The following is a 57,671-nucleotide window of genomic DNA, read 5'->3' as shown; positions in this document are numbered from 1 at the left end:
CCGATTACCCAAGAGCGAAGTCCGCTTCCGATCTGGCAAACCGTCCTTGCGTCTGTCCAGCCTTTCACAGGCTGCAAACCTGCGGCACGGTTGGATGCGACCACTCAATCAGCAGCCCGACCTGAAGCCGAAGCCCTTTGCATGATCGAATCCGCGAACGATTCTGGACAACGCCCTTACCAGAGCTCGAATTTCCCTTCCGACGGCGAGGAAATAGAGCAGGTGCGTGACCGCAAAGGACAGGAGACAAGTCCCTAAAATGGTCGCCATCACATACAGGCCAACACCCGACGGGACCGCCATGGTTACGAGCGATGCCTGCGTGACGGTGGGTACGCCAACCTGCCAGGAGAAAACCAGCAAGCCAGCGTAGACTAGGCTCGAATGCGTTGCGACCGTGAAAGGGAGCCTGGACCTGGTTGCGAGCCCAATGCAGGCAAGCGCGAAGATCGGAAGCGCAACCCCGAAAAACTGAAACCCGTCAATTGGAACAAGATAGCTCAGCGTTGAGTAGCTGCGCTGAAAGATGCCGAACACCCTGAGATTTATGAACCAGAGAAGTTCAGAGCTAGGGGCATATTGAAGGGCCCGCGCGGCCAATTCAGCGCAAAGCGTGGCGGTAAAAAGCGCGAACGGTCCAAGAAATTGCAGCTTGAAAAGACGATTCATCCGACAAGTCATACGCCAAAAACGTTTAGCTTGTCTTAAAAGTTCCCCGGCGCCCTTATTTCAAATCGACTATGGCTGGTTATTTGGCGGCCGCTCGATGAACCGACGGCTGCCATTGAGCAGCTCAAGGTTATTGATGACCACCGGGTTGGTCGGGTCGAGCGAATAAGCCCTCTCAAACTTTCGCCGCGCCGCATTCAGATTGCCGCGCAGCATGTATGAGTATCCCTGATCATTGAGGAGTTGAATGGTTTCGCCCCCCAGCCTGGTCGCTTGTGTGTAAGCCTGATCAGCGAGATCAAAACGGCGCAACCGATCATAGCTCGCTGCGAGCCCCATCCACGCCGTCAAATCCTTCGGCGACTTCTCGACACCTTCCTTGAAATAGCGCTGGGCGATCCCGTAACTGCCGCGGTTGAAATGCTCCAATCCCATCCGGACCGGCTCGTCGGAGGGGTAGTATTTGACGTCGGTGGGCTCTTGAACGGGGTCCGGCCCTCCGGGGTCCACGGGAGCGACGATAGCCGCGTCTCTCGTTGTGGTGTCACACGCCGCAAGGCCGGTCGCTAACCAGCAACAGGTCAGCATTAGAATGAGACGACGCATAACCCTTGGTCCCCCGCCCCGGTCCAGCGGACCAGTGCACTGTTCGAAAAATCATCGCTAAATTTACATACCAAAACTGGTTACCTAGCCACTCCGCCGACCGGCACCGATACTCCGGAAGCCGATCCAGCCCCCAATCCTTCTATGTTGACGTTCTGGGTTGGGGTAGGCCGCACGCCCATCTGCTTGCCCCCTTCGCCGATGTCGGGAAGCTGATCGATCGGCTGTTTCGTGTTGCCATAGCGTGTCACGGCGGCGCCCACGCGCCGAGCGTCATACGCGATCCTGCGATCACCGACGTATCGCGGCCATGGATGGATGGTGTGGGTGACGGCGTTGACCTGTTTGGCGTCGCCGGCGCTCATCGTGATGGTGTCGGAACGCTGGAAGTAGCGGTCCACCTCATCGTGCCCCGCCAATCCATAGCAGCCCCCCAGCAGGAGCGGAGCGAATATGGCCAGCAATCTGATGCGCATAGCTCGTCCTCAGTTCAGGGTTTTGATCGCTGGTTGACCAGAAACGGGAGCCGGCACCGGATTACGCAGCTCGGGGGCAATGATGTGGCCGTACGGTCCCTTCACCTCGCCGCCGGAATTGACATAATCGTTATAACGCTTTCGCACTTCCATCTGACCGTTGAGAAAGAAATCGACGTCATTAGCCGGCAGGCGGGAGTCCAGTGGTGACGCCAGTTGCTGCCCCGGCACCGCCGGCGCAACCAGGCGCGGCGTCACAATGATCACCAGATCGGTTTCCTGCTGCTGGTAGGACGAAGAGCGGAACAGCGCCCCGAGCACCGGCACCGAGCCGATCCAGGGCACTTGCGAGACGTCCTGCCGGTTGCGGGTCTGCAACAGGCCGGCGATGGCGAAGCTCTGGCCGTCGCGCAACTCGACCGTGGTACGAGCATCACGCCGCGACAGCGCCGGGATGGTGGTCCCCGCGATCGTGACCGCGTTCTGGAAATCAAGCTCGCTGACCGACGGCTCAACCCGAAGGTTGATCACGCCACGCGAGAGAACAGTGGGCACGAAGGCCAACTCAACACCGAACTTCTTGAATTCGATCGTAACGGTGGGAATGCCACCCGCAACCGTTGTGGAGGCTATCGGCACGGGAAACTCACCGCCAGCCAGGAAGCGGGCGGAGTCGCCGGACAAGGCCATCAGGTTTGGCTCGGCGAGCCGGCGCAACAGACCCTTGGTTTCCAGAGCTGTTACCAGCAGGTCAACCGAGGCGCCGTTTTTCGTCCTGAGAACGCTGGTTAGCAGGCTACCGAACGGGAGCGCTCCGTCAACCGCGGTCCTTGCTAACGTGTCCACCGTTCCGAGTATCGGAAGACTGCCAGTAGGCAATTGACCAACAGGATTACCGCCAGTACCAATGGGGTTTTGGGCCGTATTAATACCACCGATCGGCTGTCGGCCCGTGCGAGTAGTCCCACCAACCCCACCAAGCCCCGTATTCCCGACATTGGTCCCGTTGCCGTTCGCCGCATAAAGGTTCATGCCGAGGTCGCGCCCAGCATCTCTGTTAACCTCAAGAAAGCGCACCTCCAGCATGACCTGCTGGGGTCCAGCCACGTTCATGGCGTTGACGACGGTGCCGCCCTTCGCGACCATGCCGGTGGCAATCGCCATGGCTCGCTCGGCGGAGACCGCGTCCACTGCGGTTCCGCTCAACACCACCTGGCCCTCCCCGGAGGAGACGCGAATGCCGCGCGTGCCCGTGCTGGACTGGATGTTCTGCTGCAGATTGCCGGTATCGATCGCGACCTCGACATCGAGGATGCCGATCTGTTTCATCGAACTGTCGAACAGGATGACGTTGGTGGTGCCGGTCTGCTTGCCCTGGATGTAGATCAACTGATCGCTCAACGACTTCACGTCGACAATGTCAGGCGACCCCGCGACAATCGTCGAAAAAGGCGCATCGACCCTGAAGGTGCGGGACTTGTTGACGATCACCTTGACCCGCTGCACGTCATTCATTTCGCTGACGAAGACGCCGCCGCCGGAGGAGCCTCGCCGATCTGCCGCGCCCGCGAACTCAACGGAATCAAACAAGGCAAGCGCAGCGCCAAGAGCTATCATGCTCGAGGCCAGAAGCCGAAGCCTCCCTCCTGCTCTACCCGAAACGCGACCGCCCTTCATTCGATTCCCCCTCGACGCGATCCACTTCTGTCCCCGTAAATGTACGGCCTCAGCGTCCTAACAACTCTCGTTGGCGCACCACGTCGCAGAGTTTATCAGTTTTTCCCACTATAAATCGTTACTTCGCATTCCCAGCGCGCACTAGCCTCAGTGAAGACACTACCCGCTCTACTGTCGGCCGCGAATGCGACTCCAAGATCATCATCCGTCATTCTCCTCGCTTGCAAGGAGAGACCCTCATTAGTCTGCTGCAACATCAGAGAATATTTCCCAATGTTGCGAGCGAGCACCACCTTTTGTGCGATGCGAAGAACAGCCACGGCCAACACGCCATCCATATTCCCGATGAGATGCATATGGCTCTCGCGCGTCACGCAGATGCCCCGATTTGACGACGAGTGCTTGGGCCGAGGATCGACAATGGAACCGCGGACCAGATCGAGGACCTTGCCGACCAATTTCTCGCGTCGGATCACTGCATGCCGAGTCGCTCGCTGGACGGCGATGGCCATCGCAGGGGACTCGTCAAGTGTGCATCGGCTTGATGCCCGAGAATGTGCCTAGAAAGGAATTGTGGTGGACGTGCTCGGGTTGTTCCATGTTGTGCCCCATATTGGCATCAGCATGTTGAAGCTCGCAGATGCCGTAACAGTAAGTGCGCTGCCTCCCGCGGTCGTGCTCAGCGTCGGCGCGAGACCGCCTATCATTGGGGCAACGGCTTTTTTCTCCGCAAGGGATGGCAGGGGGTCACCGCTACAGGTTGGTGTCGTCTTGTTCATTACCTTATTGACGAAGCAGTCGTTGATCATCCATGTCCGAGCACCAGCATTCGCGAGCGTCCGCAATGACTGCATGGTGATTGCGTAACGCCCCAGATCGAAGATGGCGAACATCAAGATGAAAAGCGGCGCGGCGACAAGGCAGAATTCCATCGCGCCGATGCCGCGCTGATCAAGCTTTCTCATTATTGCACCAACTGGACATACTGACTGCGTCGCAGCGTCGTCAATTCATTTGGGCACCCTGTGGTGTCGAAGGTGGCATTGCCATTGAATGCAATCGATTTGGCGACCAACTGGCCACAACCGCCCACGCCGCCTACGGCGATCGTCGGATTGCCCTGAAACGTCACCGCTGCGTTCGGTGCGTAGATGTTTCCTGTGAGGTTGATTTTACTATTTCCACCGAACTCCGCCTCCACTGCTGAAGCGTAGTACATGGCCATGTACTTAAATAAGTTCGCATAGGGCTGAAGGGCCGGGGGAAGCGACGTGGTACTCGGGGCAGCAGTCGGCCCATTGAGAGTGAGCGTCCCGCCCCCTTTCGTGTCGATTTCCGCCCCTGGCAGGAGAATGAACGTCACCCCCGTACCGGTGATCGAGGAGCCACCGGTGAGGGTCAGCTTGCCAGATATGAAGTACACTCCTGCCGGTAACGGTAGCACCCCACCGGGGCCGGTGACCACGCTATTGCCTTTCGACTTGAAACCGTCGTTCGTGCACCTGGTGGCGGCCGTGTAAGGGACTAGCTCCGTTCCGCCCTTGTTGTTGCATGCGGGTGGTGCAAGGCCACATTTTGCAGGGAGCGTAGGGTTCGCTCCGCACAACGTGGTGAGAGCGCCATCGAGACCAGAAAAGGGATTGGGGATCGGCGCCGGCGTATACGTGTGCGCGGTGTTACAGAACGATGCGGCACCCGTGCAGCCGCCGACAGTCGATAGCGAGCCGAGATTCATGGTCATCCCGCCGCCGGTGAAGTTGATTGCATTCTTGGCCGTACTGTTCGAGGCCATGCCGCAATTAGGCGCATTGATGTTCGGGCTGCCCTGGAAACCGATAGAGCCTGTCAATGACAAGACGCATGGCGGCTTTTCCTCTTCTCGTACTTTAGCAACGGCTGTCGCGCCTATATTGACCGTGGTCAAACCAAGCACTCTCGCAAGATATGCCGGCTGTTGCTGGCTAACAGTGGCCTGAACGTAAGTTCCGGCCGCCCCCTTCCATGAACCGAGCAAAGCGACCTGGACGGTCTGCGAGATTCCTGCCGGGTTGGCGCCACACTGGGAGCCGGGATAGGAGGTGCCGCCCGCGTTGCAGAACGAGTTCTGTGCCGCGGCTTGCTTGGCGCGATAGTCCAACGGTTGCGGAATCAAGGCCGAGCACGTTGGGTCCGCTAAGCATAAGTGCTGCACAGCACCCGAATAGGCTGCCGCGTCGGCGGCATTCTGCGCGTGTTGCCTGGTAACGTACCACGATCCCGCCTCGCCCCCGAGTGCGACCACGCCTATCAGCGGCACCAGGGCGATAACGGTTGCGAAGGCGACGGAACCACGACGAGAGTGAAGCAGGCTACGCATGGAACACTCCTATTGAAACCGTTCACCGTAAGACAGTGTGAACGAACAGGGATTGCCGTTACCACTCCGACAGATCACCGCTCGTAGCACGATGGGCGCCACGGTGACGGTCGTCGAGTATGTATAGTGCTTGGGCGAAGCAGAGTTGCCTGCGGAGCAGGCAGCCATGGTATCGCTGCAAACGACCTGGAGATTGTTGATCGGATAACCCGAAACCGAAGTCGGGAGCGCCGACTTCCAGGCTGCCCAATCGGTAATGTCCGGTGGCGGGGAGTACTGGATCTTTTGCCCGAAGGCGCGCAATGCCTCCCACGCGGATACAAACCGAAAGCCCGCGGCGGCAACGTCGGCAAGTGGCAGAAGCAGGCCCACCCCCAGGAAAAGGAAAACGACCAGCATTTCCAACGCGGCGGCGCCACGCTGATCCGCGATGAAAGAAATTCTACGGCTCACGAGCCTATCTCGACAGGGCAATAAATGCAGCACGTTGGCCCCTCCGCGTCAGTGTTGGACCGATGCAGATAAACACGCATTTCCATAACTAGCCGGCCATTCATGACCACTCACCAAACATACGGAATCAATCTCCAGCGTGATGCTTCGTAACTGGAGTACTCAGGGAGGCTGCGCCGAAGCAGGTCTTCTTCGAAAAGAATTCGGCAGATCTGGACGGCGATATGCAGGATCAGCAGTGTCACCGTTAGCGGTGTCAGGTATTGCAGCACGACACCCAGGACCACGAGTTCTTCCGCCAGATAGAGCGGGTGTTTGATCCATCGGTAAGGACCGGTTTGCACCACTCTACGTGCCTGCGGCACCAGGCTGAACGACTTGCCCAGATGCCGGATCGTCACAAGCATCATGATGATGCCGACCAGCACGCAAGCGGTGGATAGCAGGTTTGGTAACGCTTCGTCGGTCTTGCCGAAGAAGCTGATCGTCCACGGCATGTAGCTGCCGACGAATGCAGCTATCCGAGGCAGCAGGCCGGTCGCGTGCGCCTTTGCCGGCGGCCTGCTGATGATCAACACCGTCAGGAGCAGGTAGAATATGCCGAGGCAAAAACTCGACAGCAGCGACGGCCAGGGATCGGTAAGCGACGTTCCGATTTTTGTGGCGACCAAAAGCGCCAGCAGCATGAACCACATGCCGCCAAGCAGTTGCATCGTCCGCTCGTAGGGCCAGTTTTTCGACAGGGTAATCGTGCTCATGGTCATGGCTTATTTCATCCCAAAGCTGGCGAATGTACGTATGAGGTGCAGAAACGGACTTCCGCCCAAAATGATGAACATGGCTGGAAGCATGAACAACACCATCGGAATAGTCAGCTTGGCACCCAGCTTGTGTGCTCTTTCTTCCAGGTTGGTAATGCGTTCTCGCCGGAGGTCGACAGCGATACTGCGCAGCGCCTGGCTCAACGGCGTTCCATATTGCATGCTTTGGCTGACCATGGTGCCGAACCGGCGAAGTCCTTCGGACGTAGATCCAATTTTCTCGAATGCGTCGCTGCGATTTGGCAATACCCGGAGATCATCAAGCAGGCTGTACAAGACCCGGGCCATCGCAGGATTGGTCCGCTTCATTTCTTCCGCTACGCGTTCCAGCGCGCTCTCCAGACCCATTCCCGCTTCGCTGCAGACAACCAGCAAATCGATCATATCCGGCGTGCCTAGCCGGATGCCGGCGTTGAAGCGCCGTCTCAGCACCGACAGGATCAACCGCGGCCCCATAATTCCGATCACCACGCCAATGAGCATGAAGATCAGCCCATCGGTCAGGGACTTTCCTGAAAGCTGCGCGACAAACAAGCCAATGATCGGAAACAAGAACATGCTGACAGTCTTGACACCAATCCAGATCGGCAAGGTTCGATGAGGATTGAAGCCTGACGCTTGAACGATCGTTCGTAGCTGGTCCAGATTTTCTGCAGAGTAGAAGCGCCGATACCGCATCCCGAGCGCTGAAAGCCAGCCCGTCATGTCTCCGAAGGATGCTGACCGGTCAGGAACGCCCATCACGGCGTTTGACACCCGCGTGTTCAACGCACGAATGTGCAGTTCGTGGATGATTAACACGGAGGTCGCAGCCGCAAGTGCTATGGCGAGGGCGATCAAACTGAAACCAAAAGTCATAGTTCGGTCTCCCTTCTGACCATCCAGCGTATCACAAGGGTTCCGATAATCACCGAGGCTGCCGCGTAAGCCAGGAGCACGTTTCCGGTCGGATCGTAGAACAACAGATCAACTGTTTGCGGATTGATCAGGTATAGTAACCCACCTACAACAATGGGCGAGATTGAAAGTGCGCGAGAGGAAAAGATCACCTCTCCTGCCAGAGCCTTCGCGCGAGCAGCGAGCGCAACACGCTGCCTCACAGTGTCTCCCAGTGTCTGCAACGTTTCGGTCAAGCTGCCACCTGACTTCAGCTGGACTGCAAGTGTCACCGCAAAGATCCCATACTCCGTCACTTGCGTTCGCTGATAGACAGCTTCTACAGCTTCCTCTGGAGATCTCCCCATCGTCACTTCGCTGCATACGATGGCGAACTGCCCAGCGGTTGGTTGCGGCATCTCGCGAGCGATGGTGCGAAATGCCTCGTTCACAGGCAGCCCGGATCGAACCGTACTTGTCACCAACTGGATCGTGTCAGGTAGCTGCTGAAAAAGTTTATTGGCGAGGCGATGTTGCTGCCATCCAAAAAGACCTCGCACCACCATGATGGCCACAATCGCAGCCGCGAGAGACACGTAGAGGGTAGAAAATTTCAGCAGGCTATTGGCATAAAAGATTGCCGCTGCCGCGATGACACCGGCAAGTAGCGGATACGCGGGGTGCCAGGCGTAAGCTATCCCAGTTTGAAAATTGGCTAAGCGGTGGAGAAACTGCCACCGGGACCCGGCCTCCAACCGACGAATGGAGGGCAGGCTCTCCGAATTTGAGGTTGGAATAGCTGTCGTTACCTGTCTATCCATGCGGCTTTGTCGAGCGCCGAGCCACAACGTCACGGCTGCTGCGCATATCAGGAGCACCAGATCAACGATAGTCAAAAACTCCGTCGTCATAGCTGCCTCATGGCCTCGGCCCAGGCTCGATCAAGCCCATAATAGACGAGACGGCTCTTGAATTTCGGGACTGCGGGGGTGGACCTGTAGGAGCCCGATATCCGCCCGTTAACATCTTCCTGTTCGTACTCGAACGCTGCAATGTCATTGGTGGTGATCACATCGCCTTCCAGGCCGATCACCTCGCTGATTTGGACAACGCGACGCTGTCCATCCCGCATGCGTTCCACTTGCACGATGACATCCAACGCAGCGACGATCTGAGACCTGATCGCCCGCAGCGGCAGGTTTGGCTGTCCCATCTGCACCATGTTTTCAATACGGGTCAGGGCGTCGCGGGCAGAGTTGGCATGCACCGTGGAGATCGAACCATCATGGCCGGTGTTCATCGCTTGCAACATGTCAAACGCTTCAGCGCCGCGCACTTCGCCTACGACGATCCGGTCAGGACGCATCCGCAGCGCATTCCACACCAGGTCGCGTTGCGTCACCTGCCCTGTGCCTTCGAGGCTCGGAGGCCGGGTCTCCAGGCTAATCACGTGAGGCTGTTGAAGCTGCAACTCTGCCGCGTCCTCGATGGTGACAATTCGTTCAGTGTGATCAATGAACTGGCTCATGGCGTTCAACAGCGTCGTCTTGCCGGAGCCGGTACCGCCGGAGACCAGAACATTGAGCCGACACCGGCCGGCGATCTCCAGCAATTGTCCCATGGCCGAGGTCATCGAGCCGTTCTTGATCATTCCGGCCATGTCCAGGCGGCGACTTGGAAATTTCCGGATGGAAATGCAGGGGCTATGGATCGCCAGCGGCGGGAAGATGATGTTGACCCGGCTGCCGTCCGGCAAGCGGCAATCCACCATCGGACTGGATTCGTCAATGCGCCGTCCAACCTGCGCGGCAATCTTCTGCGCCACCGAGGCGATGTGATCATTGTCGCGGAATCGTATCGCGATCCGTTCCAGCTTGCCGCGTCGCTCGACATAAATGTTACTTGGTCCGTTGACCATGATGTCGTTGATCGATTCATCCAGCAGGAGCGGACGGAGCGGCCCGTAGCCGGTCATGTCGTCCGCGATCTCGTCCGCTAGCTGAAACTGCTCGCGACCTGACAGTTCGAGCCGGTCCTGATTGGCGATGCCATGGATGATTTCCTCGATCTGCTGGCGAAGAACATCGCGCGAAACAGTTGCCGCCACCGATGGCTCAATCTGCGCAATGACCCGTTCGCGCAGCGAAGCCGGCATCGTGACGCGTTCGCGATGCGAAGCCGGCATCACCTCTCGCTCGCGCTGCGAGGCTGGCATCACGGGCGGCTCGGTCGAAGCTTCGTCGCGGCTTGTCGTCAATGCAGGCAAACGAGTTGGCGCGCCGTCCCTCGGCGTCAATGCAGGCAGACGGGCGGTGATGTCGTCGCGTTCGCGCGTGCCAAATTTTTTCGTCACCCGAACAGCCTCCTGAACCATCCCTTCCGCTGGGCACCGACACCAGCAATCTCCCGTACAATCGGGGCGAGGTGACGTCGCAGTTTTGATACGTGCTTCAGAGCTGGGATTCCGAGATTGACCGCCTGGGTCATCCCCTTGCCGAGATCGGGGATCACCATGTCCGGTTCCGCCCCCAAGGCTTTGACAATCGTGGCCCTGGGAAGGCCCCCGGGACGATCGGCCCGGTTGAGCAAGGTAAAGACCCGATCCTTACCGGCGATGTTGGTAACGGCGGTGCGGAGTGCATGGGCATTGCGAAGTCCGGTCACCTCCGCTTCCAGCAGCACCAGCACATGGCGAGAAAGCATGATCACCGGATGGATCGATGGCGGAAACGGGACTGGAATATCGACAACGATGTAATTGAACCGTTGGCGGAGCAGACCCAGCACGTGTCTCACTCCCGCTTCAGTGATGTCCAGCTGCGCATCCAGGTCCTCATCGGCGGAGATCAGGCAAACGCGCTCGTTGATCTCGATTGCCGCGCGTTCGAGGAATAAGGTGTCCGCCCGCATCGGGTTTTCCAGAGCGATGCGCAGCCCCGGCCCAGGCCGAACACCCAACATCACAGCCGTTTCGCCGTTTTGTAGATGAAGGTCGAGCAGCGCGACTTTGGCCTTTGTCGTCTCTGCCAGTTGCAGTGCGAGATTGATAGCGATACTGGTTGCTCCAGCGCCCCCCTGCGCGCCGCAGATCGAGATCACATGCCCGCCGCGATCGGCCGCACCGGGCGCCACGTCGCCAAGCAACTTCGGACGTAGCTGGTGCAGTACCATATCGCGCGTGAGCGGCTTCGGAAGGTACTCCGTTAAGCCGAGTTCCATAAGCTCGCGGTAGAAGGTGATCTCCCTGCTCTCACCGATCAGCGACACCTGGACATCGGGCGGGCAGACGCTGGCCAATCTTTCCAGTTCCGTAAATGGATCATCGATTCCGCTGATGTCTGCCACCAGGGCGAATAGCTCGGTGTCGGTCTCGAGCATCTTTATGGCATTGCGGATCGTGCCACGCCTGATCGTCAGGTTGCTGCCTTCGAGGCCTTTGCGCAGCGCCGCTGCACTAAGCTCGTCATTTACGAAACAGACGATTTGGTTGCGAGTTGCAAGAGACGCAGTTTCTTCAGGCGGACTTGCGATAGCCATGTTAACGCTCACCACTACCTCCTCCTACCGACGTACGGCCGAAGCGACCGGCGCTGATGGGGTAATTACCGGCGACGCATTGCTGCTCAACACAGGGCGTGCAATCCCTGCATCGTCTCTCCTGACTGAGTATTTCGTGCCGTTATTGCGCGCATAGACCACCACCGTGGTGTCCGCGTCCCCGCTATCCTGGCGATCGACCGCTGACCGTACCGCCAAGGTGAGCTTTCCGCGCTGTCCTGCAACGATGACTTTCTTGACCTGCTCTGGCGCCAGCTGCAACGATACGGTGCGGGCTACCTTACCTGCCGCGGAGTTGTTGGATGGGCCACCTTGCACGATCTCCTGGTCAATCGCGACAATTCGAACATTGTGAGCAACGGTTTCGCTCAGCGTGCCATGCTGTTGAGCTGTTTTGTCTTCGCCCGCTGTCGTCGGCTCTTGGATCAAAACGACATCCACATAGTCACCCGGCCAGATCAGGCCAGAGACACCAGACGCCGCATCAACGTTGATGCTGACGGCACGGCTATCCGGTGCCAGGACGCTGGCGAGAAAACCCCGTTCTCGCGGGCGCAATATGTCTTCGGATGTGACCACACTGCCAGTGTCGAGGAAACTGCGAACCAGAGATCCGCGAATTCCGATCTTGGCGTCGGGCGTATCGAGGATCGCTCCTGCTGGAACACTACCCGACGGCGCCGAGCGCACTGTAAAATCTTCATCGCGCGCCAGCGTCCCTCTCGGCAGCGGACGGGCCGCGACAAAGTACCCGACAGTCAGCGGCTCCGGCGCCTTCACCGTGACCTCTACTACCGGGACCTGCACTTTCGACTGGTTCATGTTGTAGGTAATCAGCCCGAGCGCAGTGGTTGCGAGCAACAACACCATGATGATCGAGAGACGCAAAGAAGATGACATGTCAGAGTCCTTTGCTGAAAACGGTGCAAATACCACCGCACGCTATGGCAACACCGTAAGGAAGCGGTGCGTGTCGCAAATGGCGCCAGCGCTCTACCGCGTAGACCCGGCGTACGAACGACGATCCCGCGGGCGCCAGCCGGGGTTGTGGCAGCACGCGCATAATCAGATGCACCAGGGCAAGAACGCCGCCGGCCAGCGCAGTTACAGTCAACAATTGGATCACGCCGACCAAGGGCAGACCGATCGCCAAGGCGACCAGCAGCTTAACATCGCCGCCGCCAATCATTCTTCGCTGGTAGATGACCAGCAGCAGCAGGAACAGGATTGTCGCAGCGATGAGCGATTCGGCAACTTGCACCGGGTTGGCGAGCTGACCGACGATCCCGAGGAGCGCCAGCGCCAGACAAATTTCATTTCGGATCAATCGTGTCGCGACATCGATCGTTGCGACGTAGAGCAACAACAGGATTTCGAGAAACGAGGTTATGGGAACAATCCAACTCATCAAACGCACGCCTTAAAAAAATATCGTAACAGATCTCCCCCGTGCCTCCTTGAGCCCAGCGGATGTATTAGCTGCCGACGGCACTGCTGATAGCGGCGACGATCGTGCTGATCCCGCTCGTCAGCACGGTCGCGACATTTCCACCAGCGCTCGTACCGAAAGCAGCAGTCACTGCGCCGACGATGCAGGCCGCAACGATCACGTATTCGAACGACACCACGCCATCCTTTTCCGAGCGCAGACGCTTCAACGCGTCGGTGGCGTTAGCATGATAACTCGACATCGGAGGAATCCTTCTTTTGACCGAAGGCAGAACTTTCAGAGCCGAAGCCGCGGGAGCAATCCAATTCATGAAATGCCTCAAGAACACGCGAGGGCACATTAATAAACTTAAGGTGAGGTCACATTAGAAACTAGAGAAACTGGGGGGCACATTCCGATGCCCCCCTCCGGGTCAGATGGCTTTATCAAACTGCCGCGGTGAAAGCGGCTGTGATCGAGGTGATCCCGCCGGTCAGGGCCGTCGCGATAGCACCACCTGCTCCCGTACCGAACGCCGCAACAACTGCGCCGATGATACAAGCCGCGACGATGATGTATTCGAACGACACCACGCCGTCCTGGTCCTTGGAGAGGGATTTCATGTCATTCAGGAAATTACGCATATTATACGCCTCCAAATTGATGTTAAGTTTTGAAATTCCAATTCAGTGGTGCGGAGCTGTCCGAAAGCCACTGGGTAAATTTTGTGTTAAGGCGGGGGCTAAGTCAATGTTTATGCAAAGTTTTGGCAATCATCGTTAACCCGTACGATACCGGTGTAATCGCCAAGCAACACGCTGAGTCGCCGAAGCAATTTCGGATCGCCTACGGCAGCAATTTCGGGGTAACTCGCTTGAGACGCGTCGTCTCCGTATAAGTACGGCTAATCCATATCGGGATCGTGCGGCGCGCGAACGGTGCAAGGCCAATGCCGCACAACCACGTTGCATCGCCGAAGCAACGTGGTCGGTCAAATGCACCATGATCATCCGGCCGTTCGATCAGCAGCAGCTATCTGAAACCGAAGCCATCGCATTATCGAGAGTGCGAACAATTCTGAACAGTCTTCCTGCGCAACATGTTGCATTGGAGCGCGCGCCTTCGGAGAGGAAGCGCTCCCGAGCAAGGATCTCGCATGGTTGCCTCGCACTCCGCTCTCGAAATCGCTCCGGCCCAAGTTGAAATTCCCGCGCAGCTCCGGAAGGTTTGTTTTGCATTTTGCGCAATGAACCTGACGCTTTGCCTGATGGCGGATCTTGCGCACGTGTGGATTAAGATCGGAGCGCACTGTCATCCAACGGACCTCATCAGTTTCTGGGCTGCCGGGGGTCTCGTGCTCGATGGCTTTCTGACGCAGGCCTTTGACTGGGATATCCTAAAGCGGCGTCCAGTCATTCAATCCGCGCTGCGCGGTATCGGCCCCCCGCGACAACAGCAGGAAGTTTAAGCCGGTCAGCGCCGCGATGAGTGAGGGGAATCCACCCCGATCCGGGTAGTTGGATTTGCCCCGCGGTCGAGTAGCGTTTCAATGAACGCAAGCGGGCTCCAATAAATCGCGTACTCGAGCGGAAAGTCGTCCGAGACCTAATTCCGAAGGATGCAGGCTGTTCGGGAAGTCGGCGGGATCCCCAGCGCCTCAAGCAGAGCGTCGAGGTCACCCTTCCGGTAGGCATCATCGATCGCTTTGAAAACCTGGCGCTTCGCGCACCGTTCGGCTTCTTCGGTTTTAGTTTTTGCCGCCATCCTGGCCATCGAGATCGCGGATAAATTTCCAGGACGTCGCATCCGTGGCGCTCCAGTGAACGAGGGGAAGATATACTAAATCCTCCTCCCGAAGGGATTTCTGCCTCAGCTAAAGGCGGCGAGAAACATTCGGATCGCGAGGCAACCGCGTTCAAAGATAAACGACGTGGATTGCGTTGGGATCAGTTGGCTGAACTGGAAATTGCATATCCTGGTCGACATAGCCATCATAAATGAGACCCGGTTCATTCAAGCCATCAAATGGTCCGGGACTTTTCACCACGCGCGCGGTCTTATCCGGAAGCGCCGATAACTTCTCGATCAATTCAGCAACGGTCATTTGCACCCTCCCCGGGGGTAACGCCAGCCCTTCACTTCCACCAACACCGCGGCGGCGCAACGAGTCCTGCTGCCGCCAGCTCGGGACACGTTTTAAGACCGCCAACGTGGCCGAGCAAGCCTCAATCAAACGGCTGCATTCTGAGACGCGGTGAAATCGGTGGGTGTCCATGGCTGTTTAGTGCGCCAACCACCTGAGCTGAGTTGCAGGCCTGCTTCTGGGCAAGGCGGTCCTCGACCACGAGCGGTCGTAGAGGCGCTCTTAGGGTACTAGGGAAGCCTCGGGTTATGGCATCCAAACGCTCAAAATCAGGAGCGATCAGCTGAAATTCTTGGGCGACCGGCCTTGCAGCAAGGCTCCCTTATCGGCGGCTACTTCCAAAAATGCATCGTGCGGCATTGGCTGCCTTGGACGACGCTGCTCACTTATTTAGGTCGAGCAGGAAGTTTTGCCTTCCGAAGGCGGACCCCAGGTCCTCCGCCGTTTTCCTCGATGAACACAATCCCCGCATTCTCAAGGGCTCCACGCACATCTTCGATCGTACGCGGATATGGCTCCTTCGCTCCCCTCTCAAAGTCAGCAATGGTTTTCGTGGCTGTCTTACTGGCTGCTGAAAGGTCTGATTGGGCCCACCCCAGGAGACCACGAGCCGCGCGGCATTGCCTCCCCGCAACAGAAACAATTAGCCGTGATTCCACGGGCCAGTCTGTCTTGTATCGACATTTCGAAAGGGGCTATCCAGGAACGTGGCCATCGTGGCAGTTCGCTACGGCATTCGCGTGTTTGACCGCGCGCTGACGCCTTGCACTGTGCCCACATAATCTGACGGTGTTACCACATCTACGGGTTGTTATGCCTCAAGAGCGCCAAGAGGAAGCATGACCCCTTCCACCTCGTTGCAAGACCGGTGTAGTGTGTTCCCGCAGGGCGTCCAGACGGATAAATCCGCGACGTAGCGCCCTGTGGAGGGAGCATCATGAAATTTCCCCGCCGCACATTCTTGCAGCTGGCCGTGGGCGCTGCTGCATTGCCGGCCGTGCCCCGCCTTGCGCGGGCGCAAGCCTATCCGTCCCGTCCGGTGCGCATTGTCGTTGGCTTTGCCGCCGGCGGGGCTACCGACATCCAGGCGCGCCTGATGGGTCAATGGCTATCGGATCGCCTCGGCCAGCAATTCATCATTGAGAACCGCGCCGGCGCCAGCGGCAACATCGGCACCGAGGCGGTCGCCAAAGCGCCCGCCGATGGCTACACACTGCTGCAAATTGTCACTCCGCACGCGATCAATGCCGCGCTCTACAGCAATCTCAGTTTCGACTTCATCCGCGACATCGCGCCGGTGATCTGCTCCGCGCGGCTGGCCTACGTCGTCGTGGTGCATCCGTCGGTCCCCGCCACGACGATTCCGGAATTCATCGCCTACGCCAGGGCCAACCCTGGCAAGGTCAATTACGGGTCGGCCGGCCCCGGCACCCCGCAAAACATTGCTTGCGAACTCTTCAAGATGATGGCCGGGGTGAATTTGGTCCACGTCCCTTATCGCGGCGGCGCGCCTGCGACCACCGATCTGGTCGGCGGCCAGATCCAGGTGATTTTTGCTCCGGTGTCCGAGTCGATCCAATATATCAAGGCGGGTAACCTGCGCGCCCTGGCGGTAACGACCGCGAAGCGTCTGGACGTGTTGCCGGACGTTCCAACGGTGGCAGACTTCGTGCCTGGTTTTGAGGCCAGCGGTTTTGCGGGCATTGGCGCGCCCAGGGACGCCCCGGCGGACATCATCGATATGCTGAACAAGGAGCTCAATGCCGGCCTCGCCGACAGCAAAGTCAAAGCCCGGATCGTCGAACTCGGCGGCACTGTGCTTGGCGGCTCGCCCGCGGAATTCAGGACGATCATCTCGGAGGCCACCGAAAAGTGGGCGAAGGTGATCAAGTTTGCGGGCATCAAGGCTGAATAGTGCCGGTCGCCACCGAATTCTAAACCGAGCCTGTACAATCCGATGCCCGAGTTGGGTCAACTGAGAAATCAGGACGCGCAGCCGGGAAGTCTGCTTCACCATCACGGAGAGACGTGGTGAGTTGGGCCCGTCAGCGCCGACCAACTGTCGGGAACAGATGTTGGCAGCAAGGGCCCTAGCCCTTTTTGCCGCTCGCCTTTTCCTGCTGGTACGACGAGCCTGAGCCCTTCGGCTTGTCGGACTTTGGTTTCTTAGTTTGCTTGCTCGGCTTGTCTTTGCCCTTGGCCATTGTTCGCTCCTGATTCGATGCAAATTATCAGGGCAATGCTACGCTGAACCTCTCCCGTTTCAAGCCTAAGATCGGCAGATCATCGCCGCTGTGCAGGCAAGTTGGTCTGTTGGCACCATCGAACAGCACGTGACGCCCGTATTGCGATGGAAAACCTCGACAACGATCCCAGTCTAGCCGGCCAACGGTCGGCATCGAGTGGCTCTGACTTCACTCATCTTGAAGCGAGCCGTCCAGATCCTCAAATTTGAATGGGTCGCTCCCACCACGGTCATCCGTCTGGTCCAGGTGGATGCGTGGTATGGGCGAGCAAGGCGCCAAACTCAGACCTTGAGCGATACTGTAACGTACCTCGGACTGAGTCCGCAGAACCGCCCTCCTCTAGAGCGCCGCCTGGAACTGCAGCACGGCGTCAAACAATATGCTCATCTTCCCCACTAAGGCGGTACCGCTTACCTCCGCTGCGCCGTTGGAATAGATGCCACTGAAACCGCAGCACACTTCCCTGCCCCCAAACAACATGTTTACGCCAACTGCCTTTGTATGCTCCCGAGTAATGAGTTCGCCGCGCCACTTCCCGTTTCTGAAAACATAGGAGCCGGTGTAATAAAAATGCGAATCGCCTCCCAAAATCTGACCGTTGAGAAGGATGATAACGCCGGTGGCGTGTCCGCGCCCGGCGTCTTTCATTTCGATGCTAACAGAGTAAAGGCCGTTTTTGATCAGCACAGTTCTGCCCACGGTTGCCCAACTGGCGATGAGCCTACATTGTTACGCCGCCTGTTGGACAGCCGGTGTTATCATTCTTGAGAGGCCTCGACGTTCCCAACGGGCAATAAGCCCGTCTCGAATGACGCTGGCCGCAAACCGCCGCTGCCGATCCACTCTTGTGTAGCCGCAGCCAGCTATCCTTTCACGGCACCTGTCATGGCGCCCTTTAGGTCGTCACTCAGTTCGAACATGCTATAGCTGCAGCAACCATTATTTATCCTGTGTTGATGACGGGTATGCAGTAATCGCCCCCAACTGTTAGATCTAAGTCGGCGTCAGTCAATTCGGGAGCATATACGTGCGTGCTTGGAAGGATCGGAGGCGGCAGTCGTCAGCGTTATGCCGATACAGTTCGGCGTCTGTCACTTCTTCGCACTCGCGGAGACAGGTTCTTGACCCGAGCTTGGACGCCCATGAAGGACCGACCCGGCGCTTTGCCGATCAAGCGCACGTCTCTTCCTGCCTGGACAAGAGAACGCAAGGCGTCGTCCTCATCAGCTATCCACCTGCGTGTCTTGTAGGGCGCCCTCTGAGTCGTCATTTACCCCAGCGCCACCACTGGAATTTTCGGCTTCGGGGCTGCTTGAGCAAGTGGGGTGCGGCGGCTGGGCCGGTCCGCGGATGGGGATTATCCTGCCCGACAACAGCGATAGGATGTCTTTCCTGCACGTCTCGGGGAAAGGTTGCTGCACCGGGCTCGCCGAGGGCCCCTAAGGTCAGCTACGAGGTCGTGACTAATCGCGGCAAAGAGAAGATTTGCGGATTGGCTGAGCAAACTTTACGGGGAACGCTTCTGCCGGTGGTGCGCCTCCCGCTGAGCCCGAATGACGACGGCCTGAATTCGACCGGTCTCTCATTTAGTCGAGCTAAGCCATTGATTATTTGAACAGAGTATTTCTAATGTCCATCATCAAGAATGGTCTCGTTCCTTGGGCGCGGTGATCCCGCCCCCTACTCATTGAGTTGGTAGTAACGCGGACTAAGCTTTTTCCCATCTTATCATCCGGAAACAAACGGTGGGCGCTCAGGAAAACGGAAGCTTCTCCTGACGTTCGTGCCAATCGATGACCACAAAACTCATCCCGCGCTTGAGCATCTGGGCCTCAAGATCGGCCGCGCGCTTCTTCCAGTGCAGCGTGTCTCGGACTTTGAATTTCGAGTCACCAACCTGGCACTCTACCGCGTGGTCGGACGCGAGTGCGCCACGGATGCCTTCGTGCATCAAGGTGAGGCTATCATTCGTGAAGGCCTGATAGTCCATCGGCTTCCCTCACGACTGTTGACCATTAGTTGCGAGGCCGGGCAACGGCGTGCGGCCACTTGCATGCCACGGCTACCTTCTCTCGCACCATCTTCAATCCGCCGAGTAAAAAACGTCCCTCTTGGGCCGCGCCAGTCCGGCTGACGAGACGGACCGTGATGTCGCCTTCTTCGGGAAGGGACTGCAACAAGCGCACGACGTCGCCCGTGAACGCAGCGCCAGCGCCAAACGAGGGCGAACCAGCCGCAAGCTGCACTGGCTGACCGTTATTGACGCGATAGGATATGGCGTAATCCGTGCTGCTGCGGGAGACGGCAGGTCCCGCGACCAATAGTTCAGTTCGGCTACCACGGCACTGAACGGAGAGCTGCATCTCGGAGGCTTTCAAGCCGCCGCGAGAAGGGGTGGTAGCGGTGACGATCGGCGTATAGTCCACGGGCGAGGTGGTCTCGCTGACAATCCAGTTGTCGCCCGCTGGCGCTGGCGGAGCCGGGGGAGCCGGCGGCGCGATGGTACGCGACAGCTTTTCAAGGCATTCTAACCGCTCTTGAGCTTGCATCAGGGAGCAAGCACGAAGATGCTCCACCGGATCGCTCGCTCCTTGTGCGAAAGCGACTGCGTTCCCGACCAGGAATGCGACAAACAGGTGGATCGCGACGGTGTTCATTGTGGCGCCTGCGCTCCTCGCATCTGACGGTCCAGCCATTCCTGCGCCGCCGAGAAGCGATCGAGTCCGGGGGCGGCCGCAGCGAGATTGATCGACTTCCATTTCGGGTCAAAGCCCGGCGACTGCAGCCTGTCGATCCGGGAAAACAGGTAATCAACGAAGCGTGCGACGCGCTGATAGCGGTTGGACGCCTTCGGCCAGTTAAAGGCGACCAGAACAGTCGGTACCGCAATCGTTGATACGCGTTCGCCTTGCTTGATCAGATTGGGATATTCGCTCCCCTCCAATACCGCGGGAAGATAGTAATCCTCGAACTTGCTTTCATAATTCACCGGTAGGAACTTGAAGCCGGGCTCCCAGCGTCCGCGTAGGAAAGCGTCAACCGGTTTCGACGTGATGAAGACGACAGCTGCCATCTCGCCTTTGCGCATCTGCTCCAGCGCGATCTGATGGGGAATGAAGGTCTTTTCTGCATTGATACCGAGGCGGCTGAAGATCAGCGGGCCTGAATAGGCGGCGGCCGTTCCCTGGGTGTTGAAATTCACTTTCTTGCCAGCGAGATCCTGCAGGCTGTTAATCTCTGGTCGAACAAAGATATGCAGTTCCGACGGGAACAGATTGAGCAGGTAGGTGATGCGACGCCGGATCTCGGGTACCTGAATCTTGTACTCTTCGAGCGCGTCGGAATTGATGATCGCCGTATCGACGCCGCGCAGGTAGAGGAGCGAATTCAGGTTTTCCGTGGCACCCCGGGTGACGATCGGCAGGATATGCATATTCGGCCCATCGTCGACGACTCGGGCAATCTCCGCTGCAAGGCGAATAGGCGCACCCTCAAGCAATCCGCCGGCGAGGCCGATCGTCCAGGCATTCATCTTCTCTCTTTCAGCCGTGCCCGCCGTGACGCCGTGCGGCGGGCGGGCGCTCTTTGTTTGCGCAGCCACGTTGGCAGGCTGAAGCGCCAGAATGACTGGCGCCGCCGCAGCGAGCAGGAACAACAAACGTGGTCTTGGAAGTGTGTTCACCCCTGGGCTCCCTGTTGAGCCAAGTTCAGCTTTTCAGCCAGCAACCTCGCAGCCCAGGCCGGGTGGGTGAATGACAAAACGTCATCGTCCCACTAACGCAACGCGACGGATCGATCCTTGGCCTCCTGGATGCCGCCGGCAAGAGCCCTCGCGTATAGCTCACGCGCCTTCGTCACATCGCCGCGCGTGCCGTATGTCTTCCATGTGGAAAGAACGAGGGGATCATATGTCTCCGCGAGCATGAAGCTCGCCTGTGCGCTGCCGGTCTCGACAGCGCGCTCGAGCACGATCCGCGCTGCACCGATATTTCCCTGGCCGACCAAGGCACTGGCGCGCGCCAGCAACCTGGCCGCTTCCGCAATGCCTTGCGCCTCAGCGGCCGCTGGCTGCTCGGTCGCAGCCGCCTCCGCGGCTTGTGTCACCTGGGCGATCTGGCTGTTCGACACACGTTCGACCTCAATTCGCGCCCCGATCGTGGGCTGCGTGGGTTCACGACCCGGTGCCAGCGCCTGGACCCGGTCGCGCTCCTTCTGCAGAGACTGTCGCAGCTCCGCAGTCGCGCTCTCGGCAGCTTCCTTGTGTTGCTTGAGCTGCGCCGCCTCGTCACCCGCCTTGCTCGCCAGCGCCACTTGCGTTTCGATGTCCCGCCGGGCCCTCGCCAGCTCGCTCGTCAGTGCCTCGGCCCTTTCGTGCTCCTTCTGCAGAGACAGTCGCAGCTCCGCCGTCGCACTCTCGGCAGCTTCCTTGTGTTGCTTGAGCTGCGCCGCCTCGTCACCCGCCTTGCTCGCCAGCGCCACCTGCGTTTCGATGTCCCGCTGTGCCCTTGCCAGCTCGCTCGTCAGTGCCTCGGCCCTGTCGTGCTCCTTCTGCAGAGACAGTCGCGCGCTCTCGGCGGCCTTCGTCACCTGCGCCGCCTCCTCGCCCGCCTTGCCTGACAGCGCCAGCTGTGTCTCGATGTTCCGCCGGGTCATCGCAAGCTCGCCAGTCAGCGCCTCGGCCCTGTCGTGCTCCTTCTGCAGAGACTGTCGCAGCTCCGCCGTCGCGCTCTCGGCGGCCTTCTTTTCCTGCGCCGCCTCGTCGCCCGCCTTGGTTGACCGCGCCAGCTGGGTCTCGAGGTCCCGCCGTGCCTTCGCAAGCTCGCCGGTCAGTGCCTCAGCCCTGTCGTGCTCCGTCTTCAAAGACTGTCGCAGCGACGCCGTCGCCTTCTCGGCGGCCTGATGGCGCTCCGCCGCCTGATCGCGCGCCTTGCTCGGCAACGCCAGCTGCGTTTCGATGTCACGCCGTACCTTCGCCAGCTCGCCCGCCAGTGCCTCGGCCCTGTCGTGCTCCTTCTGCAGAGACTGTCGCAGCTCCGCCATCCCGCTCTCCGCGGCTTGACTAAGCTGCGCCGCCTGGTCGCGCGCCTTGCTCGCTAGCGCTACCTGAGTCTCAATAACCTGCTGCGCCTTCGCCAGTTCATTTGCTAGGGCCTCTGCGCGGCGCCGCTCCTTTTCCAAAGGCTGTTGCGCTTCCGGCCGCATCGCCTCCGCACCTTGCTTGACCTGCGCAGTATCTCGCGGTGCCCGTGAGCTCGCCCGGTCGGCTTGCTGATGAAGAGCCGGATCCCGCGCCAATGAATCGGCTATTTGCGAATCCTGGTTTGGGACCTGGGTCTCTTGCTCGATGACCTCCACGCCGACTGTGCCAATCCTGACGTTATCCTGCTCACCAGTGTATCGCGTCACATAGGCGGCGAGCTCGGCGTGGAAATACAAGCCGATGAGCGACGCCGCGACCATGGCTGCGGCGATCGAGGAGACTGCAAACCAGCGCCGCGCGCGCGGTCCGCGCTCCGATTTGGCCTGCTCGGCCCGCGCCTCGAGCCGGGCAACAGTGACAGAGTCCGCGTTCGCAACCTGATGAGTTAATTCCGTCGCCCTCGCGCGTGCAGCCAGGCCCGAGGGGAAAAGAAATGTGCGGGGCGACGCCGACGGGTCCCCCACTCCAATTTCCTTTTGCGGAATAAATTCATCTTGCAGAATAAATTCATCGCCTTCTTTGGGAAGATGCGTTGTTTGCCAATGCGTCGGCGTGATCTTGCTTAGCTCGCCATTTTCCTTGACCCATGCACGCGCCTCAGCCGACCACTGAGCGAGCTCAAAGCTTCCGCTCACGTCATCCTCAAGAATGACGAATTTCCCATCCCTCGGAGCGGTGTCGATCGCACGGCGCATGTAAATGACGCCTATTCGAAGCGGTTATCCAATTCTTAAGAAAAACTTTACGAATACGCAGACCCTACTCCACCCCATCAAAAGCCTCAAGATAATAGTCATTTAGATGCGGTTCCGGAGGCGTAACTCGGTTTGTCCGGCCTTCGAGACGGCAGTTCGCCACCGGATGGGCGCCCCCCTGATGCCCGGCGCTATACCCTGTTCACGCTGGTCGGGATCGCTGGCGAGGACGACCTCGATGCGCCCGACCTCGCCCTTCAAGGGTCGATCCAGGCCCGAAAAGCGGCCCGCCGATAAAGGAAAGCCGTTCTAATGGCGTCGGCGTGCTCCCGACACTCCAGGGCCTCGTCAGGACACAAATGGCAACCGCCCCTCACCTATCGAATGAACCCTCCGTAGTCCTGCGAGACAACTGCTGGCCGAACTGGAAGCTTAGCGCTTGCGGACGATCTGGACGCTACGGGCATGGCCAATGGCAAACACCTTGCGGCCGGCGGATGGCGACAGGGTCCGGATAGCATTTCAGGCCCGGCTCGCCCACACACAGCCACGGCGAGGCTTTGCGATTTCCTCCACCTCCGAACTGTCGCTCACAACCTGCAGAGGCTAGTTTTTCTTCTCCGCCTGCGCCAGGATCTCAATGTCACGCATCGTACGACCGCGGGTCGCGTCAAAGCTTTGGTCGACCAGCGCGATGATCAGCGTCCGCATTTTTTCGGCATGATCATCCTCCGCGCCAATGCGGATAAACGCGGAGGTCGATCGAAATTCATCCGCCAGAATTCGACCCAAGCCGGATCAGTCGCCTGAACTGGAAATTGCATATACCGGTCGACAGCACCACACGCGCAGCGTATCCGGAAGCGGGGAATTTAGACAAAAACCCGACGTGTGATCGGGGTTTTTGCTGTGACCTATGCGCCGTGGGCCACATCCATCCGGATGAAGCAGTTCATACTGTTCTTCGAAATCTGGTGGCGGCCGCCTGACACGACCTTGAAGTCGTTATCCACCGCGTACCAACGGGTGCAATTCATTGACGACTCATGACCACGATCGGTCAACTCTGCTCAAAATCCAGCTCCAAACTTAAAAATTTGATCCTTATCGTTCATCCAAAATGGGAGGAGTCGCCCACGGCGGCCAGAACAGGAGCGGTTCTTATGAACGATCGGATCAAAGTTATTTGCTCTAATTGCCGAAAGCCCTTTTCAGAGCGAGCCAATCGGCTCAAGAACGGCTATCAGGTTCAGTGTCCGAATTGCATGAGGCTGATCACCTTTGATAGTAGCTCGGAAGATCCCAACATTCGGCGCCCCTTAAAGGCTGCTCGGGAGATTCGTTATGCGGCGGAGGATGCCATTGTCATGGCCAGACTGGCCGCTCAACAGCCGAAGCGCGATACTGGCTACTGACCCGTTCAGCCAACTATTCCCCTTCATCTCCCCCAGCTCTACAAGCCGGCGGATGGCTTCCGGTCGGCCGAACGAGCCCATCGACCACGAGCGAGCCAAGAGCGAACTGAAAGCCCTGATGCCGGAAGACGCCAAGGAGGCCATGGGCCACGGCATGCGGCAAAACGGTCAAAATCAGGAGCGATCAGTTTCGACCGCGTCGCGATGGAGGCTAACCATCCATCGGTCCAGTGAAAATGTCGGCCGCCATCGCCACCGCACTAGCGAACGCCGAGATGGAACTCTCGAATCCCGAGAAGGTAATGATCGGAACGATCGCGCCATGTTGCTTTGGAGAGCGCGCCTTCGAACAAAGCGCTCCCCAGCAAGGCTCTCGCATGGCCGCCTCGCGCCCTATCCGGATAATGACGTTCGCTGACGACGCCGGCGCGCCCCAACAAAGGCGACCGCCATTCCCAGAAAAACTCGCGCTGCCCGACGACATCACGGCGTTCATCAGATCCGTTGCGCCAAGCTTTCCGCAAGCTTCAGGCGAGCGCAAGAGATTTTCCGATCAACGATTATCGATGGTGGGTTCAGCCCCGCGGGACATGCTAACTTTGCTGCGACCGCCAAAGAGCTAGACCATCGGCGTTGAGAATGATCGATTTTCTGGCCATGCGTTACTACTTAACGCACATCATTGGGCTCACTTGTTGAGTTCGCCGGCAACCGGGGATGCTTGCACTGCGTCCGCGCTCTTGGTCAGCCCCCCAGCTACTTGTCGTGCGGCATCCGGGGACAGAGCATAACCTTCCTGGTTTTCCAGCCGGTGATTGAGAATAAGCAGGACCAGGCCCCTGCCCTCGGTGTCCGCCGTCACGGCGAAGGTCTTCGGGATTTCAAATCTGACTTCATTCGGGTTGTCCTCCGATCGAGCATTCCGCTCGGGAACCACGGCGGAGTCCGCACTGGGAATGGCCACTGCAAGGGTTGGCTCCAGCGTGCCCCGCGCGCTGACCAGGGCATCGATAAAATCGTCCAGGCACTCGCGCGCGATTTTCAGCTCGACATCGCCAATATATTTCCCGCTTCCACCGACGATGACTTCCTTCTTGTCATCCGAAAGCCTGGACGACTTTACCTCGCCGATCCTGATCGCCATTTATGAACGCTCCAGGCCAAGCCTACCCCTGCCCTGGTCATACTCCTTCTCGCCTTCCAAAACCATCGTCGGGCATCGCCCCATCAGCTCCGCACCGCATCCAGAGAATTCCGTCGGTCAGCTAGATCAGATCGTGACGGTATGACAGAAGTGTGCCCGTTGTATCGTCTGCCGAGAATGCGAAGCCGTCCGCCGAGTAGTCGCCGAGCAACGAGATGTTGGCGGTGTGGATGCCGTCGCTCACCGTCAGGGTTCCGCCGGTCTCCTCCGAATTCTCAACGTAACTTACGCTGGTGCCTTCTCCAAACGTGACATCGAGCAGATCGAAGTGGTCATCCTCGTTAAATCCCGAAACAATTCCGCTGAAGTCGAAGGAGTCGCCAAGCTTGAGCGTTCCAGTCGCTTCGGCAGCGAACGTTACGCTAACAGATGAGGCTGCTTCGAACTCGAGCGTGGCTACCCCATCAATCAACGCACTGCCGCCGCCAGTTACACTGCCGTTGAGCGTGATGTCTGCTCCATTCGCCCACAGCAATCCGGAATTATCGAGGTTGCTGTCGATCACCAGCCCGCCGCTGCCGGTCGCTTCGAGCGTTCCGGAATTGACGATGGTATTCGCACCGGTATCGATCTCGAGGGAATTGGTGCCGGTGGCGATGATCGTGCCTTCGTTAATCAGGATCATCTGCCCTGCGCCGAGCTGTCCGGCGCCCGAGATCGTGTTGTCCACATTCGTCAGTGTGACGTCCGAGACCGTTCCGGTGATCACATTCTCCGTGCTGTCCGACAGTATGACCTGCCCGCGCCCCTCGAGCGTGATGCCATGCTGGATAAGCTGGAGGTCGGTTTCGGCACCCGTCGAGTTCAATTCGATCGTGCCGGTGTTTTCGATGATGCCGCTCAGCGGCATGATCGCCCCGTCTCCGATCACCATGTTGCCGGTGTTCTGCACAACCGGAGTTTGATCGAAGACGAAATCATCGGCCGAGAGCGAGTTCGCGTCGACGCCATGCAGGGTGATCGATTGGCCCTCTCCCAACGTGATGACTGCATCACCGAGTTCATTGTTGATCGTATGCGATTGAACATCGACGAAGGCGGTGAACCCGGCGTACCCGATGAGGTCAATCTGGTCGTGCGTGGTGTCGAAATTGTAGATCGTATCGTGGCCGATCGGTTGTGAGAACACCAACAGATCGTCTCCACTCGAGGCGGTCAGGAAGTCCTCACTGGACAGTGCAAAGATCGGCGAGCCTTGCGCATAGGCTTCGACATTGCTGGAAACATACGCACCGCCCATGCTTCCATCGGCATTCGTCCAATTCATTGTGACGCCCAGCACCACCGCACCGGCGAAATCCGTTGGGGTGGTAACCGTCAATGTGCCGGGATCACTTGTCTGCACGGTCCAGGTACCGTCGCCGTTGTCGATGCCTGCATTGAGAGACCAACCGGCCGGAACGCCAGCGATTATAGCCGTGATCAAACCATCGACGTCCACCGATGGACTAGCTATCGCCAGATTGATCGGCGAGCCGGCGACGCCGGCGGGATCGACGGTGTTCGAGTTGATCAATGTCAGTAAGCTAGTGCCGCCGCTCGTTAGCGTTACACCAACGAGGTCTACGAGGATGTCATTCGCGGCGTTCGCGGTCGCTCCCAGTTGATCATAAATGTAAGTGTGAGCGGTTCCGCCAATGTTTGCCGTGAACGCAACCACGTTATTGCCGGCGCCGAAGTCTTGACGCTGCAGGTAGTCGACCACGGCTGCCACTTGGGCGACGGTTGTTATGTTTAGCGCCGACGCATAGCCCAGCTGGTCATCGAACGTAATAATGCCGTTCGATATGGCATGCGACTTGATCGTGGCACCGCCAATCGTCAAGACGGAGGTCGCGCCGTTGGTCCCTGCCGTATTGGCTGCGACGTTTGCCACACCTAGCGTGCCCGGCAGATTCAAGATGTCGTTTCCGCTGGCCGGATTGAAGTCGGTGATCACGTCGTAGCCGGAAATCGTGCCTGCATCCCCCGAGCCTCCGACGATGGCCAGTGATTCTCCGCTGCTGATAGTGAACGTATCGTCGCCTGCGCCACCTGTCATCGTGTCGGCGCCCGCGCCGCCTGTGATGCCGTCATCGCCGCCACCACCATCAATGGTGTCGTTCAGTATACCGGTCGCAAGGGTATTCCCGGCACCCGTGCCCGTGAGGCTGTACTGCAGGTGAGCTTCGAAGTTCGCTTCGGAAAGTGTAAGCGTCGGACTGGCGAAGGTAACAGCTATATCACTCGAATCAGTGACGTCTCCGTCATTGTTGAGATTTACCAGACCAGTGGAAATCGCAAAGGTGCTGGTCAAGCCCGCGCCGCCCCCTGTTCCGATCGCAGTGTTGGTGCCATGGACAAAGGCGTTCACATTAGATGCGACAATTCGCAGCGTTTCGCCACCTCCTGACGTCAGATCAAAACCTGTGATCGTATCTTGGCCGGTATCATCGCCAGCCTGCACAACCCGTGTCGAATCACTCGAGGCCCCTACAACGGCATTCACCACGATGGTGTCGATGCCAGCGCCACCATTGATGGCATCAGCGCCCGTTCCGCCGGCAATGGTGTCGTTGCCCGAGCCGGTCTTGAGAATGTCGTCACTTTCTCCGCCGATAACAATAAACGCTCCGGATGTTACTCCGCTTGCATCTAAGTTGAGCTTGCCATTACCAGTGATGCCAGTCGCGTCGACAGTCAGTGTCCCATTATTTTGGAAAGTCGAAAGGAATGTTACGCTATCAGTATGATTTCCGCTGTTGGTGTCGACTAATTTGAAGACTTCAAAGTTCGTGAGAAAGAGGTTTCCCACGCCATTACCAAACGTGAATGGTCCAGGGGAGCCGCCAGTGACGATAAGCGTGTCCGTGCCGGTTCCACCGGTGATGTTATCTGTACCGTTCAAGGTCAAATTTGTTCCATTCAGCGTGTTCGTGCCGCTGGCATAGAAGATGACGTCGGTCGGACTGGTCGTCAGCGTACCCGGGTTGGGGCTTTCCTCAATGATGGTAACGGTGTCGCTATCGCTCAACCCACCCTGATCCGTCGTCGTGATCGTCAAGGTATCTGCCCCGACGAAAGTGTCGGCTGGATTGTAGAGAAGACCATTCAAGGCGTTATTGATGTTCGTCACCGTGCCGGAGAAGGTCATAATGGTGTCGGCCGTACCGTCACCGGTGGTGAACGAGAGGCCGGTGGTACCCGATAGCGTCAGCGTACCGTGAGCGACCGACAGCGTCACCGTCTCGGTTCCCGCGCCTACGTCAATGTCGGAGATTGAGATGAGTTGGGCGCCGTTGAATGTCACATTGGTATTTTGCACCACCTCCTGCGTACCAGGCACGGTGTTCACCGGCCCATCGTTGGCGCCGTTGATGGTGACGGTCAGGACTGCCGTGTCGGCCAAGCTGCCGTCGCTCACCGTATAGTTGAAGCTGTCGGTGATCGTCCCGCCGGTGTTGAGCGCCTGCACCGCAGAGTCGTTCTCGTTGACTACGTAAGTGTAGCTGCCATCGGCCGCAATCGTCAGCGTGCCATGCAAGCCCACCAGGCCGACGCCGAGCGAGCCAGCCGTGCCGGCGCCTTCGGCGCCGCCGGTACGGATCGCACTGACCGTCCGGCTGCCGTTGTCGACATCGGTGTCATTTGTGATGACGTTGCCGGTCGCATTCGAGCCACCGGAGCCGTTGGCGGTGCCGCCCTTCTCGGTGGCCGTACCGCTGTCGTTCGCGCCCACCGGTGCATCGTTGGCGCCGTTGATGGTGACCGTCAGTACCGCGGTATCGGTCAGGCTGCCGTCGTTCACGGTGTAGTTGAAGCTGTCGGTGATCGTGCCGCCGCTGTTGAGCGCCTGCACCGCGGAGTCATTTTCGTTCACCACGTAGGTGTAGCTGCCATTGGCCGCTATCGTCAGCGTGCCGTGCGCGCCCACCAGGCCGACGCCCAGCGAGCCCGCCGTGCCGGCGCCTTCGGTGCCGCCGGTGCGGATCGCACTGACCGTCAGGCTGCCGCTGTCGACATCGGTGTCATTGGTGATGACGTTGCCGGTCGCATTCGAGCCGCCCGAGCCGTTGGCCGTGCCGCCCTTCTCGGTGGCCGAACCAGTGTCGTTAACGCCCACCGGCGCGTCGTTGGCGCCGGTAACCGTGATCTGCAACGTGGTAGTGTTAGACACCGCATTCAGCGGGTCCTTGTCGGTATAGGTGAACGTATCCACCGCCGTAACGCCCGTGGCCAAACTGTTTGCCGTGTCGGCCACATAGCTGTAGGAGCCGTTGGCATTCAGCGTCAGATGACCGTAGATGCCGGCGAGCGAGCTACCGACTCCTACGCCCTGCGTCACCGCGCCAGTGCCCGCGACCACGCCAGACACCACCAGCGTGGCATTGTCGACATCGGTATCGGCGACCGATCCCCCAGTGGTGCCCTGGATCACCCCATTCGCGGCGGTCACCGTGAGGGTAGCATCCTCATTCACCACCCCAGTATCAGCACGGGCCACCGGCGAGTCGTTGGTGCCGGTGATGGTGATGGTGACGAGCTGGGTGGCGGTGGCGCCGAAATCGTCGGTCACCGTCGCGGTGAACGTGTCGGTCACGCTGGCGCCTTCGGCCAGAGCATCCGTGTCGGTGTCGGCGTTGTTGAGCGTGTAGCTCCACGCCCCGGCGGCGGTGATCGCAAACGAGCCGTAGGTGCCGGTCGCAGCGCCGCTCCAGGTCGCGGTGGCGGCGGTATCGACATCCGAAGAGGTCAGCGTGCCGCTGGCAGACGGATCGCCGGCGACAACCGTGCCGTCGTCCAGATTGCCGGCCTCGACCGCGGTGCCTTCATTGCCGCCAATCGCGGTGGTGATCACCGGCGAGTCGTTGGTGCCGGTGATGGTGATGGTGAGCGTGGTCGACGAGGTCGCGCCGAACTGGTCTATCACTGTGTAGGTGAACACGTCGCTCACCGCCGCGCCCTGAGCTAGCGCCTGGGTGTCGGCGTCGGCATTGTTCAGCGTGTAGGTAAAACTGCCGTTGCTGTTGATGCCGACCGAACCGTAGGTGCCGGTCACCGCATTGCCGACGTTACCGACCATGCCGTTTACTGATGCCACCGTCTTGGTGGCTCCGGCATCAACATCGGTGTCGTTGGTGAGAACGTTGCCGATAGCTGTGGAATCGCCAGCAAACGGCGTGTTGCCGGGATTGACGCCCTGCTCCGTTACCGAGTCGGACGCATTGGTATCCGCAATCGCAATCGGCGCGTCATTGGTGCCGGTGATTGTGATCTTCAGCGTGGTCGCCGAGGTCGCGCCGAACTGATCCGTGACCGTGTAGTTAAAAGTGTCGATGACTGAGACACCCTGCGCGATCGCCTGGGTATCGGTATCGGCATTGTTGAGCGTGTAGGTGTAACTGCCGTTGCTGTTGATGACGACCGAGCCGTAGGTGCCGGTCACCGCATTGCCGACGTTTCCGACCATGCCGTTTACTGATGCCACCGTCTTGGTGGCTCCGGCGTCAACATCGGTGTCGTTGGTGAGAACGTTGCCGATAGCGGTGGAATCGCCAGCAAACGGCGTGTTGCCGGGATTGACGCCCTGCTCCGTTACCGCATCGGACGCATTGGTGTCCGCCACCGCAATCGGGGCGTCGTTGGTGCCGGTGATCGTGATGGTCAGTTGCGCGGTATCGGTAAGCCCATCAGGGTCACGAACTGTGTACGTAAACACCTCCGTAACTGTGACCCCGTCCGCCAACGCGTTGGTATCTGCGTCGCCGTTGTCGAGGGTATAGGTATAGGTGCCGTTGGCATTCAAGGTCAGTGAGCCATAAGTGCCCACCAATGCGGATCCGACAGTGCCGCCAGTTCCCGATCCGGATTCCGGACCGGTTCGGACCGCCGACACCACCAGCGACGCCTGGCCGTCGTCGGAATCCGTGTCATTAAGCAGCACATTCCCTGCAGCCGAGGAGTCGCCCGGAAACGATGTATTCCCTGGGCCAACACCAGCCTCTCGCACGACATCGGCCCCATTGGTGTCATTGACGCCAACTGGAGAAGTGGGGTCGACAGCGAAAGTAACCTGCTCGATCGCGGAGACTTTGAGATTGATGCTCGTGAACGTGAATTCTGCTTGGCCTGCTTGGCCGGTGTTTCGATTTGAGTTGGCGATAATGAAGGCCTGAAAGTTGGCCATGTCGTTATTGAACGCAGTCATAAACGCGGAGCTGGCCTGTTGCGCGTTGCTTAAATAGATAACGAGCCTATCGATTTCGGCAGTGCCCTGGGCAGCATTGCCATTGCCGCCGTCGTAGATGTCGTAACCGGAAAAGGCGGTTTGGGTGGCCGTTGTCCCTACGCCGTAGACCTGGCTACCGATCTTGTATTGGTTTTCCCACGCTCGATAGATGAGCGTATCCGCGCCTGACCCACCAAGGACAGTGTCAAAACCACTGCCGCCATCAAGCGTATCAGCCCCCGATCCGCCGTTGAGGCGATCGCTACCAGCGCCTCCGGAGAGATAGTCATTGCCGGACCCGCCGACGTAATTGTCGCTGCCGCTGGTGCCTGTGAGGGTGGTGGTGCCGCTGGCGCTTGCCATCAAAAATACTCCAATACTCTGTTCGTAAAATTCGCGCGCAACTATCGCGCCGTCTGCCTGTTCGATGAACCGGATGCCGCGATCGCGGCCTGGAATTTTGCAATGATGTCTAAGTGAGACGACAGCGAAACGAAGGAGTCGTCTGAAGAAAATGCTGGTGAATCATTTGTGGGAGCGATCGACGGTCCGATTGGAAAAATGGAAAAACGGCAAAAACCTGAAATTTCCTGGCGACGCGATTCGATCTCGAACCAGTCGACCGGCTCTGCCTTTTTAGTAAACGCAACGCGTCCCACGGCTCACTCCTCTGCTAACGCAGAGCAGGTGCGATCGCACTCGAAAAGTATCTCACAAGACACCGCCGATTTTTCGGCGCGCGATCAACGCAAACGCGCTGACACTGGAGAGAATCTGGAACTACTGTGAAATTACTCCGAACGCCATAATCCCTGCCCTATTCATGTCGAGTCCCAAAGGACCGCGCATGTTCGAAATTTTTTTGTCGCGTCTCTTGATTTGATCAGAGACAAAGTCGCAGACGTCATTCATTCGTGCTGCTATTCGCGAGGCCGTTCCTTAACTCAATGACTGCAACTTGCCGCAAATTCTAATTACCGTCCATATGCAACGCCACATAGATTGATTTAACTATGAATCGATAGCGTCGCAAAATTGGTTATGATTCATCCGGTTAGAAGTCAAAGCTCTTTCCGAGATTGAGAGACCGTAAGACTACGGACTTCCAAGCGGCGAAAGAGGTACCTCAAAATAGCGATTGAGAGCAGCACAGCTTGTACTTGCCAGATTATCGGCGGGCTCCTCCGGGAATTGCCAACGGTACGAAGACCGAGGCCCGTACAAAGCTCCGAAGCTTGCTGGACGCCGTGAGCACGAGCGAACACGTCGATCCCAGCAAAATCACGGTCGGCGAATGGATTGAAAAGGCCACAATCCGGCGCGCCTGGTCGTGGAATGGAGTGAGTCAGCCAGCGGACGCTCGATGTGGCTAAGAAGCGGCTGCATCACGGCGCGCTGGCAATCGCCCCGCCAACAAGCTTGCCCGCATCGCCTGGAGCGTCGGCTGGTGGCCATCCTTCCAAATGCGGACGATCAATCCGGCCGCGCCCCAGCCAACCAGATCCTATCTCCACACTGACGGCCACAGAGACTGCTCAAAATGGCTAGCCCGCAATGCCGTAGCCAGAGCAAAACGCGCGCCGGATAGTAGCAGGTGAAGCAGGGCCATGAATGCCCAGAAGCGTGAACAGAGCGTCAGTTCCCCCTCAGGGTATCGAGCCAGTAATATCCGGGGCCTGCGCTAGGCATCCCAAACAAATTACGAGCTTCGCGTTCGTTCGACGATCTCTTTCAGTTTCGATTTCGTCATGCACGACCCACCACGCCGCCGAATAGGGGCGAAGCGTTGCGAGTACCCTTTCGCGTTCGATATTTTGATCCGGCACGGATGCAAGTCTGGGGCGCACAGCCGCGCGCGGAAGATTGGGGTCTCGACCTGAACCGTCCCAAGCGAGTTTGTTGCCTGATTTAAGCGGGGGCGGTGGGTAAGCGCAGCCTGCCAGCGCCACGCCAACGACTATGGTCAGGATGTGTTTGAGCATGTTCGGACCCGATGCGCGCGGCACGAGTCACAGGTTCCGCAGCGGGAAATCTAAGTCACGATGGTTAGCGAATTGTTAATGCGAACTTTCATCATCACCCTTCAGATGAAGTACTGACCGACGCGGCCGGTTCTGTAGCCGGGTTCCTACCCCCGCTCTCTGGCGTGGGATGGCGGTCAGGCTTCTCCCCCGTCGCAATGTCTATGATCAATTTGGCGAGATGGTTGGGGGCGCTTGGGTGCTTGTCAGGCATTGCCAACTATTGGACGGGCGCGGACGAAGGTCCCAATCTCCGTTGCTCTATCGAACTGAAATGAGCAACCATGCGCCTGGGCAAACTCTTCCGCGCGTGAGACTGCATCTTGGTCGGTCCCCCCAAACACGCGCGCCAAATACCTCACCCCTATAGTGAGCCTGATATCGGGGTCCAGTTGGCCCAACATGTAAGCCAACCGGTATAGGGTTTCTTCGCGGGTTTCCATGCCCCCAATGTGCAACGTTGAAGGTCAACATTCCAGCCCGAAACCTGCCGTAATAACTACCCACGACCCACTAGAGACGTCAAAAGGAAGCCGAACGACGGGGAGCATACTTGTCCACACTTCCGCGTTGCAGCTCCCCTCCCGCTCACGGGCGCTTGTGAACCTGTCGGTCGGTGCCCGCAATATTGATTGTAGCCGCGGAACCAGCGTGTGCCTTCTATGGCTCCGGGTGATATCTGGCGCACCTCCTGTCGCTATGTCGAACCGGTACCAAGCACCCGCGCCCAACTTCGCGCCAACGATCATGGTGATAACCAGCTACGCAGGCGGATTGTCCGGATCGCCGGCCACATTAAACGAAACACGCGGCCGAGAAGCGCCAAAACGGGCCGGTATTAGGAGCGCCTGGGCCTTGGCGCCGTCGCCGGCACATGCGACCTTCGCGGTTTACGAGCCAGCCCCGGCGCGTTAGCCAAGCTTTAAGCGCGTCAGTAACTTTCCAGCCCGCTTTACGGACGCTTTACGGATTGGGCCCACCGTTAACGATTAGTTTTCATAGGTGAGCCGATGACAACCATCGCAATAGCGGATACCGAAGCTCGCACCACTCCGCGCCGAAAAGTCCTCGATAGCGGTTTGATCAGGTTCGGCGAATTTTCTGTCCTCTGCGTTATTCGCAATCTTTCGGAAATCGGCGCTGCGTTGGACGCAGCTCCCCAGAGTTTTGTCCCCGATCAGTTCACTTTGATCGTTGTTCGAAAAAAGAAAACCTACCCTTGCACCGTCATATGGCGGAAAGGAACGCGCCTTGGCGTGTCGTTCTGCTGAATGACCTCGATTATCGACGAGCGCAGAAAGTCCCTGCGGACCGACGTTGACGAAATGGCCTACATTTCGGCATCGGGCTCGAGCACGCGGTGCCGAGTTGCAAATATGTCCGATGACGGTGCGGCCCTGGATGTTCCCGACGCCTCGTTTGTCCCGAATTGCTTCCAATTGATGACCGAGCGAGATCGGATCGTTCGGACCTGTAGAATTGTTTGGATCAAGCAGAACCGGATCGGCGTCGAGTTTGAGACGAAAGAGCAGTCTGCAATCACGCATCGTGAACGGCAGTTTCTACAGTATTTGCGTGACACTAATTGGCAGCGTGCGGCGAGTTTGCCGAACAGCTCGAAACTAATATCGAAACTGCTTGGAAACGGCTGGGTTGAACGCAGGGGCGAAGGGAACAACGCCGCATATCGCATCACATCAAAAGGCTTGGCTGCGAAAATAAGGCCGGTCAAAATTTAGTGACACCCGGCTGCCGATTTTCAAAGCGGCGGCTTTCGGTTTCCTTGCGCCGTTCTCGGATACGAAGGTGCGCGGAGCCGTGCACCAAAGGGCGAGCAAAAGTCGCTGGCCGGAAGTAACTTGCGGCAGCTTTAGGGCTCAGAGCGATCGACTGCGCCAACCCCCGAGGCACCATTCGTTCGCGGACCCTCAGCCCACTACCGACGCGGGACCCTGCGCGCAGCGGCGTCCACCGAAGCGACCTTCAACTGCCAAAGGAGTGCCTGATTTGTCGCAGCATCGACATAGCACCGTCGGTGTACCTGCCATTACAGAAGTAATGATCTAGCTGCGATGCACCAAGCATAAGCAAGACTGCAATCACGAAGCCCTTGAACATAGTGGGCCTCTATGGAGACCGCCAGCCGGGCTGGTCGGATTAAAGCGTTTCGGAAATTCGCTATCGCTCGTCGCGCTGCAATGGCGGAAAGCTTGACAAGGACTAGTAACTAACCCCTTAAAGGGCACCGCACTGGCGCAAATGCCGGGGCAGCCGTTTGGGACGGCCCGGCAAACGCCGCGCTATTCCGCAGAGCTGGGTGAAATCGATCTAACCACACGAAGAAGAGAGACCAGCGCCTCTTTAGCATTTTCAATGCCGAGCGCGACCAGTTCGCGAACCTGAATTGGCACCTCGATTTAGGTTTCCCATAATCAGCAACCATCCTCCGGCCAATTGATGGGCGTGAACCTAAGCCGCCGTCGGTCCATTTCTTCGCGAAGCTTATCCGCGTATGCGCGGACGCCCTCGCCTGCAAAGCGGTAGCGGCTTCCTGCATCCAATGCGACTTGCTGACGGACGTTCTCGTAAAACGCCAAGAGGCGTTCGTCCTTCATTTGGGAATAATTCATATATGGCCTCAAAAAAAGCAGACCCAAAAAGCAGACCAAAAACGAAGATTAGACACCAACCGGCCGTGAGCCAAGAGCTTTCACGTATTTTTTGCATCTCAGCTCAAAAAGGATTGTGAAACGACAGGTCGGATCGAACCCTCGCCGAACCAAACGCCGCCGTAGCTCTTTTGCCACACGGTATGAGTTTCCCCTACTTGTGTTGTTTTCAGTGCAGACGCCATCGACGGGATCATTAGCTTCCGTAACCGGCGGCGCGGCGTTTGTGGACTCGCTCGAGGGGCCAGCGCGGTTCTAACCCTCGAACGAGTCCGCTCGCGTGGCTGCTTCATGGCCGCTGCTTAGCCAATCACGTCAACACCACGGGCGCGGGAGCGAGGTTGCGCGAAATCTTATTCAACTGGTTGACCACCCGGCCGAGCGTCGCCGGCGCGCCGCTGCGTAACTTCCGCCAAGCGAAACCTTCATAGCGAGAAAATCATGATGATCATGAATACAAATACGAGCGCGCTCGCGACGACCCCATAAATTAGATCGCCGCGTTCGCGTTTCGTCATGCTTTGGATCCCAAAGGTCAGGCCCCGAACGCGACACCGACGAAGTCAGCGTCTCGCCAGACCAAGCGACACTCCCGAACCGTCCGAAAATTATCGAACGACAGATCGAATTCCACCGGCAACACGTTTAGCCGCTCCAAACGAACGCCGGCTCCGGAATTCGTCACGTCGCGAACGCAGCAAGGAAAGACACCGGCCCCGCCATGAAAGTATAACAGTGCGCTCCGATCGATGCGCGTCCGGCCGATCGCACGACGTTCTCGACCTGCGGACTTCAGCACTTGCTCGACAGTCAACATGGCAGTCCCGTGAAGCGTGCAGCAGGATCGATTTGGGCGGGACGCCGCCTACAGCGGCGCCCCTGGTCGAGCGGTACGCTTGATTGGTGATCTGGACACCTTTCGAATCCGAACGACTACCGGAATGGTAGGCCTACGTTCGCACGCGGCAACGAAACTCGCGCATCAAGCTTGATACGCTCGCTGCAGGTTAATTCTGGAACAGGATGCGGTCGTGGTCTACCTTCGGCAACCTCGCCCCGGGCGTTGGCATGCCCTCGCGGCGACAAATGTTTATAAGATCGGCGCGGCTGCGACCGGCGTTCTGGTGTTGAATAATGTTCGGGTTGGGACTTAGCCTTCAGTTTGCACGGGACACCGCACTCATTGGGGGAGTGTCAAGCAGTGGACGCATGCCCACTTATTATTTTTCCACCTCGGGCAGCGACGCCAATGACGGGCTGACGATCAACACCCCCAAGCAGACCATCGCGGCTTTCAACGCCCTGAAATTGTCGGTGACCGACTATGTCGTGTTCCGAGGTGGGGACACCTTTACAGGCGCGATGGTAATCCCTGCTTCGGGTTCGGTGTTGTCGGACATTATAATCGGTTCCTATGGCATTGGGCGCGCAACTATTGCGCCAACGAACGCCAACACGGACGGCATCAAGGCGGTCAACAAATCCTTCATCACCATCAACGGCATCAATGTAACCGGCCCGGGAATGGCTGGCACCGGCACCGGAATCTATTTTAGCCGAACGTCCGCAGGAACGTCGCAGCAGATCAGTATCAAGAATATCGATGTGACGCTGTGCGGTGCTGCCGGGATTCAGATCGGCGGCGACGCGACAGGAGCAGGCTTCACTAGCTGCACCGTTGAAGATTTCGTCTCGGCAAGCAATCGGGGCGAAGGCCTTTCGATTTATGGGTGGGAGGCCGGCGTCAGGATCAACTCATATATTACGATCCAAAACGGTACCGTTCACGACAACGGAGACGACGGTGCGTTCATAGGAAGTTGTGACACCGGTCTGATTTATAATTGCACGGCCTATTCAAATGGAGCGCTTTCGAACTCCGGCCCCGTCGGCTTTTGGACCTATGACAGCGATGACGTAATCATCCGCTCTTGCATCAGCTACAACAACACCAGTTCGGACACGGCTGACGGCGGTGGCTTCGATATCGATGGCAATTGCACCGGCTGCATCATCGAATACTGCTATGCCTACGGCAACAAGGGTGCAGGCTTCCTGCTCTACAATTACGCCGGCGCTGGCGTCTGGGACAACAACAGCGTCCGCTTCTGCATTGGCGAGAATAACTGCACGAACACCGTGTACGGCGAGCTGCACATAGGGACCAACCCCGACGCGGGCGCGATGACCAACGTCCACGCCTACGGTAATACGTTTTTCAACAATCGTGGCAGCAGCAATTCTGTTGTCGTCGTGACCGATGCCAGCATTACCGGCAACATCGTAAATAACATCTTCTATGGCTACGGGGTCACCAACCTAGCATCCGTTACGGGAAACTCCGTGCTTACTTTCGCGGGGAATAATTGGTTCGCATCGTCTTTTTCGATCACATGGAATAGCGTCGCTTACACTGCGGCATCTTCGGGGACCGGCGTGCTCGCCTATGCTGCCTGGCAGACAGCGACGGGACAGGAGAAGATCAGCGGGGCAAATGTCGGCTTCTGCGTGGATCCGATGCTGAATTACCCCGGCAGGGGCGCGGCGGCTTCGTATAAGCTGCAACCGGGCTCACCTATGCTTGCGGCAGGCGTCGATCTCGCAGCACTGTTCGGCTTGAACGTTGGTCCGAGGGACTACTTCGGTAGCGCGATAGTGGCTGGCAGCACGACGATTGGCGCGGGCGGACCGAACAGCACGGCCACCGTTACCTTTTGAACCGAGGCATCATCAGTCCCGTTGCGACCCACTTGCGGAACGGAGGGACGCCAGCACGCGAGTCGGTGTCGGCGGCCGATGCCTGTCAATTCTCTCCACCCCGAAAAAATACCCCTAGTCGTCAAATGCGATCCCCTGACGATGTAGTCAGAAGCCCCTGAGCAGGCTGGCGTACCTCGTGAGCAACAGGCGCATATAGCCTAACAGTGCGGCGTCGGAGAGACTCCCGGAAGCGAAGCGACAGGCCCGCCCGACCATGGCACGCACTTCTTGCTCATGGGTTCGCGCCCAGCCAACACGCTCATCCAGGTCGGCGAGATCCGGCGCGAGCGGTATGTAATGCGCCCACGGTTCGACGCCGGCGTCGAACCAGCCCAGCAGCCCCGACTCTTGCTTCAGGATGGCCGAATCGCCGTGCAATGCCCAGAAGAAGCGTGGCCAGGGGGAAGTGAATCCATCGACCAGCACCTGATACTTGAAGCGGAAGTGATCCCGAATCTCGACACCCTGGCCGAGCCAGCTGTTGGCCCGCACTATCGGCTCGATGTCCGGCGAAGCACCGTGGAAGCCGGTAAACAACGCATCGACGAGATCGGGTCGGCGCTGCGACCATTCGATCAGTCTGAAGCGCCCCCCCTCCGAATAATTGTCAAGATTGAATGGGCCGCCGGTGGTGGAGCCGCGCCAGAAGGCCAGCGGCTCGCGCGAGTCCCAAGGGAACGCCGCACAGCCAGCTTCCGCTTCTGCGCGCAGTCGACGGGCCGACGCGAGGGTGAGCGGATCGGGGATCAGGAGGCCGTTTTCGTCGACACCCGCGCGCTTCGAAAATGTGAGGACCGGCGCATCACAGCCCTTCGACCACCCATCGAATCCGTCCCCGAGATAAACGACGAAGTCGATGTCTGGCAGTGTCGGTGCCAGCACCCTGAACACCGGGGTCATCGTCCGAAACCTCTCGCCGATGTAGGCTGGGAAGCTTCGGGACGACGTCAGGCAACGGAGCCTGCCGGCCCTCACCGCATAGTGGACGTAGTGATCGTGGTATTCGTGCGCGTAGAACGGTTCGGCGGTCGCAAGCCGCGCGGGTGTGATGCCATCCCGGAAGAAGTCAAGTTCGGCAGCCACCTGTTCGTGCATCCAGCACGGGAGCGCGGACGGTTCTGGAATAGCGGCAACGCCACCCCGAGCGATGCCGCCGAGCAGGTACGAGCCACGTGATGTTGGGCTCAGGACCTCGGGTGACCGAAGTCTACCAAGCGCCCACTTCCAACCCCTGCGCAACGCAGCCTGAAGTGCCCGCATCCGTTTCGCTGTACTAGACCAGACGGGTATGGTCAATGTCGCGCCGCGCGAGCGGGTAGACGCAGTGACATGACTTCACGGCGGAGTCCTACACTACCTGGATGTTTTTGGCGCTACGGACCATCCGAGCGCCTTTGCTTTCAAGCCGCTCCTGACCACGATGTTGACTAACGGTTTACGCAGCGATCTTCAGCTCGCTCCGGACACGCGAACGTTTTCATTCGCTGCAAGCTTTAAGGCAGCCTTGCACGCCGCGGCCCGAGCTTGGTCACCACACGCAAATTTATCGTTTCCAATCGCGGTGAAATAGGCCTCAACCGGTGCTCTCACAACGCAAAAGACCTCCGAGCCGAAGCCGGAAACCTTTACAACGCTCGGGGTCCGCCTCAGTGAAACCACTGGAGCGCACTGCTGCGCCTATTTCGCGCACGAGGCGGTCCGCCTTCAGCCTTTCAAAGTCGGCTCGGAAGGCGTCGTCTTACTTTATTCCGCTCAGCGAGGACCTTCTCGGCTTCGGACGAGCCTTCTCCTTCTTCGCTAAACGTTCCTTTCGAGCCAGCGTCAAGAGCAGGTCGACCACGCTTTTCAGTTTCGTGACGCGCCCATCAATACCTTGAGCAGCATCCGGTTATTGAGGTTTGGTCCGACGACCACCAGCGCGTCTCGCGGCTCGAGAATCGATGAGCGGCCGTCAATTGAGGCGGGCTGGGCTGACCGTCACTCCCTCACCGATGCGGCCTTCTTGCGATGCGGCCTCAAATGGCGAAGGCGGGCGATTACGCCACTCTCGGGCCGCTGGAGGCCGATCGCCATTTGTTTGGTGGAGTAGCGCGCTGCAATCAGTCGCAAAAGCTGCTTATCCTCCTCCGCGCTCCATTGTCTGCTGCTGTTCTTCGCCATGGTAGCAGTTTAACGCAAACTGGCGTCCGGAGTTGCCTGACGCCCTGAGTTGCTAAGTAATCAGGCCCGTAGAATTACTGGGCATTGGCTGGTCGCTTTGTGGTGGAGAGTCAGAAATCTCGCAGCGCACCATCGACATTTCGATCTATTATCTCATTAAGATTCGGGGAAACTCCAAGGAGACTCCAAGGAGACTCACTATGGTCATCGCGATCGTCGGGATCTGTGTGTGGGTAGCCATTAATGTGGCGTTGGTCGGTCTGAGGCTATGGGTTGTGAACGGCGTTGGTGTCGCGGACCCTGTGCCGCCGGTGTCGCAGACGAATTAAGAAACCTTGAAGCAAATTTCCCTTGCCACCAACGCGACGACGCGCCCGCGCCAATAGTCAAATCTGGCGTTCACAACATCGTTCGCCCTGATGTCGAACATATCATCGCTAAGAGCGCCTACTGCTCTTGCATATGACCGGGACGCCGGCGGTATCGGCAAGAAATCTCGGCACGCAGAAGAAAGCCGGCCGCAAATTCCATCGTGAAGATCGCGAGAATAACTGCAGTGCGCATCAGGCAGAGTGGTTGTCGGTCGAATGATTGCAACGTCATGGTTCAGCGCGGTAGGTGGCTGCTGTTGCCGGCTTTCCCACGCTACGCACATGCCAAAATCAGATACTCGACAATCATCGGCTTCAAGGCAATCGCATCGGCAGTCACGGCTTCGAAAGCTAAACGACTATAACGGCTACCGTTCTGACAACGGCATAGCGTTAACTTTTCCCCACCCTCCCAACTCGGATGGTGCCTTCACCCATCCGCGACGGCAGCGTGCCAGAGAAGCATCGACTCTCTTGATCAGCCCGTCCGCTACCTGTTTGGCGGCATCGGGGAACAGTCAACCAATCGCACGCCCCGCGGCTCTCCGAACTCGATCCGGAGAACCGCAAAGGAATTAAGTCGCACCACACCGCTGGATGGGTGGCCTAACCCACCCAACCCGCTAGTCTCACGACCCACGGGATTCGTGGGGCGGTTCGGCACGCAATTTGATTGCCTCGATCTGGTTCGCATTAACAGATTTGGCAACATAAAACCTTTTATATTCTTTGACTGCCACCAGGCGTTTCAAGACCTTCTCGATACGTCTGTCGATTTCCGCCTGAATCTTCAATTCCTTTTCCATGATATGCAGTAGGCAAGCGCGCTCGATCTGATCAAGTTTCAGTTTTTCAGCGGCCTGAAGCGATGGAACGATGAAGCCTGAGCCAACGAGGTTCAGCTCTTTCGCCAACACGGTTAGCTTATCGAAATCAACGGCCTGATTGACAGTCTGGGTATCGGCTTTCGCTTCGACGCGCCCATAAATTTGCTCTAGGTGTGTCTGAACGATCTTGCAGACACTCTGCACGGCTTCGGACTGCGACTTCACGGCAGGACCCAAATCAAAAGCGGCGATTTTGGCGTCAAGGTCCAGCTGCTTTTGGTAGGCCTGCTGTAATCCGGCCTCGAGACGGCGCTTTTTCCAGTACAGGCTAACCAGGTCAAATATCGCTGCTTCTTCTGAGATGCCATCGGGACAATATTCGTCCCGATAGGCTTGCAGTAGATCGTCGAATTCCTGCTTATTTTCCTCGGGTAAAACCACGTCAGTGGAGTAAACACCGTGCGTGAGAGCATTTTTGGAAGTATTAGAGTTGGACATTTATGATCGCCTAGTAAATTATTGTGAAAAATTAGGTGCGAATACTAAATAATATTAAATCTATATTTCAGTAATTAAGAGTATAATATAATATTATTACTTAGCAACTATTATGCCGAAGAATTTTTAGTCTTGAAATGTCCGAAATGCAACTGTTGCGAGCATCAGCCAAGAAGCTCGCAAAAGTTGCATTTTTCAGAAACGACGTCCAATGGGCTCGGCTCGATGGCGCCTCGGGCAGGTCTTGCCAATTTGCAAAACGAAGCCAATCTGACGGCCTTAAAACGGATCTGAATAGCCTCACCGAGGATATCGACTTTGCCGAGTTGCGAGCGCGCTGAAACGCATCCAAGGCCCCGTTATTTCTTCGGCAGTGCAGATGGCTTTATGGCCGCGCAACAGCGGCGCTTATCTCGCCGGTCTGCTCGAGGCGCTGCGGCGGATCGCGCCGAACGCGCCCTCTCCTGCGCTGGCGTGGTTTTCGCAGCTGGTCATGACGCTGATCGCAGCCACCGTGCGCCACGCGATCGCGCTGGAGCCAAAGCAAGCCACGCGCATGCTGACGCTGTTCAAGCGGATGCTGCCGAAGAATTTGTCGAAGCTGGAGATGTGAGTGCCGATCGCACCCTATTCAGCAACAGCAAGTCAGCGATAGCCGGACACGTCGGCGGGCCGGCCGGCGTCCTGGACCTCGACGACGTATCGCCACGCATCGGGCCTACTGCCGTCGAGATCGGTAAATCCGTAGATTGTTGCCAGTTCGCCGCTCGACAGCGATTTTCCGTTCCAGCGTGCCACGTCGGGATCGCCGGCAAGTGCGGCGACGGCGCGGCCCACGAAGGCGGGGCTCTCCGATATCGCAAAGTGCGGCTGGACCCTGGTGGCGTCGCGCCAGTTCGCTTCAGTCACGCGGTAGGCATCGAGCATGGCTTCCGAGCGCAGCCAGCCCGGCGTCAGCGCAACAGCCGTTCCGCCGTGCGGCGCCAATTCATGGGCTAAAGCGAAGGCCATGCGGTTCACCGCGGCCTTGGCCAGATCGTAGAAGAACGAGACCCGGTAATTCGTGGCGTTGTAGGCGTCGGTACCGTCAGTCATCTCGACCACCAATCCACCGCGTGTCTTGATCAGCAAGGGCGCGGCGAAATGGCTGGTGATGGCGTGGGTATCGATGGCGAGGCGGAGCGTACGCAGGCCATAGTCGAGAGAGGATTCCCAGACCGGCTTGTTCCACTCCATCCGGGTGGCGCCCCAGATGTCGTTCACCAGGATATGCAGGGCGCCCTGCTCGAATGCGATGCGATCGACCAGGCCCTGCACCTGTGTGGGTTCGAGATGATCGACCTGAACTGCAATGCCATGGCCACCGGCCGCATTCACCAGATCGGCGGTTTCCTCGATCGTCTCCGGCCGATTCATTTCGGACGGCGCCTGTCGCGTCGTGCGCCCGGTCACGTAGACCGTCGCTCCGGCCGCCCCCAATTGTACGGCAATGCCACGGCCAGCGCCGCGGGTGGCGCCAGCGACCAGCGCGACCTTGCCCGCAAGCGGGCCTTTCAATCCAGCGGCTCTCATGGACAGCATCGCTCCCTAGAATGCGAAGTTTTCATCGCATCTAAGGAAATGATCCCGCTTCGTAAAGGGAACGGGCGTCGCGACCTAGGGGCCGGTGCAGCAGCTTGACCGGCTACTGCTCGAACACCGCCGCACATGCCGGGCTCAGGCTTCCCTTCTGACGGCGCAGGCAGGCGGTGATGGCGCGCGCGTTCGGGATTTCGCCGGCGCACAGGCGGTAGACGTCGGGCGTGCAGGCCCGGCGTTGCTCGGGCGTGCCCTGTTGGGCGTTAGCCGACCCCGCTGCGAACAGCGCGAGGAGCATTCCGACCATCGAAGCGCGGCGGACCCGGCTGCGCACCGCTCCAACGCGCGCCACGTGCGTCTTCATGTCCGCATCTCCCTGGTCGGGCCCGGCTTGACAGCACGGACGTCATCCGACCGCATACGCGGAATAATTGTCGTGGAATGTGATTTTTCTCACACTTTATGGCGGGCGTTCGGGTCTACCCTGCCCCGGGGAATCAACCATTTAGTAACTACGTTTGCCGCGATTGGCCGATCGATAAAATTGGATCGATCCGTTCAATCTGGAAACAAACCGGTTTTGAGAACGTGCGCTCTGGAACCCCGGAGAGCGCGATGAGCGAAGTTGAGTTCGACCTATTGCTGGACGCCGTGAAAACGGCCATTGCGCCCATACCGGAGGATGATTTCGTGGCCCAGACCCTGCCCTTTCGTCGAACGCCGCGCCCCGCCAACGACAACCGAGCCCCTTGGCCGCTGGTCCCGTTTCCTGAGGGCTGGTACGCCTCCTGCTGAGCGCCTGACCCTGACGACGGCCTGAAGTTCGTTCGGCCTCTCATATAATCGACCTAAGTTATTGATTATATGGATGAAGGCCACGACCAGAATTGAACTGGTGTACACGGTTTTGCAGTTCTGGTTCCGTCGTACCGTCTAGACCTTGCTCTCCAACCTAGTTGGGTAGCAAAATGATATTAGCCGCGACGATCGGCTGCATCATCTTTCAAACCGAATCTGTTCGCATTGCTTTCAGACATAATCAGCTGGTTTCAGGGCCGTGGCAGTCTCACACCGGGCTCGGCGATGGCCGTTTGCCTCGTATTTGTATTGATGGCCTTTGTCGTGTTTCCGCGCACGCCGCTCATTTGCGCTGCCGGCGCGGCTTTTGGCTGGAAGGTCGCTGTGATCATCTTATGCAGCGGAACAATCGGCAGCATCCTTGCTTTCTTGACCTCCCGCTACGTCGCGTCAAATTGGATTCGCAAAAAGCTTGAGCGGAAGCCGACTTTCGACCTTGTTGCACGCGCCGTAGACGAGGAAGGCTGGCGCATAATCGCCCTGATGCGCTTGGGAATGCCCCTTCCCGGAGCTATCCAAAACTACCTGTTTGGCCTGACAAAAATTGACGTCGTGACGTACTCAATATCAACTTTCATTTTCACCGCGCCGCAAGTGTTCTTATATTCCTTTCTAGGCGCGACTGGCCGAGCTTCGCTTCTGAACGACGGCTCGTCGGGGTTACATTTCATTATTTCGCTGAGCGCGATCGTGCTGATCATGTCAATTATTGCCCTAATCGCATGGCGGGTAAGAGTCTTGCTGATGCGGCGAGCGCCGTTGGCTTAGACCCGCCCGCGCACGTTGGGCACCCAGGCGGGAAGTCTTTCAGATGCCGGCGCTGGCGGCCTGAACGTTGCCGGCATAGGCCTATCCGACGACGATCTTGTAATTGCCCATGCGGACGGCTCGATCGTCCAGCCGATTTATGTTTCGCAGCAATGGGCGCGGCTGATCGCCAAGACATCGCTGGTGCGGCTCCGGTTCCACGACCTCCGACACGCCCATGCGACTCACCTGCTCGCCAATGGCGTCCACCCCAAAGTAGCCAGCGAGCGCTTGGGGCACTCCAAGGTCGGGATCACCCTGGACCCTCGATAGCCACGTTATTCCGGGGATGCAGGAAGATGCGGTTGCGACTGTCGACGCCGCGCTAAAAACGGCCCTCAGGAACCGTGCCGAAACGAATGTAGCAATCCGGTAGCAGGTCGGATCGGAGGGACAAGGGATCAATAAAATTGCGCTGAAAAATCAAATGGTTGGATGGAGGCCACGACCAGAATTGAACTGGTGTACACGGTTTTGCAGACCCAACTGATGCTTTTTCCCAAGCCATTGCTCTGCCGCCGATTCCTTCGAAAAGGCCCAAATACATCAGGAAAAACTTGGCCTTTTCGTTGACGTATGCGGAGGTTGGAGCGAGCATGAGAACACGTCGTGGCACCTCGCGACGTTGACGAATGGTTGACGTGAGGCATTTCTGAACAAGAACCCTAAAACAGCCGATCGCAAGGCACCCGTGCACCTCACCAATGACTTTGTCCGAGACTTGATCGGCGGACAGATGTGGTGGGACAACGACCGAAAGGCGACCGGTTTTGGCGTCCGCTCCTATCCAGGGGGCAGCAAGTCTTTTTTCATCGATTATCGCCTCGACGGGCGCCAGCGAAGGTTCACGATAGGCCCCTTCCCGCGCTGGTCCGTCGCTGCAGCCCGTGAAGAGGCAAAGGACCTACGAAAAGGGATCGACCGAGGCCACGATCCGGCAGGGACCAGGCGAGAGCGACGAGAAGCCCCTGCAGTCCAAGATCTAATCGACCGCTACATCTCAGAGCACATGCCGAAGAAGACCGTCCTTGAATTACGGATCAAGGACGAAAAGAAGATTTTGGAAGAGATCGGCCAGAAGCTCGGCAGGCACACCAAGATCGCTGCCATTCACGGCGGCGACATCGCCCAGATGCACCGTAGCATAAGCGAATCAATGGGTCGCAATGGTCCGCGCAGGGTGCGAGCGAACCGTGTCTTGTCGGTCTGTTCTAAGATGTTTTCGCTGGCGCTGGTGCCAATGGCGGGCGAGACCCTACCCTGGCGAAATGCAGTGGCTGGAAACCCCTGTAAGGGCATTGAGAAGAATCAGGAGGAAGCTCGCGAGCGGTATTTCAGTAAGTCCGAGCTCGAAAGGATCGCGAGCGCTTTGCAAACCTATCCCGGTGTTGTCGCCGCCGACTGCGTCCGACTAATCATGCTGACCGGATGCCGGCCGGGAGAGGCAATACAGGCAGAATGGTCGGAGTTTGATAAGGAACCGAGCTACTGGGTGAAGCCCAGTGCCCACACCAAGCAACGCAAGACACACCGGTTGCCGCTGAGCCCACCGGCGATGGAGCTGATCGAGCGGCTGCGAGAGGCGCGCAAGGGCATTTTAGTCTTCCCAGGTGATGTCGATGGCGAGCCTTTGAAGACGCTCTTTCACGTCTGGGCGCACGTTCGTAAGCATGCGCAGCTTGAGAAGGACGAGAAGGGCAGAACGGCGCGCCCATATGATCTGAGACACACCTTTGCCAGCGTCGCCGTCGGCGGCGGACTCAACCTGCCCATCATCGGCAAGTTGCTCGGTCACACGCAAACGCGCACCACTCAAAGATATGCTCACGTCGCCGATGATCCATTGCGGGAAGCGGCGAACAAGGTAGGCACCGTTATTGATGGCAAGCCAGGCGCCGAGATCGTCACAATGCGCGAGCGGCGATCGTGAAGAGGCCCTTCAAAGCGACGCGTGGCACGCCGGATGAAGAAGAGCTGGCAAAAGCTATTGCATGCGACCCCGATCTTTTGCTCCCCAGAGCGCAGTCAAAACTCGAGGTGACTGGCAATCCTTACTATGCATGGTTCGCCATAGACATCTGCGTCAGAACCAATAAGCCGTTCCCAGATTGGCTCACCGCCTATCTGGGCCAGTGCGCCCATCGCATGGCGTCTAACAAGGCGAAAGCGGCAGGCGATCTGCGCAAGATTCTCCCTTGGGTTCTCGGTTTTTCCAGCAAGCGCGGCCCGGGAAATCCTTTGAACTACGTCGACAGAATTCATCACAAAAGAGCTTTCGCGTTGGAGTTCGCCACTCAAATCGAAGCCGGGGATGAGCCAGCCGCTGCACGCCTTAATGCATGCAACGCCATTTTCGCGGGAAAATACGCCAACGTGGACGATAGAACGTTACAGCGTTGGCTTTTAGAAGTGTTTGGTTTGAGGAAGGCGCCCTCAACCGCCGAAGAATGGAGAAAGATAATCCACAAATATATTCAACCATTAGGGCGGGCCATTGACGATTTTGAGCAACGGACAAAGTCTCGCGATAACCTGTCGTGACCGGCATGTGAGGTCGCTTTATCTGCTGTTGACGGTACTCAACGGCAGGAGAACGACGTGGCACAGACGGGAAGACTTCTCGACGGCTATTTGAACGAGGACGAGCAAGCCGCCGAGCTCGGCGTGGTGAAACGGACATTGCGGTCGTGGCGCCAGAAAGGCGAAGGTGCCCCTTACGTTAAAGTAGGAAAGCAAGTTTTCTATCCGATTGCCGGCAGCGCGGCTTGGCTTAAGGCCAACGAACAAACACCGGTTCGATCTGGGAAAAGGGCGAGGCAATGAGACTCGCCGAGTCCGACGAATGCTACCCCCACATAGTCGCCGTTCTAAACCGAGGCTGGCGGGTGATCGTATGCCGGGATGGCATCCAATGGATTCTGCAGCGCCGGAATCGGGCAGAAACCGTCGCGAGACATACTTGGCGTGGTCGAAGCTACTGCCGGACCAAAGAAGCGCTAATTCGCTGCTGCGATGAGCACGCTGGCCAAACAGATCCAATTGCACGTATGGCGCTCGCAGCGCTGCCTGATTTGATCCAGTCAGAAAACGAGATTAGTTCTCAACTTGAGGTGACATCATGACGGCGGCAATTGTACCCTTCCCGTTGGCAAACCGGCGATCATTTATCCTGCGGCAGGCGCGATATGCGTCAGAATTGAATCCCGATGCTGCGGAACGTTACATTCAGCAGCAAATCAAGGTCCAACGTGATGCGATGCATCGAAAAGGTGTGCAAGAGCCCGCCATCGCGCGAGAGGTCAGCTGCTTGGAAGCATCCATTCGCGCTGTACTGATACGCTCGGCATCAGGTGGCGTCCGATGAATGTTCCTCGCAAAGTCGGTCCAGACGGTCGCATGACGAACGCCATCGCCGGCAAACGTCACCGCAGGGCCATGGGTCTTCCGCAGGGTGTCGGCTGGTGCGTGCCTCTCCCAGGCTATTTGCTGAACAGCCCCGCCTGGCTGGCTATGTCCCCAAAGTGCCGCAAATTTATCGATGCCCTCATGGCCGAGCACGCCGACCAAGGAGGGCTAGAGAACGGCAACTTAATGGCCCCGTACAACTGGCTTCAGGCAAGAGGGATGCGACGCGCTGACATATTGAGCGCCGTGATTGAAGCAAAGGCGCTCGGGATTGTGGATTTTACGCGTGGGGCGCGATCCTACGGTTCACGAATGGCGCCTTCGCGTTATCGCCTCACGTGGTTGGGGACTCCCGACGGCCTTGCGCCGACCCACGAGTGGAAATCCATCAAAACCGACGTTGAAGCTGTGATACGCGTCAAGAACGCTTTTGAAAGACTGAAATTGGAGCGTTCAATTAAGCGCGCGAACAGAGCCGAACATGCCGCTAAAAGGGAATCGAGGGCAGCATGAAGCAATTTCCCCGGTGCCCTATTGAGCATTTTCAAGTGACGTTTTTGGAACTCCCTGGTTACAAAACTGGAACTAGGCGACTGCACAATATCTACAAAACTGGGCACTCGTTCCAAGTTACATACGGCGGAACTGCCTTCTTATATCTCCCCTGTATAGGGCGACTGCAGCATGACCAGCAGCCCTCAACGCGCCCTCACCTCTTTGGACAACGCCATGCGCGAAGCGATCCGCCAATCTCGCCTCGCTTACGAATATTATCCGAATTCTTATACCTACGGATCGCTGAATGCGTGTTTAGCGGCTTTAAACGCCCTGAATGCGATTCGGTCACGCATTGAGGATGAATTCAATCCGCGGTGAGAAATGTCGCTGCTCTTAGGAGTCGAGCCCACCCGACGCAGTCATAATGGAGGATGAGATGATAAAGTCGCCGAACCGAATTCCCGATGCAACGAACGAAAGAATTGACTTTATCCGGAAGGTTTATTTTCGATCAGAACATGGAGCAAAAATAGCGGGGCAAGACTTCTTCGGAACCCGCAGGGGTCGCAAGGAAGCGGGTCGAAAGATCGATCCTGAGACCGCCGAGGTGGATTATTTCTATGTTCCTCAAATCAACTATGACGACTACGACATGCGCGGCTTTTATGAACACGGACGAGAATATTTTGCGCGGTCCCCGGGAAGTGACATTTGGGTCAGCTTCCAAGATCTGCCCAACGAGACCCGTAATAAGCTGGGGCAAAAGATCGATGCTGGCGCTGCTCGCTGGCCTAAGCCCGAAGCGGAATGAACCTCATTATTGCGATGAGGATTGAACTGAGAGCCCCGCAACCGGGAAGGAGTGGTACTAAGGGTAGGACAGTCAGGAAAACGTAGGTTTACAATCGCTTGGGAAAACATATCGCGGCCTTGCGGAAACAGAGGCGGCTGAGAACAGAGAAGTAACAGGGGCAACCGATGAAGTTTCCTAAGGGCAAAAGTGGCAACCCCGGTGGACGACCGAAGGCGCTGGGCGAACTGCAGGAATTTGCGAGACTTAACACTCCCGATGCGATCACGGAGTTGGCTCGGCTTTCATTGCAGGCAAAAAATGAAAGCGTTCGGGTTGCAGCCATTCGGGAATTGCTCGACCGGGGGTACGGCCGGGCTCAGCAAAGCGTTGAGGTCGGGCTTCCCGAGGTCGATATCGTTCAAATGCTTTTCGATGAGATCGACGCTCGCAACCGAGAGATCGAAGCTAGAACTATGCTGCCAGCATGGCATAGATCATCAATCGACTGAGCGAGATCAGCCTTTTGTCAACCAAAAATGGATTAAAGCCCGCGTTGAGGAACATCGTCGCCGGCAGTGATGAATTTCCGGCCCGGCCGCGTGACGCCGGAAATCGTGTTAAAGAAGTCCAGAGCCAGCGTGGTCCTTGAACAATTCGGCATCCCGGACGTATCCCCGCAGGGTCTCCACCGACTTATGCCGGGACACGTCCATCATCTTAAAAATCGAGGCGCCATTGGCCGCAGCAGACGTGAGAAACCCCGATCGCAGTGAATGTCCCGAAAACGTGCTGGCGTCGAACCCTGCCCTCTCCGCGTAGACCTTTACGATATTGGCGACCGAACGATCGGTCAGCCGCGCCGCGGCCACCCTGCCCGCCTTGTTGATCGGGCGGAATAACGGCCCGTCCTCGATACCCGCCGAACCGAGCCAAGCTCGCAGCGCCTTGACCGGACAAGCAACGTCCCCGCGGGCAATCGCGATCGTAACACCCTCGCCTTCCTGATCAGTCTTGCTATGTCGGATGGTCACCAGCAGGCCCGCCTCAGTTTCTTCGATATCGGCCACGTCGAGTGCCACGATCTCTGAGCGGCGAAATGCTCCAGCAAAGCCGAGCAGAAGCAGCGCCCGATCCCGTTGACCCCCAAGACTGACGGGTGCCGTGGCCACCATTCCGAGCATCTTCGCGGCTACAGCTGGGGCCTTCCGTACCTTGGTGCTCCCATAGGTCCGGCGGATCCCGCGCATGGTCGCCTTCACGCCCTCTGAATCGGCAGGGAGCGGCAACCCGGCCAGCTTATGAGCATAACGGAGGGCCGCGAGACGCCGCCCAAGCGTCGATGGCCTTGACCTACCCGCCTCCGCGGCAATGTACGCCGCGACGGTTTCTGAGGCAGCTGGCAGCGAGTTGACGCCCCTGGCGTCGCACCAAGCCTGGAACAGCCGAAAATCCGTCTCATAAGCCTTTCGTGTACTTGGCGCCTTTTCAGCCTTGGCGAGGTCGACGGCGGACACGAGGTCAGCCCCGAGGGCAGCAGGCAGGCTTTTGTGGGTCTCAACAATCGTCAGGTCGACTGACATTCGCTGGCGCCTTTCACTTCCGAGAAGAATGATTATCGGAAGCTATAGGCGACCGAGAAACCTCACAAGCTAGAATGTGTGGCGTGTTTTACCAAACGGGGCAACGTCCTCAGGGCGGCCATTCGTCCCCTGCCTCCCCAAGTCAATTGAAGCGGCCAATAATTGCCCGGCCAGAAGGGGGCCGACCGAAACACGGTCGTTTGTCCCCACCCAGTTGCCGCATGTGGCCAGCACCTGCATCCAAGCACGCAGCAGAGCTGCTGCAACTCGCCTTAGCGCGGGGACGAGCCGCCTCGAGGCTGAGCAGACATCATCCTCCAACCTCGAGCGTTCTCCTTCGTGGCACGTTCTTTGGCCGCCTGTCGCAATACTATGGCTCGAAATTACGCTCATTCCCGTATTCGGTGTCGATATTCCCTTTTCATGATTTCGTTCGCGAAAAGACCGTGTTGCGTTCTGTGATCGAGAAAACATTTAATAGCTATCCCTAATCGTACCTGATCATCCATGCGGGCAGGACGCGACACAGCCTCTGGATGAGTCGGGGATCGCATTTTTAGCGCCTTCAACTATCTAAAGCCGCATGCGTACCGGCGTTCGAACCCTGCATCCCAACCCGCGCCACCAAGGTCCCTTCTTCGAACTGTCCCAAATCCGCCGTGCTTGGTGCCGCAGTAAAATTACTCAGATCTGCTCAGGTGACCGAAGTTCTCCGATCGTGAACGTCGTTCGCCTCTCCCGCCATGCTGCGGGCCCAGGATGCGTTTTCCTGATCATTCTTTCTCGGCTGCCGCGCCGACTGAGGCTCGCGACTGAAGTTTCACCTTCACAACCAGCTCATTGTGTTACAACCTGAGCCATCGATTTACGGAGGACAGTAATGGCAACTTTCGTTGGTACTTTAGGAAACGACAATTATTCTGGCACGGATGATGTTTTTTATGGACTTGATGGCAACGACACGCTGACGGCCAGCCTTACCCCTAGCTATCACAGTTCAATTCTCGAGGGCGGGCAAGGAAACGATTACCTCGACGGATTATTGGGCATCGGTTACGGCGGTCAGGGCGACGACCGAGTTCAGGGGGTTTTGGTCTATGGAGGCCACGGCAACGATACGATCACCGCTTCGGAAGGACCCGCCGCAATTGCTGGGATAACCGCCGCGGCCTACGGCGGCGATGGCGACGATGTTGTCATCGGCTTGAATGGGTTGAATACGACAGCTCCGGTGCGACTTTACGGCGGCAGCGGAAACGACACCATGACAATGGGGAGCTTTCCAGCCTCGCCAGTGTCCGGCCATGTGCTTATGGGTGAAGACGGAGACGATTTTCTTGTGATGGTCGACCCCTCGTTTCTAAGTCTTCCGATTCCGGCAGCCGCGCTTTACGGCGGTCTTGGGAACGACACTCTGTACGGTGCGTCCGGCGATGACACCCTTGTTGGCGACCAAGGCATCGACGTGCTCGCTGGTGCAGGCGGCAATGATTATCTCTACATGGCGTCAGGCGGGGGATCCGCTTATGGCGGCGCTGGAAATGACATCGGGGTCGGATCGCTTGCCAACGACGTGTTCGTGATGGAAGCCGGCGACGACGTTGCTTATGGTTATGGCGGCAACGACTATTTCTACAGCGGCGATGGTAACGACGTGATGTTTGGCGGGGAAGGAATCGACGTGCTGCTCGGCGGTGCCGGCAATGACTACTTCGACGGCGGTCAAGGCGTGAACTACTATTTCGGTGGTGGTGGCAGCAATACGTTCGTTTCCAATGACGTTCCGAGCGTGCAAGTCGTTCAGGACTGGAATGCTTCAACCGATACCGTTCAGCTCAATGGATCCGGCTTCACGTCGTTTGCAGACGTCCTGTCGCACTCTTACCAGAATGGCGCCTACTTTGTGGTGCAGGTCGACGGCGACACCGCGGTATGGCTGAATGGCGCGACGGCCGCCACCGTGACAGCAGCCAACTTCAGCATCGTGAGTTGAGGCAAACAACCCCGCCCGGCGTGGACCGGCGGCTTTGACGGTGTGCGCGGGCTGCACTCGCATCATCTTATGGCCGCTGAGTGCGCAAAAACGCTCATTCACGGATCTGTCATCGAACCCTCGGCACGCTCGCAGCGAACTAACGACGCTGGGGGATTTCAGGGCCCAGTACATAAGCCAACGCCGCCCAGCCAACATATTCGGCTGGCGCGGCGTTGTGCGTCGCGGCGGTCGAATTCGCTATTCATTAAACCGGGCATCTCCCGCGATGCTGCGGGCAAAGGATGCGTTTTCCTGATGACGGCTTTTAGTAAAATACGCTTGTTTATTCAATCACCCCAAGGGTTCTTTCAGAATTGAAAGCTACGGTTCGCCCAATTCCCAAGTGTTGATCCAGGTGGGCCGGATGGAAGACTTTACGCCTTTGCTAAACGCAATCGACGCCGCTCATCGCATAGCCGTCAGGGCGGGCGAAAAGGACGTTGCCAAGATCCTGCTCATGGCGAGTCTCGAGATGACGCAGAAAATTGAAGCGACTAATCGGACAGCAGGGTAAATTGGACCAAACGCCTCACTGCCTGCCGTCAGCTTTTTCTGGATTTGAAAATGGCACCCAGCCAAGCCGAACTCGCGGTCAAAGTATTATCGCTGCTCAAGTCTGCAAAGCTTGCTCGCGACGACAAAGCCCTTCAGCAGGCTGCGGACCTCACAAAATTGGTCGCCCCAGCTAAGCTTTCCGAACTGACGCCTAGGTTCGAAGCCTACTTTGCGATCGCCACGCTAGTCACCGCGTTGAGGTACAGAGAGGACAGCAATACCCTCGATCGTCGGTTCGCGCATGCCGTTTCGTTGTCAACAATGTGGGTTCAGCTTCAATCATGACTAAGGCCACACGGGCGTTAGGCCGTATGGCCTTTAGCCGGGACTGTCCGGCTCCTGCAAGGACGTTAGATAATAGGGGAGAGCCCAAATGCGTCCCGCCGGGCGTGAGCCGGCGGGCTTGGGGCACTATTCGAAGTCCGCAAACGAGCCTGCATTGGAACACGGGCATGAACATCTTCAGGAAGATGTTACTGAATCTCAGAATTGCGTTGCGGGCTCGCGCGTTCAAACAAGGGCGCAAGATGGGCATGACGGTGGGAGAGGCCCGCGCATATACTAATGAGGAACATCCGCTGACGCCGGCTGAAGCCGCATATGAGCGCGAGATGGGTCGAAAGAGCGAGATGCCAACCTGAGAGCCGTTATCCGCAGCATATCCACAGGATACCAACAGCGTCGATTTGCCCTTATTTTCAGCCCCGCCAACGACTTGCTGCGGTCGAATTCACAGGCACGAAAAAGCTGCCACTGCGGGGACAGCCACGGCTTCTTTTGCATCGTGAGTCCCGGAAAGGACAGGCTCACTCGTGGTTAATGGACAGTAAATTCCAACGGCTTGCCGGCCTAACATGTCCATACTGTTGAGCACTGCGACCGCGCTTCTGAGGCCATCATATGCCACCACCTTACATCGGTGCTTATGCCCTCATCGAGGACATACTGAATCAGCGCAGACTGCACCGGCTGCCGTCGCCAGGGTCGTATTGACCAGCCGCCGCACATATTGCCACTCCGCGTCTATGAGCGGTGCGCCCGGAGAGTTCCATGCAGTGCGCGCATAGTGCTCTTCGAAACCTGCCCCGTTAGCTGACGTAACTCAATGCGTTGGAGGAATTGCTAATCCAGGCCTGAAGCCCTCGTCGTCAAGCATCGTATTTCAGGCTTGGCTGCGGGGGTGTTCCGGGCCCCCCCGGGCGGAGATCTTTAAACTCTTCTCAATCGTTAAGACGCACACTTTCCCGATGCGAGCGCCCAAGAAGCATGTTCACGGGGCGTGCAAACCAAGCGTGTCAAACGGCGCGAAGATTTTCTACGGAAATACTGTCCGAGGTGCCGAGCCGGTTTGAACTGCAATGAGGGCGACAGAAGGCACCGGCTCTGCGAGTCATCTGGCGACGGGGAAAGATAATCAGCGTGCAATTCCTTTAGCTTCCGCATGGGTTGAAGCCAACCATGTCCATATCCGCTGAACTCATCAAGTTGGTGCCTGAGGGCGAAGCCAACGCGGTCTCTGGCCGGGTGCTCTGGCAGCAGCTGGGCATGTGGTCACCTGCTAGTGTTACACACACTTTGAAAAAGATGGCAGCAGGGGGTGAAATCACAAGGAAGCACGTTCCGCACTCGGATTGTATTTCAAACAACCACGCGGGCCGCGATAAGCGCTGTCAGCCGCTGATGCGTCTTTGCTCGAATAGCTGCCGGCACCGCGATTGAGCGCTGGCAGGTAACTGCGGCGTCCCTCCTGATGGATCTACTTGAACCTCGTCTTGATCGCCTGCCAGAACGTTAGGCCTTCCCGGTGTTGATGCTCAACGGTAGGCGCCGGCTGAGTGGCGCTGACCGGGCCGGAAGCTGGAGGCGTATCGATCAAACCTGCCTCCAATCGCGCATGCATCTCCAGGTCGAGCGTCTCGGCTTGCCGGCGATCACTCTTTCCAACCGGAGTGAGAGTTGCTTTCTGAGCCATGCTCACCTCCCTCGTCCCCTGACTGAAAGCCAACGGGTCCAGATTGGGCTCGTTCCATGGCGCGCGGCGAAAAAGAAAGCTTCCGTTCCGCTTCCCGATGCATCCACTTGTATTTCACGCTGTACTGACAGCATTCCCCCAGCCACGACGCGCTGGGGCTCTCCGCCCTCCCGATCCCAAGATGTTGAAAATTTGCGTTAGCGCCCCGGGGGCGTTTCGATGAGCGATGCCTTGGCGTCGAAAACCAGACTC

General features: G+C 58.0%; 55 protein-coding genes and 1 pseudogene. 23 read left to right on the top strand and 33 right to left on the bottom strand.

Features of this window, described 5'->3' with window-relative positions:
- Positions 1–108: 108 nt before the first annotated feature.
- The 17 genes from JQ575_RS32435 to JQ575_RS32355 all read right to left on the bottom strand — a co-directional run bounded on the left by JQ575_RS32435 (position 109) and on the right by JQ575_RS32355 (position 13,565).
- Positions 109–669 carry a hypothetical protein gene (locus JQ575_RS32435; RefSeq protein ID WP_249167043.1) on the bottom strand — a complete coding sequence of 187 codons (561 nt, stop codon included), beginning with the start codon at positions 667–669 and terminating at the stop codon, positions 109–111.
- A gap of 69 nt (positions 670–738) precedes the next feature.
- A complete protein-coding gene (locus JQ575_RS32430; RefSeq protein WP_212037243.1) occupies positions 739–1,275 on the bottom strand; it encodes a tetratricopeptide repeat protein in 537 nt (178 codons plus the stop codon).
- 80 nt (positions 1,276–1,355) lie between these two features.
- A complete protein-coding gene (locus JQ575_RS32425; RefSeq protein ID WP_212037242.1) occupies positions 1,356–1,751 on the bottom strand; it encodes a hypothetical protein in 396 nt (131 codons plus the stop codon).
- A gap of 9 nt (positions 1,752–1,760) precedes the next feature.
- Positions 1,761–3,428: a type II and III secretion system protein family protein gene (locus tag JQ575_RS32420; protein WP_212037241.1), complete on the bottom strand. Its 1,668-nt coding sequence runs from the start codon at positions 3,426–3,428 to the stop codon at positions 1,761–1,763.
- Between the two features lie 95 nt (positions 3,429–3,523).
- Positions 3,524–3,940: a hypothetical protein gene (locus JQ575_RS32415; RefSeq protein ID WP_212037240.1), complete on the bottom strand. Its 417-nt coding sequence runs from the start codon at positions 3,938–3,940 to the stop codon at positions 3,524–3,526.
- 48 nt (positions 3,941–3,988) lie between these two features.
- The gene (locus JQ575_RS32410) at positions 3,989–4,393 is read right to left on the bottom strand and encodes a TadE family protein (RefSeq protein ID WP_249167042.1); all 405 of its coding nucleotides are present in this window, start codon (positions 4,391–4,393) and stop codon (positions 3,989–3,991) included.
- Positions 4,393–5,784 carry a pilus assembly protein TadG-related protein gene (locus tag JQ575_RS32405; RefSeq protein WP_212037239.1) on the bottom strand — a complete coding sequence of 464 codons (1,392 nt, stop codon included), beginning with the start codon at positions 5,782–5,784 and terminating at the stop codon, positions 4,393–4,395. Before JQ575_RS32405 ends, JQ575_RS32410 begins: the two co-directional genes overlap by 1 nt.
- A gap of 9 nt (positions 5,785–5,793) precedes the next feature.
- Positions 5,794–6,237, bottom strand: coding sequence for a hypothetical protein (locus tag JQ575_RS32400; RefSeq protein WP_212037238.1), 444 nt, complete (start codon positions 6,235–6,237; stop codon positions 5,794–5,796).
- A gap of 110 nt (positions 6,238–6,347) precedes the next feature.
- Complete coding sequence (locus JQ575_RS32395; protein WP_249167041.1) at positions 6,348–7,001, bottom strand: isoprenylcysteine carboxylmethyltransferase family protein; 654 nt, start codon at positions 6,999–7,001, stop codon at positions 6,348–6,350.
- Positions 7,002–7,004: 3 nt separating this feature from the next.
- Positions 7,005–7,916, bottom strand: a complete 912-nt coding sequence (locus tag JQ575_RS32390; RefSeq protein ID WP_212037237.1) for a type II secretion system F family protein — start codon at positions 7,914–7,916, stop codon at positions 7,005–7,007.
- The gene (locus JQ575_RS32385) at positions 7,913–8,845 is read right to left on the bottom strand and encodes a type II secretion system F family protein (RefSeq protein ID WP_212037236.1); all 933 of its coding nucleotides are present in this window, start codon (positions 8,843–8,845) and stop codon (positions 7,913–7,915) included. The genes JQ575_RS32390 and JQ575_RS32385 overlap by 4 nt, the downstream gene beginning before the upstream one ends.
- Positions 8,842–10,119, bottom strand: a complete 1,278-nt coding sequence (locus tag JQ575_RS32380) for a CpaF family protein (RefSeq protein ID WP_249167050.1) — start codon at positions 10,117–10,119, stop codon at positions 8,842–8,844. Before JQ575_RS32380 ends, JQ575_RS32385 begins: the two co-directional genes overlap by 4 nt.
- 164 nt (positions 10,120–10,283) lie before the next feature.
- Complete coding sequence (locus tag JQ575_RS32375) at positions 10,284–11,471, bottom strand: AAA family ATPase (protein ID WP_212037234.1); 1,188 nt, start codon at positions 11,469–11,471, stop codon at positions 10,284–10,286.
- 24 nt (positions 11,472–11,495) lie between these two features.
- On the bottom strand, positions 11,496–12,392 hold the full coding sequence (gene cpaB / locus JQ575_RS32370; protein WP_212037233.1) for a Flp pilus assembly protein CpaB: 897 nt from the start codon (positions 12,390–12,392) through the stop codon (positions 11,496–11,498).
- A 1-nt stretch (position 12,393) separates the two neighbouring features.
- Entirely contained in the window at positions 12,394–12,900 is a 507-nt protein-coding gene (locus JQ575_RS32365) for a prepilin peptidase (RefSeq protein ID WP_212037232.1), read from the bottom strand.
- Between the two features lie 67 nt (positions 12,901–12,967).
- The gene (locus JQ575_RS32360) at positions 12,968–13,183 is read right to left on the bottom strand and encodes a hypothetical protein (RefSeq protein WP_212037231.1); all 216 of its coding nucleotides are present in this window, start codon (positions 13,181–13,183) and stop codon (positions 12,968–12,970) included.
- Between the two features lie 184 nt (positions 13,184–13,367).
- A complete protein-coding gene (locus JQ575_RS32355) occupies positions 13,368–13,565 on the bottom strand; it encodes a hypothetical protein (protein ID WP_212037230.1) in 198 nt (65 codons plus the stop codon).
- 512 nt (positions 13,566–14,077) lie between these two features.
- On the opposite strand from JQ575_RS32355, the gene JQ575_RS32350 reads away from it, so the two are divergent.
- Positions 14,078–14,389 (top strand): hypothetical protein, encoded by a 312-nt coding sequence (locus JQ575_RS32350; protein ID WP_212037229.1) that lies wholly within the window; start codon positions 14,078–14,080, stop codon positions 14,387–14,389.
- 447 nt (positions 14,390–14,836) lie between these two features.
- On the opposite strand, the gene JQ575_RS32345 is transcribed toward JQ575_RS32350, so the two are convergent.
- A complete protein-coding gene (locus JQ575_RS32345) occupies positions 14,837–15,025 on the bottom strand; it encodes a hypothetical protein (RefSeq protein WP_212037228.1) in 189 nt (62 codons plus the stop codon).
- Between the two features lie 976 nt (positions 15,026–16,001).
- Here JQ575_RS32345 and JQ575_RS32340 point away from each other — a divergent pair.
- Complete coding sequence (locus JQ575_RS32340; protein ID WP_212037227.1) at positions 16,002–16,979, top strand: tripartite tricarboxylate transporter substrate binding protein; 978 nt, start codon at positions 16,002–16,004, stop codon at positions 16,977–16,979.
- A 670-nt stretch (positions 16,980–17,649) separates the two neighbouring features.
- Here the strand turns inward: JQ575_RS32340 and JQ575_RS32335 are convergent.
- The 6 genes from JQ575_RS32335 to JQ575_RS45830 form a co-directional block, all read right to left on the bottom strand.
- On the bottom strand, positions 17,650–17,997 hold the full coding sequence (locus tag JQ575_RS32335; RefSeq protein WP_312016063.1) for a GrlR family regulatory protein: 348 nt from the start codon (positions 17,995–17,997) through the stop codon (positions 17,650–17,652).
- A 1,066-nt stretch (positions 17,998–19,063) separates the two neighbouring features.
- Complete coding sequence (locus JQ575_RS32330) at positions 19,064–19,300, bottom strand: hypothetical protein (RefSeq protein WP_212037226.1); 237 nt, start codon at positions 19,298–19,300, stop codon at positions 19,064–19,066.
- Between the two features lie 25 nt (positions 19,301–19,325).
- Positions 19,326–19,967, bottom strand: coding sequence for a hypothetical protein (locus JQ575_RS32325; protein ID WP_249167040.1), 642 nt, complete (start codon positions 19,965–19,967; stop codon positions 19,326–19,328).
- The gene (locus JQ575_RS32320; protein WP_312016062.1) at positions 19,964–20,992 is read right to left on the bottom strand and encodes a TAXI family TRAP transporter solute-binding subunit; all 1,029 of its coding nucleotides are present in this window, start codon (positions 20,990–20,992) and stop codon (positions 19,964–19,966) included. Before JQ575_RS32320 ends, JQ575_RS32325 begins: the two co-directional genes overlap by 4 nt.
- A gap of 92 nt (positions 20,993–21,084) precedes the next feature.
- On the bottom strand, positions 21,085–23,205 hold the full coding sequence (locus JQ575_RS32315; RefSeq protein ID WP_212037225.1) for a hypothetical protein: 2,121 nt from the start codon (positions 23,203–23,205) through the stop codon (positions 21,085–21,087).
- 914 nt (positions 23,206–24,119) lie between these two features.
- Complete coding sequence (locus tag JQ575_RS45830; protein WP_283842661.1) at positions 24,120–24,242, bottom strand: hypothetical protein; 123 nt, start codon at positions 24,240–24,242, stop codon at positions 24,120–24,122.
- Positions 24,243–24,251: 9 nt separating this feature from the next.
- On the opposite strand from JQ575_RS45830, the gene JQ575_RS32310 reads away from it, so the two are divergent.
- The 3 genes and pseudogenes from JQ575_RS32310 (at position 24,252) to JQ575_RS32305 (ending at position 25,243) form a co-directional block, all read left to right on the top strand.
- Positions 24,252–24,620: a hypothetical protein gene (locus JQ575_RS32310; protein WP_249167039.1), complete on the top strand. Its 369-nt coding sequence runs from the start codon at positions 24,252–24,254 to the stop codon at positions 24,618–24,620.
- Positions 24,621–24,699: 79 nt separating this feature from the next.
- A pseudogene (locus JQ575_RS45070) lies at positions 24,700–24,854 on the top strand (endonuclease); the annotation flags it as partial.
- 2 nt (positions 24,855–24,856) lie between these two features.
- Entirely contained in the window at positions 24,857–25,243 is a 387-nt protein-coding gene (locus JQ575_RS32305; protein WP_212037224.1) for a hypothetical protein, read from the top strand.
- A 65-nt stretch (positions 25,244–25,308) separates the two neighbouring features.
- Here JQ575_RS32305 and JQ575_RS32300 read toward each other — a convergent pair whose 3' ends face one another.
- The 3 genes from JQ575_RS32300 to JQ575_RS32290 form a co-directional block, all read right to left on the bottom strand.
- Positions 25,309–25,764, bottom strand: coding sequence for a hypothetical protein (locus JQ575_RS32300; RefSeq protein WP_212037223.1), 456 nt, complete (start codon positions 25,762–25,764; stop codon positions 25,309–25,311).
- Positions 25,765–25,885: 121 nt separating this feature from the next.
- A complete protein-coding gene (locus JQ575_RS32295; protein WP_212037222.1) occupies positions 25,886–32,395 on the bottom strand; it encodes a VCBS domain-containing protein in 6,510 nt (2,169 codons plus the stop codon).
- A 41-nt stretch (positions 32,396–32,436) separates the two neighbouring features.
- Positions 32,437–32,691 (bottom strand): hypothetical protein, encoded by a 255-nt coding sequence (locus JQ575_RS32290; RefSeq protein ID WP_212037221.1) that lies wholly within the window; start codon positions 32,689–32,691, stop codon positions 32,437–32,439.
- A gap of 2,372 nt (positions 32,692–35,063) precedes the next feature.
- Between JQ575_RS32290 and JQ575_RS32285 the strand changes: the two genes are divergently transcribed.
- The 3 genes from JQ575_RS32285 to JQ575_RS32275 all read left to right on the top strand — a co-directional run bounded on the left by JQ575_RS32285 (position 35,064) and on the right by JQ575_RS32275 (position 39,440).
- Positions 35,064–35,324, top strand: coding sequence for a PilZ domain-containing protein (locus JQ575_RS32285; protein ID WP_212037220.1), 261 nt, complete (start codon positions 35,064–35,066; stop codon positions 35,322–35,324).
- Positions 35,325–35,792, top strand: coding sequence for a PilZ domain-containing protein (locus JQ575_RS32280; protein WP_212037219.1), 468 nt, complete (start codon positions 35,325–35,327; stop codon positions 35,790–35,792).
- 2,139 nt (positions 35,793–37,931) lie between these two features.
- Positions 37,932–39,440 (top strand): right-handed parallel beta-helix repeat-containing protein, encoded by a 1,509-nt coding sequence (locus JQ575_RS32275; protein ID WP_212037218.1) that lies wholly within the window; start codon positions 37,932–37,934, stop codon positions 39,438–39,440.
- Positions 39,441–39,587: 147 nt separating this feature from the next.
- On the opposite strand, the gene JQ575_RS32270 is transcribed toward JQ575_RS32275, so the two are convergent.
- Together JQ575_RS32270 and JQ575_RS32265 are read right to left on the bottom strand one after the other, a co-directional pair.
- A complete protein-coding gene (locus tag JQ575_RS32270; RefSeq protein ID WP_212037217.1) occupies positions 39,588–40,565 on the bottom strand; it encodes a glycosyl transferase family 90 in 978 nt (325 codons plus the stop codon).
- Positions 40,566–42,642: 2,077 nt separating this feature from the next.
- Complete coding sequence (locus JQ575_RS32265) at positions 42,643–43,338, bottom strand: hypothetical protein (RefSeq protein ID WP_212037216.1); 696 nt, start codon at positions 43,336–43,338, stop codon at positions 42,643–42,645.
- A 379-nt stretch (positions 43,339–43,717) separates the two neighbouring features.
- Here JQ575_RS32265 and JQ575_RS32260 point away from each other — a divergent pair, with 379 nt between their 5' ends.
- Positions 43,718–43,951 (top strand): hypothetical protein, encoded by a 234-nt coding sequence (locus JQ575_RS32260; protein ID WP_212037215.1) that lies wholly within the window; start codon positions 43,718–43,720, stop codon positions 43,949–43,951.
- Positions 43,952–43,983: 32 nt separating this feature from the next.
- Here the strand turns inward: JQ575_RS32260 and JQ575_RS32255 are convergent, their stop codons facing one another.
- The gene (locus JQ575_RS32255) at positions 43,984–44,910 is read right to left on the bottom strand and encodes an SDR family oxidoreductase (RefSeq protein WP_212037214.1); all 927 of its coding nucleotides are present in this window, start codon (positions 44,908–44,910) and stop codon (positions 43,984–43,986) included.
- Positions 44,911–45,022: 112 nt separating this feature from the next.
- The gene (locus tag JQ575_RS32250; protein ID WP_212037213.1) at positions 45,023–45,280 is read right to left on the bottom strand and encodes a hypothetical protein; all 258 of its coding nucleotides are present in this window, start codon (positions 45,278–45,280) and stop codon (positions 45,023–45,025) included.
- 251 nt (positions 45,281–45,531) lie between these two features.
- On the opposite strand from JQ575_RS32250, the gene JQ575_RS32245 reads away from it, so the two are divergent.
- From JQ575_RS32245 to JQ575_RS32200, 11 genes are all read left to right on the top strand, one after another.
- On the top strand, positions 45,532–45,711 hold the full coding sequence (locus JQ575_RS32245; RefSeq protein WP_192735848.1) for a hypothetical protein: 180 nt from the start codon (positions 45,532–45,534) through the stop codon (positions 45,709–45,711).
- Positions 45,712–45,999: 288 nt separating this feature from the next.
- The gene (locus JQ575_RS32240) at positions 46,000–46,542 is read left to right on the top strand and encodes a TVP38/TMEM64 family protein (protein WP_212037212.1); all 543 of its coding nucleotides are present in this window, start codon (positions 46,000–46,002) and stop codon (positions 46,540–46,542) included.
- Between the two features lie 15 nt (positions 46,543–46,557).
- Positions 46,558–46,854 (top strand): tyrosine-type recombinase/integrase, encoded by a 297-nt coding sequence (locus tag JQ575_RS32235; RefSeq protein ID WP_249167037.1) that lies wholly within the window; start codon positions 46,558–46,560, stop codon positions 46,852–46,854.
- A gap of 418 nt (positions 46,855–47,272) precedes the next feature.
- Positions 47,273–48,511, top strand: coding sequence for a site-specific integrase (locus tag JQ575_RS32230; protein ID WP_212037211.1), 1,239 nt, complete (start codon positions 47,273–47,275; stop codon positions 48,509–48,511).
- Positions 48,508–49,122, top strand: a complete 615-nt coding sequence (locus JQ575_RS32225; protein WP_212037210.1) for a hypothetical protein — start codon at positions 48,508–48,510, stop codon at positions 49,120–49,122. Before JQ575_RS32230 ends, JQ575_RS32225 begins: the two co-directional genes overlap by 4 nt.
- 57 nt (positions 49,123–49,179) lie before the next feature.
- Positions 49,180–49,404 carry a DNA-binding protein gene (locus JQ575_RS32220; protein ID WP_212037209.1) on the top strand — a complete coding sequence of 75 codons (225 nt, stop codon included), beginning with the start codon at positions 49,180–49,182 and terminating at the stop codon, positions 49,402–49,404.
- A 295-nt stretch (positions 49,405–49,699) separates the two neighbouring features.
- Positions 49,700–49,945 carry a DUF6074 family protein gene (locus JQ575_RS46645; protein WP_409364843.1) on the top strand — a complete coding sequence of 82 codons (246 nt, stop codon included), beginning with the start codon at positions 49,700–49,702 and terminating at the stop codon, positions 49,943–49,945.
- A 32-nt stretch (positions 49,946–49,977) separates the two neighbouring features.
- Positions 49,978–50,499, top strand: coding sequence for a hypothetical protein (locus tag JQ575_RS32215; protein ID WP_212037208.1), 522 nt, complete (start codon positions 49,978–49,980; stop codon positions 50,497–50,499).
- Positions 50,500–50,670: 171 nt separating this feature from the next.
- Positions 50,671–50,862, top strand: coding sequence for a hypothetical protein (locus JQ575_RS32210; RefSeq protein ID WP_212037207.1), 192 nt, complete (start codon positions 50,671–50,673; stop codon positions 50,860–50,862).
- A gap of 58 nt (positions 50,863–50,920) precedes the next feature.
- On the top strand, positions 50,921–51,295 hold the full coding sequence (locus tag JQ575_RS32205; RefSeq protein ID WP_212037206.1) for a hypothetical protein: 375 nt from the start codon (positions 50,921–50,923) through the stop codon (positions 51,293–51,295).
- A gap of 167 nt (positions 51,296–51,462) precedes the next feature.
- Entirely contained in the window at positions 51,463–51,786 is a 324-nt protein-coding gene (locus JQ575_RS32200) for a DUF5681 domain-containing protein (RefSeq protein ID WP_212037205.1), read from the top strand.
- Positions 51,787–51,894: 108 nt separating this feature from the next.
- Here JQ575_RS32200 and JQ575_RS32195 read toward each other — a convergent pair whose 3' ends face one another.
- Positions 51,895–52,857: a site-specific integrase gene (locus JQ575_RS32195; protein WP_212037204.1), complete on the bottom strand. Its 963-nt coding sequence runs from the start codon at positions 52,855–52,857 to the stop codon at positions 51,895–51,897.
- Between the two features lie 880 nt (positions 52,858–53,737).
- On the opposite strand from JQ575_RS32195, the gene JQ575_RS32190 reads away from it, so the two are divergent.
- The 3 genes from JQ575_RS32190 to JQ575_RS32180 all read left to right on the top strand — a co-directional run bounded on the left by JQ575_RS32190 (position 53,738) and on the right by JQ575_RS32180 (position 56,088).
- Positions 53,738–54,850: a calcium-binding protein gene (locus tag JQ575_RS32190; RefSeq protein ID WP_212037203.1), complete on the top strand. Its 1,113-nt coding sequence runs from the start codon at positions 53,738–53,740 to the stop codon at positions 54,848–54,850.
- Positions 54,851–55,456: 606 nt separating this feature from the next.
- Positions 55,457–55,732: a hypothetical protein gene (locus tag JQ575_RS32185; protein WP_212037202.1), complete on the top strand. Its 276-nt coding sequence runs from the start codon at positions 55,457–55,459 to the stop codon at positions 55,730–55,732.
- Between the two features lie 167 nt (positions 55,733–55,899).
- A complete protein-coding gene (locus JQ575_RS32180; RefSeq protein WP_212037201.1) occupies positions 55,900–56,088 on the top strand; it encodes a hypothetical protein in 189 nt (62 codons plus the stop codon).
- Between the two features lie 1,115 nt (positions 56,089–57,203).
- Here JQ575_RS32180 and JQ575_RS32175 read toward each other — a convergent pair.
- Positions 57,204–57,419: a hypothetical protein gene (locus tag JQ575_RS32175; protein WP_212037200.1), complete on the bottom strand. Its 216-nt coding sequence runs from the start codon at positions 57,417–57,419 to the stop codon at positions 57,204–57,206.
- Between the last annotated feature and the right edge of the window lie 252 nt (positions 57,420–57,671).

The sequence above is a fragment of the Bradyrhizobium sp. JYMT SZCCT0428 genome (assembly GCF_018131075.1).
Lineage (GTDB): Bacteria > Pseudomonadota > Alphaproteobacteria > Rhizobiales > Xanthobacteraceae > Bradyrhizobium.
This window is presented reverse-complemented; position numbering and strand designations above follow the sequence as displayed.

Coding starts and splice junctions, on each gene's coding strand:
- JQ575_RS32435 (WP_249167043.1), bottom strand. CDS start 669: ATGAATCGTCTTTTCAAGCTGCAATTTCTTGGACCGTTCGCGCTTTTT.
- JQ575_RS32430 (WP_212037243.1), bottom strand. CDS start 1,275: ATGCGTCGTCTCATTCTAATGCTGACCTGTTGCTGGTTAGCGACCGGC.
- JQ575_RS32425 (WP_212037242.1), bottom strand. CDS start 1,751: ATGCGCATCAGATTGCTGGCCATATTCGCTCCGCTCCTGCTGGGGGGC.
- JQ575_RS32420 (WP_212037241.1), bottom strand. CDS start 3,428: ATGAAGGGCGGTCGCGTTTCGGGTAGAGCAGGAGGGAGGCTTCGGCTT.
- JQ575_RS32415 (WP_212037240.1), bottom strand. CDS start 3,940: ATGGCCATCGCCGTCCAGCGAGCGACTCGGCATGCAGTGATCCGACGC.
- JQ575_RS32410 (WP_249167042.1), bottom strand. CDS start 4,393: ATGAGAAAGCTTGATCAGCGCGGCATCGGCGCGATGGAATTCTGCCTT.
- JQ575_RS32405 (WP_212037239.1), bottom strand. CDS start 5,784: ATGCGTAGCCTGCTTCACTCTCGTCGTGGTTCCGTCGCCTTCGCAACC.
- JQ575_RS32395 (WP_249167041.1), bottom strand. CDS start 7,001: ATGACCATGAGCACGATTACCCTGTCGAAAAACTGGCCCTACGAGCGG.
- JQ575_RS32390 (WP_212037237.1), bottom strand. CDS start 7,916: ATGACTTTTGGTTTCAGTTTGATCGCCCTCGCCATAGCACTTGCGGCT.
- JQ575_RS32385 (WP_212037236.1), bottom strand. CDS start 8,845: ATGACGACGGAGTTTTTGACTATCGTTGATCTGGTGCTCCTGATATGC.
- JQ575_RS32380 (WP_249167050.1), bottom strand. CDS start 10,119: ATGCCGGCTTCGCATCGCGAACGCGTCACGATGCCGGCTTCGCTGCGC.
- JQ575_RS32375 (WP_212037234.1), bottom strand. CDS start 11,471: ATGGCTATCGCAAGTCCGCCTGAAGAAACTGCGTCTCTTGCAACTCGC.
- cpaB (WP_212037233.1), bottom strand. CDS start 12,392: ATGTCATCTTCTTTGCGTCTCTCGATCATCATGGTGTTGTTGCTCGCA.
- JQ575_RS32365 (WP_212037232.1), bottom strand. CDS start 12,900: ATGAGTTGGATTGTTCCCATAACCTCGTTTCTCGAAATCCTGTTGTTG.
- JQ575_RS32360 (WP_212037231.1), bottom strand. CDS start 13,183: ATGTCGAGTTATCATGCTAACGCCACCGACGCGTTGAAGCGTCTGCGC.
- JQ575_RS32355 (WP_212037230.1), bottom strand. CDS start 13,565: ATGCGTAATTTCCTGAATGACATGAAATCCCTCTCCAAGGACCAGGAC.
- JQ575_RS32350 (WP_212037229.1), top strand. CDS start 14,078: ATGGTTGCCTCGCACTCCGCTCTCGAAATCGCTCCGGCCCAAGTTGAA.
- JQ575_RS32345 (WP_212037228.1), bottom strand. CDS start 15,025: ATGACCGTTGCTGAATTGATCGAGAAGTTATCGGCGCTTCCGGATAAG.
- JQ575_RS32340 (WP_212037227.1), top strand. CDS start 16,002: ATGAAATTTCCCCGCCGCACATTCTTGCAGCTGGCCGTGGGCGCTGCT.
- JQ575_RS32330 (WP_212037226.1), bottom strand. CDS start 19,300: ATGGACTATCAGGCCTTCACGAATGATAGCCTCACCTTGATGCACGAA.
- JQ575_RS32325 (WP_249167040.1), bottom strand. CDS start 19,967: ATGAACACCGTCGCGATCCACCTGTTTGTCGCATTCCTGGTCGGGAAC.
- JQ575_RS32315 (WP_212037225.1), bottom strand. CDS start 23,205: ATGCGCCGTGCGATCGACACCGCTCCGAGGGATGGGAAATTCGTCATT.
- JQ575_RS45830 (WP_283842661.1), bottom strand. CDS start 24,242: ATGAATTGCACCCGTTGGTACGCGGTGGATAACGACTTCAAGGTCGTG.
- JQ575_RS32310 (WP_249167039.1), top strand. CDS start 24,252: ATGACCACGATCGGTCAACTCTGCTCAAAATCCAGCTCCAAACTTAAA.
- JQ575_RS32305 (WP_212037224.1), top strand. CDS start 24,857: ATGTCGGCCGCCATCGCCACCGCACTAGCGAACGCCGAGATGGAACTC.
- JQ575_RS32300 (WP_212037223.1), bottom strand. CDS start 25,764: ATGGCGATCAGGATCGGCGAGGTAAAGTCGTCCAGGCTTTCGGATGAC.
- JQ575_RS32295 (WP_212037222.1), bottom strand. CDS start 32,395: ATGGCAAGCGCCAGCGGCACCACCACCCTCACAGGCACCAGCGGCAGC.
- JQ575_RS32285 (WP_212037220.1), top strand. CDS start 35,064: ATGACAACCATCGCAATAGCGGATACCGAAGCTCGCACCACTCCGCGC.
- JQ575_RS32280 (WP_212037219.1), top strand. CDS start 35,325: ATGACCTCGATTATCGACGAGCGCAGAAAGTCCCTGCGGACCGACGTT.
- JQ575_RS32275 (WP_212037218.1), top strand. CDS start 37,932: ATGCCCACTTATTATTTTTCCACCTCGGGCAGCGACGCCAATGACGGG.
- JQ575_RS32265 (WP_212037216.1), bottom strand. CDS start 43,338: ATGTCCAACTCTAATACTTCCAAAAATGCTCTCACGCACGGTGTTTAC.
- JQ575_RS32260 (WP_212037215.1), top strand. CDS start 43,718: ATGGCTTTATGGCCGCGCAACAGCGGCGCTTATCTCGCCGGTCTGCTC.
- JQ575_RS32255 (WP_212037214.1), bottom strand. CDS start 44,910: ATGAGAGCCGCTGGATTGAAAGGCCCGCTTGCGGGCAAGGTCGCGCTG.
- JQ575_RS32250 (WP_212037213.1), bottom strand. CDS start 45,280: ATGAAGACGCACGTGGCGCGCGTTGGAGCGGTGCGCAGCCGGGTCCGC.
- JQ575_RS32245 (WP_192735848.1), top strand. CDS start 45,532: ATGAGCGAAGTTGAGTTCGACCTATTGCTGGACGCCGTGAAAACGGCC.
- JQ575_RS32240 (WP_212037212.1), top strand. CDS start 46,000: ATGGCCGTTTGCCTCGTATTTGTATTGATGGCCTTTGTCGTGTTTCCG.
- JQ575_RS46645 (WP_409364843.1), top strand. CDS start 49,700: ATGACGGCGGCAATTGTACCCTTCCCGTTGGCAAACCGGCGATCATTT.
- JQ575_RS32215 (WP_212037208.1), top strand. CDS start 49,978: ATGACGAACGCCATCGCCGGCAAACGTCACCGCAGGGCCATGGGTCTT.
- JQ575_RS32210 (WP_212037207.1), top strand. CDS start 50,671: ATGACCAGCAGCCCTCAACGCGCCCTCACCTCTTTGGACAACGCCATG.
- JQ575_RS32205 (WP_212037206.1), top strand. CDS start 50,921: ATGATAAAGTCGCCGAACCGAATTCCCGATGCAACGAACGAAAGAATT.
- JQ575_RS32200 (WP_212037205.1), top strand. CDS start 51,463: ATGAAGTTTCCTAAGGGCAAAAGTGGCAACCCCGGTGGACGACCGAAG.
- JQ575_RS32195 (WP_212037204.1), bottom strand. CDS start 52,857: ATGTCAGTCGACCTGACGATTGTTGAGACCCACAAAAGCCTGCCTGCT.
- JQ575_RS32190 (WP_212037203.1), top strand. CDS start 53,738: ATGGCAACTTTCGTTGGTACTTTAGGAAACGACAATTATTCTGGCACG.
- JQ575_RS32185 (WP_212037202.1), top strand. CDS start 55,457: ATGGCACCCAGCCAAGCCGAACTCGCGGTCAAAGTATTATCGCTGCTC.
- JQ575_RS32180 (WP_212037201.1), top strand. CDS start 55,900: ATGAACATCTTCAGGAAGATGTTACTGAATCTCAGAATTGCGTTGCGG.
- JQ575_RS32175 (WP_212037200.1), bottom strand. CDS start 57,419: ATGGCTCAGAAAGCAACTCTCACTCCGGTTGGAAAGAGTGATCGCCGG.